68 protein-coding genes and 2 pseudogenes (2 of these 70 cut by a window edge) are annotated in these 53,665 nt (G+C 66.2%); 26 read left to right on the forward strand and 44 right to left on the reverse strand.

Features of this window, described 5'->3' with window-relative positions; translation table 11 throughout:
- The 4 genes and pseudogenes from FZ983_RS16860 to FZ983_RS16880 all read left to right on the forward strand — a co-directional run.
- Positions 1-738, forward strand: a pseudogene (locus FZ983_RS16860) (phage portal protein) (it extends 521 nt beyond the left edge of the window).
- Entirely contained in the window at positions 735-1,271 is a 537-nt protein-coding gene (locus tag FZ983_RS16870) for an HK97 family phage prohead protease (protein WP_149224666.1), read from the forward strand. Before FZ983_RS16860 ends, FZ983_RS16870 begins: the two are co-directional and overlap by 4 nt.
- Complete coding sequence (locus FZ983_RS16875; protein ID WP_149224667.1) at positions 1,264-2,424, forward strand: phage major capsid protein; 1,161 nt, start codon at positions 1,264-1,266, stop codon at positions 2,422-2,424. The genes FZ983_RS16870 and FZ983_RS16875 overlap by 8 nt, the downstream gene beginning before the upstream one ends.
- 13 nt (positions 2,425-2,437) lie before the next feature.
- Positions 2,438-2,860 (forward strand): hypothetical protein, encoded by a 423-nt coding sequence (locus tag FZ983_RS16880; protein WP_149224668.1) that lies wholly within the window; start codon positions 2,438-2,440, stop codon positions 2,858-2,860.
- An 11-nt stretch (positions 2,861-2,871) separates the two neighbouring features.
- Here the strand turns inward: FZ983_RS16880 and FZ983_RS16885 are convergent, their stop codons facing one another.
- The gene (locus FZ983_RS16885) at positions 2,872-3,108 is read right to left on the reverse strand and encodes a hypothetical protein (RefSeq protein ID WP_149224669.1); all 237 of its coding nucleotides are present in this window, start codon (positions 3,106-3,108) and stop codon (positions 2,872-2,874) included.
- Between the two features lie 136 nt (positions 3,109-3,244).
- Here FZ983_RS16885 and FZ983_RS16890 point away from each other — a divergent pair, with 136 nt between their 5' ends.
- From FZ983_RS16890 to FZ983_RS34135, 7 genes are all read left to right on the forward strand, one after another.
- A complete protein-coding gene (locus FZ983_RS16890) occupies positions 3,245-3,868 on the forward strand; it encodes a phage head-tail connector protein (RefSeq protein ID WP_149224670.1) in 624 nt (207 codons plus the stop codon).
- Positions 3,869-4,327: 459 nt separating this feature from the next.
- Positions 4,328-4,732 carry a phage terminase small subunit P27 family gene (locus tag FZ983_RS16900; protein WP_188092365.1) on the forward strand — a complete coding sequence of 135 codons (405 nt, stop codon included), beginning with the start codon at positions 4,328-4,330 and terminating at the stop codon, positions 4,730-4,732.
- The gene (locus FZ983_RS16905) at positions 4,704-6,320 is read left to right on the forward strand and encodes a terminase TerL endonuclease subunit (RefSeq protein ID WP_188092366.1); all 1,617 of its coding nucleotides are present in this window, start codon (positions 4,704-4,706) and stop codon (positions 6,318-6,320) included. The genes FZ983_RS16900 and FZ983_RS16905 overlap by 29 nt, the downstream gene beginning before the upstream one ends.
- 696 nt (positions 6,321-7,016) lie before the next feature.
- The gene (locus FZ983_RS16910; RefSeq protein ID WP_149224674.1) at positions 7,017-7,280 is read left to right on the forward strand and encodes a hypothetical protein; all 264 of its coding nucleotides are present in this window, start codon (positions 7,017-7,019) and stop codon (positions 7,278-7,280) included.
- Positions 7,277-7,513, forward strand: a complete 237-nt coding sequence (locus FZ983_RS16915) for a hypothetical protein (protein WP_149224675.1) — start codon at positions 7,277-7,279, stop codon at positions 7,511-7,513. The genes FZ983_RS16910 and FZ983_RS16915 overlap by 4 nt, the downstream gene beginning before the upstream one ends.
- Positions 7,510-7,854: a hypothetical protein gene (locus FZ983_RS16920; protein ID WP_149224676.1), complete on the forward strand. Its 345-nt coding sequence runs from the start codon at positions 7,510-7,512 to the stop codon at positions 7,852-7,854. The genes FZ983_RS16915 and FZ983_RS16920 overlap by 4 nt, the downstream gene beginning before the upstream one ends.
- On the forward strand, positions 7,854-8,000 hold the full coding sequence (locus FZ983_RS34135; RefSeq protein ID WP_188092367.1) for a hypothetical protein: 147 nt from the start codon (positions 7,854-7,856) through the stop codon (positions 7,998-8,000). The genes FZ983_RS16920 and FZ983_RS34135 overlap by 1 nt, the downstream gene beginning before the upstream one ends.
- Positions 8,001-8,609: 609 nt before the next feature.
- Here the strand turns inward: FZ983_RS34135 and FZ983_RS34140 are convergent.
- Both FZ983_RS34140 and FZ983_RS16925 read right to left on the reverse strand, forming a co-directional pair.
- Complete coding sequence (locus tag FZ983_RS34140; RefSeq protein ID WP_188092368.1) at positions 8,610-8,771, reverse strand: hypothetical protein; 162 nt, start codon at positions 8,769-8,771, stop codon at positions 8,610-8,612.
- Between the two features lie 226 nt (positions 8,772-8,997).
- Positions 8,998-9,558: a glycosyl hydrolase 108 family protein gene (locus tag FZ983_RS16925; protein WP_149224677.1), complete on the reverse strand. Its 561-nt coding sequence runs from the start codon at positions 9,556-9,558 to the stop codon at positions 8,998-9,000.
- A gap of 146 nt (positions 9,559-9,704) precedes the next feature.
- On the opposite strand from FZ983_RS16925, the gene FZ983_RS16930 reads away from it, so the two are divergent.
- Positions 9,705-10,487, forward strand: coding sequence for a hypothetical protein (locus FZ983_RS16930; protein ID WP_149224678.1), 783 nt, complete (start codon positions 9,705-9,707; stop codon positions 10,485-10,487).
- A gap of 55 nt (positions 10,488-10,542) precedes the next feature.
- Here FZ983_RS16930 and FZ983_RS16935 read toward each other — a convergent pair whose 3' ends face one another.
- The 36 genes and pseudogenes from FZ983_RS16935 to FZ983_RS17100 form a co-directional block, all read right to left on the reverse strand.
- Positions 10,543-11,034 carry a DUF4376 domain-containing protein gene (locus FZ983_RS16935; RefSeq protein WP_149224679.1) on the reverse strand — a complete coding sequence of 164 codons (492 nt, stop codon included), beginning with the start codon at positions 11,032-11,034 and terminating at the stop codon, positions 10,543-10,545.
- Between the two features lie 11 nt (positions 11,035-11,045).
- Positions 11,046-12,194, reverse strand: coding sequence for an SPRY domain-containing protein (locus tag FZ983_RS16940; protein ID WP_149224680.1), 1,149 nt, complete (start codon positions 12,192-12,194; stop codon positions 11,046-11,048).
- Positions 12,194-12,961, reverse strand: a complete 768-nt coding sequence (locus FZ983_RS16945; RefSeq protein ID WP_149224681.1) for a hypothetical protein — start codon at positions 12,959-12,961, stop codon at positions 12,194-12,196. The genes FZ983_RS16940 and FZ983_RS16945 overlap by 1 nt, the downstream gene beginning before the upstream one ends.
- Position 12,962: 1 nt before the next feature.
- Positions 12,963-14,507 (reverse strand): hypothetical protein, encoded by a 1,545-nt coding sequence (locus FZ983_RS16950; protein WP_149224682.1) that lies wholly within the window; start codon positions 14,505-14,507, stop codon positions 12,963-12,965.
- A gap of 4 nt (positions 14,508-14,511) precedes the next feature.
- On the reverse strand, positions 14,512-15,366 hold the full coding sequence (locus tag FZ983_RS16955; RefSeq protein ID WP_149224683.1) for a hypothetical protein: 855 nt from the start codon (positions 15,364-15,366) through the stop codon (positions 14,512-14,514).
- Between the two features lie 7 nt (positions 15,367-15,373).
- Positions 15,374-15,769, reverse strand: a complete 396-nt coding sequence (locus FZ983_RS16960; protein WP_149224684.1) for a hypothetical protein — start codon at positions 15,767-15,769, stop codon at positions 15,374-15,376.
- Positions 15,770-15,772: 3 nt separating this feature from the next.
- The gene (locus tag FZ983_RS16965) at positions 15,773-20,557 is read right to left on the reverse strand and encodes a hypothetical protein (RefSeq protein WP_149224685.1); all 4,785 of its coding nucleotides are present in this window, start codon (positions 20,555-20,557) and stop codon (positions 15,773-15,775) included.
- Between the two features lie 4 nt (positions 20,558-20,561).
- On the reverse strand, positions 20,562-20,696 hold the full coding sequence (locus FZ983_RS35075; protein ID WP_282187002.1) for a hypothetical protein: 135 nt from the start codon (positions 20,694-20,696) through the stop codon (positions 20,562-20,564).
- Between the two features lie 68 nt (positions 20,697-20,764).
- Positions 20,765-21,541, reverse strand: a complete 777-nt coding sequence (locus FZ983_RS16970) for a hypothetical protein (RefSeq protein ID WP_149224686.1) — start codon at positions 21,539-21,541, stop codon at positions 20,765-20,767.
- A 129-nt stretch (positions 21,542-21,670) separates the two neighbouring features.
- Complete coding sequence (locus FZ983_RS16975; protein WP_149224687.1) at positions 21,671-22,825, reverse strand: hypothetical protein; 1,155 nt, start codon at positions 22,823-22,825, stop codon at positions 21,671-21,673.
- A gap of 12 nt (positions 22,826-22,837) precedes the next feature.
- Positions 22,838-23,032 carry a hypothetical protein gene (locus FZ983_RS16980; RefSeq protein ID WP_149224688.1) on the reverse strand — a complete coding sequence of 65 codons (195 nt, stop codon included), beginning with the start codon at positions 23,030-23,032 and terminating at the stop codon, positions 22,838-22,840.
- A 25-nt stretch (positions 23,033-23,057) separates the two neighbouring features.
- Positions 23,058-23,519, reverse strand: coding sequence for a hypothetical protein (locus tag FZ983_RS16985; protein WP_149224689.1), 462 nt, complete (start codon positions 23,517-23,519; stop codon positions 23,058-23,060).
- Positions 23,519-23,821 carry a hypothetical protein gene (locus FZ983_RS16990; RefSeq protein WP_149224690.1) on the reverse strand — a complete coding sequence of 101 codons (303 nt, stop codon included), beginning with the start codon at positions 23,819-23,821 and terminating at the stop codon, positions 23,519-23,521. Before FZ983_RS16990 ends, FZ983_RS16985 begins: the two co-directional genes overlap by 1 nt.
- A gap of 47 nt (positions 23,822-23,868) precedes the next feature.
- Positions 23,869-24,036: a hypothetical protein gene (locus tag FZ983_RS34145; protein WP_188092369.1), complete on the reverse strand. Its 168-nt coding sequence runs from the start codon at positions 24,034-24,036 to the stop codon at positions 23,869-23,871.
- An 11-nt stretch (positions 24,037-24,047) separates the two neighbouring features.
- Positions 24,048-25,070, reverse strand: a complete 1,023-nt coding sequence (locus FZ983_RS16995) for a major capsid protein (protein ID WP_149224691.1) — start codon at positions 25,068-25,070, stop codon at positions 24,048-24,050.
- Between the two features lie 59 nt (positions 25,071-25,129).
- Complete coding sequence (locus FZ983_RS17000; RefSeq protein WP_149224692.1) at positions 25,130-25,492, reverse strand: head decoration protein; 363 nt, start codon at positions 25,490-25,492, stop codon at positions 25,130-25,132.
- 37 nt (positions 25,493-25,529) lie between these two features.
- Positions 25,530-26,036 carry a hypothetical protein gene (locus tag FZ983_RS17005; protein ID WP_149224693.1) on the reverse strand — a complete coding sequence of 169 codons (507 nt, stop codon included), beginning with the start codon at positions 26,034-26,036 and terminating at the stop codon, positions 25,530-25,532.
- 3 nt (positions 26,037-26,039) lie between these two features.
- Positions 26,040-26,894: a S49 family peptidase gene (locus FZ983_RS17010; RefSeq protein WP_149224694.1), complete on the reverse strand. Its 855-nt coding sequence runs from the start codon at positions 26,892-26,894 to the stop codon at positions 26,040-26,042.
- Complete coding sequence (locus tag FZ983_RS17015) at positions 26,891-28,447, reverse strand: phage portal protein (protein WP_149224695.1); 1,557 nt, start codon at positions 28,445-28,447, stop codon at positions 26,891-26,893. Before FZ983_RS17015 ends, FZ983_RS17010 begins: the two co-directional genes overlap by 4 nt.
- Positions 28,447-28,668, reverse strand: a complete 222-nt coding sequence (gene gpW, locus FZ983_RS17020) for a gpW family head-tail joining protein (RefSeq protein ID WP_149224696.1) — start codon at positions 28,666-28,668, stop codon at positions 28,447-28,449. Before gpW ends, FZ983_RS17015 begins: the two co-directional genes overlap by 1 nt.
- Positions 28,669-28,677: 9 nt before the next feature.
- Complete coding sequence (locus tag FZ983_RS17025; protein WP_282187004.1) at positions 28,678-30,570, reverse strand: terminase gpA endonuclease subunit; 1,893 nt, start codon at positions 30,568-30,570, stop codon at positions 28,678-28,680.
- The gene (locus tag FZ983_RS34730; protein WP_149224698.1) at positions 30,539-31,177 is read right to left on the reverse strand and encodes a hypothetical protein; all 639 of its coding nucleotides are present in this window, start codon (positions 31,175-31,177) and stop codon (positions 30,539-30,541) included. The genes FZ983_RS17025 and FZ983_RS34730 overlap by 32 nt, the downstream gene beginning before the upstream one ends.
- Before the next feature lie 320 nt (positions 31,178-31,497).
- A complete protein-coding gene (locus tag FZ983_RS17035) occupies positions 31,498-32,145 on the reverse strand; it encodes a DUF6441 family protein (RefSeq protein ID WP_149224699.1) in 648 nt (215 codons plus the stop codon).
- Positions 32,146-32,149: 4 nt separating this feature from the next.
- Positions 32,150-32,341, reverse strand: a complete 192-nt coding sequence (locus FZ983_RS17040) for a hypothetical protein (RefSeq protein ID WP_149224700.1) — start codon at positions 32,339-32,341, stop codon at positions 32,150-32,152.
- A 94-nt stretch (positions 32,342-32,435) separates the two neighbouring features.
- The gene (locus tag FZ983_RS17045; protein ID WP_149224701.1) at positions 32,436-32,756 is read right to left on the reverse strand and encodes a hypothetical protein; all 321 of its coding nucleotides are present in this window, start codon (positions 32,754-32,756) and stop codon (positions 32,436-32,438) included.
- A gap of 165 nt (positions 32,757-32,921) precedes the next feature.
- Entirely contained in the window at positions 32,922-33,494 is a 573-nt protein-coding gene (locus FZ983_RS17050) for a transcription termination/antitermination NusG family protein (protein ID WP_149224702.1), read from the reverse strand.
- 25 nt (positions 33,495-33,519) lie between these two features.
- Positions 33,520-33,720, reverse strand: a pseudogene (locus tag FZ983_RS34735) (repressor LexA); the annotation flags it as partial.
- Positions 33,721-33,872: 152 nt separating this feature from the next.
- On the reverse strand, positions 33,873-35,069 hold the full coding sequence (locus tag FZ983_RS17060) for a hypothetical protein (protein ID WP_149224703.1): 1,197 nt from the start codon (positions 35,067-35,069) through the stop codon (positions 33,873-33,875).
- Between the two features lie 5 nt (positions 35,070-35,074).
- Entirely contained in the window at positions 35,075-35,290 is a 216-nt protein-coding gene (locus FZ983_RS17065; protein ID WP_149224704.1) for a hypothetical protein, read from the reverse strand.
- Complete coding sequence (locus tag FZ983_RS17070) at positions 35,287-35,862, reverse strand: MT-A70 family methyltransferase (RefSeq protein ID WP_149224705.1); 576 nt, start codon at positions 35,860-35,862, stop codon at positions 35,287-35,289. The genes FZ983_RS17065 and FZ983_RS17070 overlap by 4 nt, the downstream gene beginning before the upstream one ends.
- The gene (locus FZ983_RS17075; RefSeq protein ID WP_149224706.1) at positions 35,859-37,331 is read right to left on the reverse strand and encodes a DEAD/DEAH box helicase; all 1,473 of its coding nucleotides are present in this window, start codon (positions 37,329-37,331) and stop codon (positions 35,859-35,861) included. Before FZ983_RS17075 ends, FZ983_RS17070 begins: the two co-directional genes overlap by 4 nt.
- Positions 37,328-37,852 carry a hypothetical protein gene (locus FZ983_RS17080; RefSeq protein ID WP_149224707.1) on the reverse strand — a complete coding sequence of 175 codons (525 nt, stop codon included), beginning with the start codon at positions 37,850-37,852 and terminating at the stop codon, positions 37,328-37,330. The genes FZ983_RS17075 and FZ983_RS17080 overlap by 4 nt, the downstream gene beginning before the upstream one ends.
- Before the next feature lie 10 nt (positions 37,853-37,862).
- Complete coding sequence (locus tag FZ983_RS17085; RefSeq protein WP_149224708.1) at positions 37,863-38,684, reverse strand: hypothetical protein; 822 nt, start codon at positions 38,682-38,684, stop codon at positions 37,863-37,865.
- Between the two features lie 12 nt (positions 38,685-38,696).
- On the reverse strand, positions 38,697-39,014 hold the full coding sequence (locus FZ983_RS17090; RefSeq protein ID WP_149224709.1) for a hypothetical protein: 318 nt from the start codon (positions 39,012-39,014) through the stop codon (positions 38,697-38,699).
- A gap of 69 nt (positions 39,015-39,083) precedes the next feature.
- On the reverse strand, positions 39,084-39,668 hold the full coding sequence (locus FZ983_RS17095; RefSeq protein WP_247883797.1) for a response regulator transcription factor: 585 nt from the start codon (positions 39,666-39,668) through the stop codon (positions 39,084-39,086).
- A gap of 69 nt (positions 39,669-39,737) precedes the next feature.
- Complete coding sequence (locus FZ983_RS17100; RefSeq protein WP_149224710.1) at positions 39,738-39,959, reverse strand: hypothetical protein; 222 nt, start codon at positions 39,957-39,959, stop codon at positions 39,738-39,740.
- A gap of 134 nt (positions 39,960-40,093) precedes the next feature.
- Between FZ983_RS17100 and FZ983_RS17105 the strand changes: the two genes are divergently transcribed.
- From FZ983_RS17105 to FZ983_RS17115, 3 genes are all read left to right on the forward strand, one after another.
- Positions 40,094-40,720, forward strand: coding sequence for a hypothetical protein (locus FZ983_RS17105; protein ID WP_149224711.1), 627 nt, complete (start codon positions 40,094-40,096; stop codon positions 40,718-40,720).
- Positions 40,721-41,069: 349 nt separating this feature from the next.
- A complete protein-coding gene (locus tag FZ983_RS17110; RefSeq protein ID WP_149224712.1) occupies positions 41,070-41,909 on the forward strand; it encodes a DNA/RNA non-specific endonuclease in 840 nt (279 codons plus the stop codon).
- 11 nt (positions 41,910-41,920) lie between these two features.
- Positions 41,921-42,175 carry a hypothetical protein gene (locus FZ983_RS17115; protein WP_149224713.1) on the forward strand — a complete coding sequence of 85 codons (255 nt, stop codon included), beginning with the start codon at positions 41,921-41,923 and terminating at the stop codon, positions 42,173-42,175.
- Between the two features lie 184 nt (positions 42,176-42,359).
- On the opposite strand, the gene FZ983_RS17120 is transcribed toward FZ983_RS17115, so the two are convergent.
- From FZ983_RS17120 to FZ983_RS17140, 5 genes are all read right to left on the reverse strand, one after another.
- Positions 42,360-43,523 carry a hypothetical protein gene (locus FZ983_RS17120; RefSeq protein WP_149224714.1) on the reverse strand — a complete coding sequence of 388 codons (1,164 nt, stop codon included), beginning with the start codon at positions 43,521-43,523 and terminating at the stop codon, positions 42,360-42,362.
- Positions 43,524-43,547: 24 nt separating this feature from the next.
- Positions 43,548-43,859 (reverse strand): hypothetical protein, encoded by a 312-nt coding sequence (locus FZ983_RS17125; protein ID WP_149224715.1) that lies wholly within the window; start codon positions 43,857-43,859, stop codon positions 43,548-43,550.
- An 8-nt stretch (positions 43,860-43,867) separates the two neighbouring features.
- On the reverse strand, positions 43,868-44,074 hold the full coding sequence (locus FZ983_RS17130) for a hypothetical protein (protein WP_149224716.1): 207 nt from the start codon (positions 44,072-44,074) through the stop codon (positions 43,868-43,870).
- A gap of 17 nt (positions 44,075-44,091) precedes the next feature.
- Positions 44,092-45,126: a hypothetical protein gene (locus FZ983_RS35080; RefSeq protein WP_149224717.1), complete on the reverse strand. Its 1,035-nt coding sequence runs from the start codon at positions 45,124-45,126 to the stop codon at positions 44,092-44,094.
- Positions 45,127-45,438: 312 nt separating this feature from the next.
- On the reverse strand, positions 45,439-46,488 hold the full coding sequence (locus tag FZ983_RS17140; protein ID WP_149224718.1) for a hypothetical protein: 1,050 nt from the start codon (positions 46,486-46,488) through the stop codon (positions 45,439-45,441).
- Between the two features lie 161 nt (positions 46,489-46,649).
- Here FZ983_RS17140 and FZ983_RS17145 point away from each other — a divergent pair, with 161 nt between their 5' ends.
- The 11 genes from FZ983_RS17145 to FZ983_RS34745 form a co-directional block, all read left to right on the forward strand.
- Positions 46,650-46,838: a hypothetical protein gene (locus FZ983_RS17145; RefSeq protein WP_149224719.1), complete on the forward strand. Its 189-nt coding sequence runs from the start codon at positions 46,650-46,652 to the stop codon at positions 46,836-46,838.
- A gap of 377 nt (positions 46,839-47,215) precedes the next feature.
- Positions 47,216-47,338, forward strand: a complete 123-nt coding sequence (locus FZ983_RS35085; protein ID WP_282187003.1) for a hypothetical protein — start codon at positions 47,216-47,218, stop codon at positions 47,336-47,338.
- A gap of 3 nt (positions 47,339-47,341) precedes the next feature.
- Entirely contained in the window at positions 47,342-47,659 is a 318-nt protein-coding gene (locus tag FZ983_RS17150; RefSeq protein ID WP_149224720.1) for a hypothetical protein, read from the forward strand.
- Positions 47,660-47,664: 5 nt separating this feature from the next.
- The gene (locus FZ983_RS17155) at positions 47,665-48,030 is read left to right on the forward strand and encodes a hypothetical protein (RefSeq protein WP_149224721.1); all 366 of its coding nucleotides are present in this window, start codon (positions 47,665-47,667) and stop codon (positions 48,028-48,030) included.
- A 1-nt stretch (position 48,031) separates the two neighbouring features.
- The gene (locus FZ983_RS17160) at positions 48,032-48,271 is read left to right on the forward strand and encodes a hypothetical protein (RefSeq protein ID WP_149224722.1); all 240 of its coding nucleotides are present in this window, start codon (positions 48,032-48,034) and stop codon (positions 48,269-48,271) included.
- The gene (locus FZ983_RS17165; RefSeq protein ID WP_149224723.1) at positions 48,268-48,912 is read left to right on the forward strand and encodes a 3'-5' exonuclease; all 645 of its coding nucleotides are present in this window, start codon (positions 48,268-48,270) and stop codon (positions 48,910-48,912) included. Before FZ983_RS17160 ends, FZ983_RS17165 begins: the two co-directional genes overlap by 4 nt.
- Before the next feature lies 1 nt (position 48,913).
- Positions 48,914-49,771, forward strand: a complete 858-nt coding sequence (locus tag FZ983_RS17170) for a PD-(D/E)XK nuclease family protein (protein WP_149224724.1) — start codon at positions 48,914-48,916, stop codon at positions 49,769-49,771.
- An 8-nt stretch (positions 49,772-49,779) separates the two neighbouring features.
- Complete coding sequence (locus FZ983_RS17175; protein ID WP_149224725.1) at positions 49,780-50,838, forward strand: hypothetical protein; 1,059 nt, start codon at positions 49,780-49,782, stop codon at positions 50,836-50,838.
- Between the two features lie 27 nt (positions 50,839-50,865).
- On the forward strand, positions 50,866-52,587 hold the full coding sequence (locus tag FZ983_RS17180; protein WP_149224726.1) for a hypothetical protein: 1,722 nt from the start codon (positions 50,866-50,868) through the stop codon (positions 52,585-52,587).
- The gene (locus FZ983_RS17185; protein ID WP_149224727.1) at positions 52,587-52,790 is read left to right on the forward strand and encodes a hypothetical protein; all 204 of its coding nucleotides are present in this window, start codon (positions 52,587-52,589) and stop codon (positions 52,788-52,790) included. Before FZ983_RS17180 ends, FZ983_RS17185 begins: the two co-directional genes overlap by 1 nt.
- 3 nt (positions 52,791-52,793) lie before the next feature.
- Positions 52,794-53,665, forward strand: partial view of a hypothetical protein gene (locus FZ983_RS34745; protein ID WP_247883798.1) — the 5' portion only. 160 nt of this gene lie beyond the right edge of the window; only the first 872 of its 1,032 coding nucleotides appear in the window; the start codon lies at positions 52,794-52,796; the stop codon falls past the right edge of the window.

The raw sequence follows: 53,665 nt of genomic DNA on the forward strand, positions 1-53,665 counted from the left end.
GGATATCTTCCACGTCCGCGGCGTCGGGCTGGACACCTACAAGGGCGCCTCCCCGGTCAATCTGGCGCGGGAGGCCATCGGCCTTGCCATGACGCTGGAGACCCACTGCGCTGGCCTGTTCGGTCGGGGCGCCAAGCCGTCGGGGATCCTGAAGCACCCCAAGAGCTTGAGCGATACCGTGCTGGGGCGGCTGAAGGCCGGTTTCTCCAACTGGTACACCGGCAACGCCAATACCGGCCGGACGATGATCCTGGAAGAAGGCATGACCTTCGAGCCGCTTCAGCTTTCCAGCGTCGACGCCCAGACTCTGGAGATGCGGCGCCACAGATTGCGGAAGTGTCCCGCTTCTGGCGCATCCCGCTCCACATGCTGAATGAACTGGACCGCGCGACCCACAACAACGCCGAAGCAATGGGGCAGCAGTTTTTGACGTTCTGCCTACTGCCTATTTTGAAGATCTGGTGTGACGCGCTGGCGGTTTCCCTTCTGACCGAAGATGAACGGGAAACCCTCTACTTCGAGTTCATGCTTGACGACCTCGCACGCGCCGATCTTGCAGCCCGGATGACGGCATACGCCACGGCCATTTCGCACGGCGTCCTGTGCCCCGATGAAGCGCGGGCGAAAGAGAACATGCCGCCGGCCCCGGATGGCTCGGGAAAGGTCTTCACCCGGCCCGTCAACGCCGCTCCGGTCAACCCGCTCGATCCAGCCGCGACCGAAGGGAACGCCCCATGACGATCCTGCACCATGACATCGAGATCCGGTTCGCGGCGGAAGACGCCGGCACCTTCAGCGGCGCCGCGAACGCCTATGGCACGGTCGACAGCTACAACACCGTGTTCATGCCGGGCGCCTTCGCTGCGTCCCTGACCGAGCACCGGGCCGCCGGCACCATGCCCATGATGCTGTTGCAGCATTCCCCTTCCGTCGTTATCGGCGCGTGGCTGGATATCCGCGAGGCGCCGTCCGGACTGTTCGTCCGCGGCCGGCTGGATCTGACCAGCCCGAGCGGGCGCAAGGCTCACGCGATGATGAAGGCGGGGGAGTTGGGCGGGCTGTCGGTCGGGTTCCGCCGCCGGCTGACCGACACCCTTGCGGATGGGACTGTCGCCATCCGCCAAGCCGACCTGATCGAAATCTCTCCCGTCCGCCGGCCGTCCAATCCGGGCGCGCGGGTGACGGACGTTCGTTCCGCGACCGCCGGCCCGGCTGGGCTGGTCAACCACATCCGCCGCGCCGCGGCGATCATCGGAGGCAAGCATGCGTAACGGTTTCCACCCCCAGCCCCGCACCTGGGAAATTCGCGAAGAACAGCAGCAACAGGACAACCCCGCGGACATCCGCGCCGCCCTGGACGAGTTCACCGGCGCCGCGACCCAGCGCCTCGACGGCACCGAGGCCAGCGTGACGGAGATGCGCACTCGCCTGGAAGCGGTGGAGCGCGTGCTTCGCCGTCCCGGTTCGCAGCAGGAACAGCGTCAGCAGCAGGGGCCGGCCTCGGAAACCCGCGCCTTCCTGTCCTTCATCCGCAACGGCCGGGAAGGCATGACGGCGGACGAGGTGCGTTCCCTGGCAACGTCGGACGACACCACGGGCGGCGTTCTGGCTCCCGGCGAGTTCATTCCCGAGCTGCAGCGCAACGTCGTCCTGTTCTCCCCCGTCCGCGCCGTCGCCAACGTCCGCAACGTCGGCACCGGTTCCGCCACCATGCCCAAGCGCATCGGTGGCATGACGGCGCAGTGGACCGGCGACACCGAGGAGCGGCAGGAAACGACCGTCACCTTCGGCGCCGCGACCTACGAGGTTGCCGAGCTGACCGCCTATGTCGACGTGCCCAACAGCCTGTTGGAGGACTCCGCCTTCGACATCGGCGCGCTTCTGGCCTTCGAGTTCGGCGAAGAGTTCGGCTCGAAGGAGGGTGCCGCCTTCGTGGCGGGCAACGGCGTCAAGAAGCCGATGGGCTTCATGAACGATACCGGGGTGGGCTTCACCAAGAGCGGTCATGCCTCCCAGATCACCGCGGACGGGCTGATCGACCTCTACTATGCCCTGCCCACCCCTTACCGGGCCGGCGCCGTCTGGATGATGAACAGCGCGACCACGGCGACCGTGCGCAAGCTGAAGGACGGACAGGGCAACTACCTGTGGTCCGACGGGCTGAAGGCGGACACCCCGCCTACGATCCTGGGGCGGCCGGTGGTGGAGGCGCCCGACATGCCCGCCGTCGCGGGAGGCGCCTTCCCGGTGGCGTTCGGCGACTTCAACGCCGGCTACCGCATCTTCGACCGCGTGCCCCTGTCCATCCTGCGCGACCCGTTCACCATCGCCATCAAGGGCATGACCCGCTTCCACGGCCGGCGCCGCGTTGCCGGCGGGGTGGGCAAGGCGGAAGCGCTCCGCAAGCTGAAGATCGCGGCGTAAGGAGGCCACGACCATGCGCGACCTGTTCAACCACGTCCATCCGCTCCCGGCCATCGCCTGCACCCGCGTCGCCGACAACACGCCACTGGTGGGTTCCGTCATCGACACGATGGGCTTCGCGTCGCTGACCTTCGTCATCATGGCCGGCACCCTGGCCGATGCCGACGCGACCTTCGCCGTGCTGGTGGAGGACGGCGACGCTCCGGACCTGTCCGACGCCGCCGCGGTGCCCAATACCCAGCTTCTGGGCAACGAGGCCCTTGCCGGCTTCACCGCGGCCGATGACGGCAAGACGCGGAAGGTGGGCTATGCCGGGTTCAAGCGGTATGTCCGGCTGACCGTCACCCCGGCCGGCAACGCCGCCGCCGCGGACATCGGCGCCGTCGCCGTGCTGGGGCACCCGCACAGCATGCCCACCGCCAACCCGCCCGTGTGAAAAGCGTAAAGCTATGAGAACGCCAGTTTGAGCACGGACAAGGCCGCCGCCAATCCGCTGAAGGCGGCCCCCCAACGGTTCATTCTGGCGCTCCGTTGCATTGCTTGAAAGAACGGATCGGTTGGAGGCGCAGCATCGTAGTAAGCGACCATAGCCGGCAATTTACCTGCGGCGGATCGAAACCAGAAAAAGGCTGCCACCCCAGAGGTGATGCCGATGCCAATGTCAAACACAGTTCCCATGAGCATTGTGAACACTCCAAGCAATTTGGCATCGGCGTATAGCACACTGGGACGAAGAGTTGGAAATGCCTGTCACCCCGCCCAAGCGCTGCCCTCAGCCCGGCCGCTTTCCCATTACCAACCCGCCCGTGTGAGGTTCCCCATGCTGACCGTCATCACACCCGCCGCGTCGCACGCTTTCACCACCCTGGACACGATCAAGGCCGAGCTGCGCGAAAGCGGTACGGGCGATGATGGTTGGTTCGCCCTGTCGATTGACCGGGCATCGGCCGCGATTGAGCATTGGTGCCGCCGCTCCTTCGCGGCTGAGACCGTGCGGGAGTCGGTTTGGCTGACCGGCCCGGCGGAGTCGGTCAGCCTGTCCCGCTGGCCTGTGCTGTCGGTTGGGTCGCTCTTGGAGGGCGGGGCGCAGTTGCCGCCGGATGCCTTCGAGGTGGACGGCGCCGCCGGCTTGGCCTACCGGCTGACCGACCCGGACACCCGCCGCTTGTGGCGGGCCGGGCGGATCGTGGCGACCTACACCGCCGGCTATGTCCTGCCCGGCGATCCCGGCCGCACCCTGCCCGAGGACCTGGAGCGCGCGGCCATCATGCTGGTGCGGAACTGGTGGTATGATCGGGACCGCGACCCGCTGGTGAAGGCCGAAGAAACCGACGGTGCGGGACGCACCGAATATTGGGTTGGCGCTCACGCCGGGGGCGCCACCCTCCCGCCCGAGGTGGAGGGGCTGTTGCAGCCCTACCGTCAGATCCCGATGGGAGGGTGACGCCATGCCCAGCGCCCCGCCCAAGCACTGCCACCACCCCGGACACCCGTCCTACACGGGCCGCCGCTGCCCCCTATGCGCCAAGGATTACGACGCCCGGCGGGGAACCGCCCGGCAACGCGGCTACACCAAGGCGTGGGAGAAGGCGGCCAAGGCGTTCCTGGGGCGCCCGCAGAACCGCCTGTGCGCCTGTGGCGCCCCAGCTACCAGGGTGGATCATCGGACGCCCCACAAGGGAGACCAGCGCCTGTTCTGGGACCGCTCCAACTGGCAACCCATGTGCGAGCGTTGCCACAACGCCAAGAGCATGGGGCCGGATCGGGGCGCTTGGCGGCCGGGTTCGGGCGGCACACCCGCCCCCGCGCCTGGGGGGATAGGGGGTTCGGAATTTCCGTCCGAGGGGGCCGGGACCGGTGGGGGGTCTTGCGCGCACTCTCCGGGAAAATGGGATTTTCTCCTATGAAGGGCCGGAAGTCCGCCCCGGTGGAGGCCGAACGGCCGGCGAAGCGGTGTCCGCCGCCGCCGTCCTGGCTCCCCCAGCACGCGAAAAAGGAATGGAAGCGCGCGGCGAAGGAGCTGCACGGTCGGAAGCTTTTGGCTGACGATGTCCTTGCAACGCTTGAGAGTTATTGCGTCGCCGTCGGGCAGGTTCGCGAGTGCGAGGAACTCATGGCGACGGAAGGCCGCATCATCAAGAGCGATACCGGCCCGAAACCCCACCCCGCCTTCAGGATGCAGCAAGCCGCCATGCGCGAGGGCCGTTTGCTGGCTGCCGAACTGGGCTTGACGCCCCATCGGCGGGGCGTGAAGGGGGGCGAAAACGAGGATGACAACGGTGGTTGGGACTCCGACCTTCTGTCCTGATCCGGCGCTCTACCCGGACCCGTCCGGCCGGGCGGATCGCATCTGCCGGTTCGTCCGCATGCTGCGCCTATGGGAGGGCAAGCACGCCGGGAGCCGGTTCGTGCTGAACCCGTTTCAAGAGGCGATCATCCGCCGCATTTATGGCCCCAGCACGCGCGACGGCCGGCGGCTGGTGCGTCTGGCCTGCATCTGGATCCCGCGCGGCAACGCCAAGACGACGCTCGCCTCTGCGCTGGCGCTGGCGCACTTCATGGGGCCGGAAGCCGAGGCCGGCGGACAGGTGATCCAGGCCGCCGCCGACCGGGAGAACGCGGGCATCGCCTTCAAGCACTCGATGGAGATGATCAAACAGGATCGTATCCTGTTGCAGCGCGTGGCCCCGGTGGAGTCGCGTAAGCTGCTGAACCACCGGCGGACGCGGGGCGTGCTGAAGGCCATTTCGTCCGAGGCCTACAGTAAGCACGGCATGAACGCCTCCTTCTTCCTGGCGGACGAAATCCATGCGTGGCCGACGGCTGAAGGGCGCAAGCTGTTCAACGTCGTGCGCGACTCGATGGTCAAGCGGGACGAGCCGCTGACCGTCGTCATTTCGACGGCCGGCGAAGGACAGGGCGGCTTGGCCTTCGACCTTTGGGGATACAGCCTTGCCGTTGCTCGGGGGGAGGTGGAGGATCCAACCTTCGCACCCATCATCTTCGCCGCCGATCCCGAGGCCGATTGGCAGGACGAGCGAGAATGGCACGCGGCGAACCCGGCGCTAGCTGCCGGCTTCCTGTCGATGGACGAGCTGCGCATCAAGGCGCGGCGCATCGAGCATTTCCCGGCCGACCTTGCCGACTTCAAGCGCTTCCACCTGAACATCTGGCAGGACGGAGCGGCCAACCCGTGGGTGGACCTGACGCTCTACGACCGGGCCGAACCGATGACGCCGCCGGCCGACCTGGAAAGCCGGGCGTGCTGGGTTGGCGTCGACCTGTCGAGTGTGGAGGATCTGACCGCCGTGGTCGCGGTGTTCCCGGATGGGAGCGATGACAACCGCACCTATGACGTCTTGCCCATGTTCTTCCTGCCGGCGGCGACGCTGGCGCAGAAGGCGGAGAAAGACCGGGCCGATTATGTGCGTTGGGAGCGGGACGGGCTGCTGACCGTGACGGAGGGGAACCGCGTCGACCACGCCGCGGTGATCGCCCATGTGGTGGCGCTGGCGAAGCGGTACGACCTTCAGGAAGTCGCCATCGACCGATGGAACAGCACCGCCGTCACCGCGGCGCTGCAACGGGAGCGGTTGAAGGTTGCCGAGTTCGGGCAGGGTTTCGCCAGCATGGCCGCCCCGGTGAAGGAGCTGAAGCGCGCGATCCTGGGCGGGCAGCTCCGCCACGGCGGCAACCCGATCATGCGCATGTGCTTCGCCAACATCCGCGCCGTGCGGGATGACGCGGAGAACGAGAAGTTCAGCAAGGATCGCAGCACCGGCCGGATCGACGGCGCCGTAGGTGCGGCCATGGCCGTGGGGCGCATCCTTGCCGGCGAAACCGGCCCCAGCGTCTACGAGAGCGACAGCCGGCGGGAGGGCGTTCTGTATGTGTAAACGGCCATTCAGCCGATAGGTTTGATAGGCGCTTACGGCGACAGGGTCAGAGTTGCGGCGATGCTGGCGATGTAACCGACAACAAAGTTTGACAGATGACCGTTAGTTCCCATGGTGACCTCTCCTTTCCGGTCGCTGATGACCAGCATTACCATCGCAAGAATGAAGATCCCGCCGAGGAACGTTATAGGTGACACTGTGCAACATGCTGACGCCTGGAGCACGGAGACCACTGTCTCCGTAAGCGCCCATGCCTCATATATACCACCGGAGGACGAGTGGGACAAGTAGGTGTCCGCGACCGTCCACAAACAGCCGTCCCAATCCGCGCGAAAGTGTGGGGTATTCTGTGGGGGAGAGTTAGAGGCTAGAGCGGATTTTACTGCAAAATCAATGCTCTAGCGAAAACTGATGGCGGAGGGGATGGGATTCGAACCCACGATAGGGCTTTAAACCCTATGACGGTTTAGCAAACCCAAACCGGCCGCCGCCGCTCCCTTTCAAATAGCGCGGAAACGCTGAGTTTCCAAGGCTTTCAGCAGACGCAGCGCGCGCAATGCGCGAGAACGGAAGCGGTTCGCGAAGGCACGTGAGTCGGCACAGTTCACCGACCGTAACGTTCTCATGATGTTCACGGCACCTTGACAGCATTCCTCCGCCGGGCATTCTGTCCCATGCGAACGCATGGAGAACGAAGTGCGCGACGAACCTCAAGCGAAGCCACCCTCCATCTGGTCGAAGGAGGGCCAGCCGGTACCGGACGACCATCTGATCCTTGCCGCCTCCGTGGTGCTGGCGAAGCACAGCGGCAACCTCACCATCCGCCGGGCCGACGCGACCATGCGCGAGATCATCGCCCGCGACTGGGTGGCCCAGTTGCGCCGCTCCGGCTACCAGATCACCTTCGGGCCGGGAGCGCCCGACCACGGCAGGATGACCAAACTGTCGGAGGTGCCATGACCTTCGCCCGTAGCCTCTTCGTGGTGGAGAACGCGCGACGCCGAGTCGTCGCCTCGGCGTGGGATGCCGGCCAAGCGCGGACGATAGCTGCTATGCTGCTGCTCGGCAGTCCGCACGCACCGGAACGGGATGCACTGGTTGTGCGGGAGCCTGAGGACGAGGAGCGCGACGCTTTCGAATCTGCCCGGCCTGGACCCGGCAGCGAGGTGGACCTCGGAGCCATCCAGCTGTGACAGATGGGCCGACCGTCGCCTTCGGCTACCGCCAGCGGAGCATGGAGGACTGGCGGCAGTCCGGCTGCCTCTACGTCGAGTTCTGGTGCCTCGCCTGCCCTCACATGGTGCGGGTCCACATCGAGAAGCTGATCGGCAAGGTCGGCACATCCACACCATTTGTCGACCTCGCCCGCAAAGCCCGCTGTTCGGCTTGCGGTCGGCGGGGCTGTCATGTGCAGCCGGCGGAACCGCCGAAGCCCGAGCATCGCGATTATACGCTGTGGCTGCTGGCCGAGATCGCGCGGCAGCGGGACTTCATCTTGCAGGCGGAAATGGCGCTGAGAGATAGAGGAGACTGATGCTTGACCACAACAACGCCCCAGGCCCGGGCCTGACGCACCACATCTATCAGGTCTGCGGTCTGTTCGGGAGCTTCGGATTCGGCTTCTCCACCACTGAAGTCCGCTGGTGGTGCGGCCGGCATCACGAGCGCGGAAAGCAGTAGTGGGCTGGCATGCGGGGAGAAAGTGGGGTGGAGAAGGCTGGCTCAGGTGCTGACCTATTCTGACTGCAACCGCTTGCGTTACAGGGCTGCAACAATAGGCGTGCCGCATAAACCAGTATGCATTTTTGGTTGTGACATCGCCACCAAGAACCCAAAAAGGAGTCGCTTCATCTATGCTATCTGGCCTAGTTTCGTCTCATACTTTCGATGGAGGCATCCATGTTGCGTCCGACCGTTGCCGTTGCCGCTGTTTGCGCTGTGCATACCGTCCGCCGGCACAGCAGAGAGTGCGGAGATCTCAAGGCGCGTGAATATCTGATCCGGGTGGAGCGCCGGCTCATGGCTATGGTGCTGGGCGACTTCCCACTTACTCTTCACTAATTCTGAAGCTGCCGCGGCGGGGCGTCCGGATCGCTCCATCGCCACAGCGATCCCCATTCAAAGCACTGGTGGCCCCATTCCCACGGTCCGCGGGCGGTATCAGAGGGCGACAGTTACCCAACCGGTGTGGCGCTGACACCCCGCGGTGCTCCGGTTGGCCCAGGTGCATGGCCCGAACAGGTGGTTGCATTTCTTTCATACATTTGCACGTAACACAACCGCGGCGCCTCACATCCCCAGCAGTACCGGCACCAGCTGTTGCGCCGCGTCGATCAGCGAGGCATCCCCCACGAGGTAAGCGCCCACGATGGTGACGACGGCGACGATGCTCATCACCAGCTTGCGCTTGCCGGCCAAGTGGCCGCCCTTGAGAGCAGTGTTCAGGTCCATGTGTTTTGCCCCTCCTCGGGCAGCAAAAAGCCGCCGGGCGGGATGCCGGGCGGCTTGGGTTGGTTTGGAGTTCTCATAACGTTCATCTGCCTACTGCAGTATGCGCGTGATAAGCGAGGTTGTTCCGCAGTTGCGCTCTCAATATTCGCGAGGCGTTCTCAAGGATAGTTATTTCCTGATGTATTCAGTGTCTGAAAAGTATGGATGCGCGATCACTTTGTCGCGTTCAGGAGTCCATGAACTCGGCTAGCCGGTTGAGCCAGCCTGCGGCGTTCAGCGCGTCGTCTTCCTTCCGGCCGCGCTTCCGGGCGTCCCCGGTGATGATCTGGCCGTAGAACCGCATCCGCTGGGCGAAGACCGATCGCCACAGACCGTCCGCGTCGGCGCCGTTGACCGCAGCCAGGGTCTTGGGCCCGACGGCGCCGTCGACCTTCAGCACCGGCCGGCCCGCGAGGTCGTTGACCGCCTCCTGCAGCCATGTCCCGGCGCGGGCGGGGCCGTGGTTGACGCCCGAGTCGATGACCAGGGAGCGCAGCGCGTCGTCGGCGATGCCGGCGAAGCCCGGCTCCTCGATGTAGCGGGCGCGGTAGATTGCCCGCACCTCGGCTTCGTCCAGGGCGGCGACGTCGGCTGCGGTGACGGGGCGCTTCCGCCAGCTCGCCAGCGTCGCCAGGGTGATGCCGCCTTTGGTCGGGCCGCCGCGGTCGGACGGCCGGTCGGTGTAGCGCGGCCAGCCCTCACGGCGGAGGATGGTGTCGATGATGCTGTCGGTCGTTGCCGTCACCATGGTTCAAGCTCCAGGCATGAAAAAGGCGCCTCGCGGGCGTCGGATCGGTCGGGGTTGGAGTGTTGTCGCGGAAGAGCGATATCGCTCCCCGCCAATCGGAAACCGGCGTATACAACCAGCGCTTACGTTTCTTGGGGGACAGCCAAATGAGATCGGGATACTTCTACGCGGATGAGAATTGGTCGCCGGTCAGCGGGCCGGAGGCCGAAGAACTCGTAAAGGCACGCAATGACGCGCACTTTCTTTCAGACGACAGCGGTGTGATCAGAGTTTCCAGAGAGCGATGGGAGCAAGCAAGCGCTGCCGAGAGAAATGGTTGGCTGACACTTTGGACGAAAGCCAAAACTGACCGCAACGAGACACACTCACATATGTTCGATGGCTATAGTGAGTTGCGGAAGTATCACTTTCAGTCAGCTATTGAGCTAGGATGCGGCCCATTTACTAACTTGGCCACTATGGGAGACATTCTATCCATTGGAGAATGTCATTTGCTTGACCCCCTGGTGAACGACTACGTCTCTCATGAACATTGTCGGTATAAGACAGGAAAGCTCGTAACTGCCAGCGGGAAGGAAATTCCGGTTGCTAACCGCTATGGCGTCCCTATTGAAGACGTGCAGTCACTTTCCCGCTTCCCATTGGTCGTGATGATCAACGTCATTGAACATTGCATCGACGCCGAGAGAATTTTTGAAGTAATCAGCACGATGGCTCAGGGCACGTTTTTTGTATTCCACGACAAACTCTACAAACACGACGAAGTCGCCGAAGCGGCCTCCCGCATCTTCGATATCGGCCATCCTTTGAAGGTAGACGGCAAGTATCTGACAAGCAAGCTAAGGAGCCTTTTCGACCCGGTATTCTGGAGGACGGTACAGACCTCTGGACGCCAGGATGAGATATACATGATCGGAAGGCGTCTTTGACGTTCCTGCTCGTCCCCCTGCGCAATGAAGCTAAGGAGTGGCCGGGCTGAGCGTTTTAGTGCTCTCCCGGCCATCCCGCCGATATGTCCACGGCCAGCACATCAGCAGCGTCCGGTCCCGCTGCGTCGATCAGGTCGTGCAGCTCGCCTTCCCGGTCGAAGCAGGCCTGGACGTGATCGGCGACGGCGTCGGCAATGGCGATGATTTGGGCGCCAGTCAGGTCCACCCATTCGCCGCTGGCCGCCTTCCACCGGAAGGATGCCGCCGGATTGCTCTGCGCCTGCGCCCGCTTGCCCAGGATCAGCGTCTTGGAGCGGTCATCAGTCGCCACCGGGACGCCGCCGATGACGATGCCGCCGGTCTCCTTCTGCCATCGAAGGTCGGTCGCAGCAGCCTTTCGGGCGTCCTTCACCTCGTCCAGCGGGATCGGTTCCACGCCCCAGACGCGCCGGATGCGCTGATGGTCCAGCTCCAGTGTGTCGGCGTAGGTGGCGGCCTGCCGGTGAGTGCGCGCATTGAACGGCGGGACGGTTTCGAAGATTTCCATGGGTCACCTCGTTACGGCAGGACGCTGAAACCGGTCGGGACAGAACCAACAAGATCGGCGGCACGGAAGCAGGCGGTGAAGGATGCGCTGTTGAAGGTGCCGCAGGCCGGGAAGAGCGTGCCGCCGATGCCGGTAAAGGCAGGGTTTGCTCCGGTTGCCGGATCGCCGCTGGCTTGCCAAACGCCATTCTTCCGGAACCAGATGCTTCCGGGCGCTGTGTCGAACCCGATGCCGATCCGGTCGCCGGCTGTCCAAGACGAGCCGTAACCGACCAAGCCGGAGCCGTCCTTTTGCTTCTCGCCGCTGCTGCGATAGAAGGCGGGGCTGTTGGGCTGCGTCTCGAAATTCCCAAAATTGGTATCGAGAATGCCGACACACATGTCTCCGCCGGACCCGCCGACACACAGCATTTCCCAATAGTATCTCCCGGACGGGATAGAATTCGCCGTGCGAATGCCCCGCCACTGGTTGGATGTCGAAAAGCTGACGGTCAGATTGCTGTTGGTCAAAGCCGCCGTCGTGCTCTTGGCCGTTGGAGACCAACCCCCGGCAAAGGAAAAACCGCTCGGCGCTCCGACCGAATGCCAGCGTGACACGCCATCGCTGATGAGGATGACCGATTGACCCACAGCCAGCAATGCACCGACCGCACCATCGACCGTATCGGAACCGGCCGCACCGATCGCAACAACGATGGTGCCGACGTTCTTCAGAACGATGGGAGTGCCATTGCCGGCCGCCGCAGCGGTCGGCAGGGTCAGCGTGATCGCGCCAGAGCATGGGATCAGCTTTCCAACTTCCGACAGCGCGATGGTGGCACTCGCCGTCTTCGTCGTCACGGCCGGGAACGAAACCAGCCCCACCGCTGCCGCCGGCAGCGTCACGAAGACATCCTTGGTGCCGACACCCCAAGAGACAGCCGCGCCGCTGTTGCTGGACGCCAGGATGGTGTCGCGCGACAGCGAGCCGGGGGAGCCGGCCGTATAGGTGCCGGTGCCGACTTCCCAATTCGTGCCGTCGGCGATGCAGTAATAGACCACCGATCCGGAGCTGAAGGCTTGGGCGAAGGTCTGGAAGCCGGACACCGTGCCGGACAGGGCCACGGAGCCGGTGCCCGTGGTCGTGGTGGTCTGTTTGACCCTGTCTTTGACGAGGGGCATTAGAGTCTCTCCGTGATGGCGAAGGTGTTGGAGTGGTAGCGGGCAAGGTCGCGCCGGGGACGCTGAAGGTCCTTGGCAATGCCCCAGATCGACACGTCGCCGGGGTTCGGATCGCTGGCGTCGAAAATGACCAGGATGTCATCGCTGGTGGCGCACAGGCGCTGTATCTCACGCAGATGCGTGCGCTCTTCTTCGAGCGTCACCAGGCCCAAGGTGAAGGAGGTTGCCCGCGGATTGCCGCGGCGATCGACGAAAGTCTGGCCGGCACGGCCGATGGTCTGCGTGCTCAGCGGCGCCCGGCCGAAGTCATAGCCGAAGGATGGCGAGCGCTCCGGCGTCCATAGGGGTCCAGCGAACAGCCGGCCGCCCCGCAGCTCCGGCACCGTCGGGTCCGACAGGGAGAGGCGCAAGGACCGAGTGGTGACGGGCGCCGGCAGGATATGGATCAGATAGCCGAAGCGTGGGTCCACCCGCGCCGGCACATCGCCGCTGTCGTACAGGTCCGTGGCGCCGGAGGTGTCCGATGCCGTCACCCGGCACAGGCCGGCAGCGGAATGGCTGCTGCCCATCAGGGCGACACAGTCGATGGTCCGCGGCTCCGTCCAGGCCATGTTGATCCAGGCCGACGTCGTCAGCCCGGCTGACCAGCGGCGGGCCGGGTGCGGATCGGTCAACAGGGTCACGGGCTTGGTGCCGACCTGTGCGTTTGCGGAAAGCACGGCGGTGTCGGCGTGGTTGATGTAGCCGATCTTGAAGACGGTGTTCATGTCAGGCCACCAGCACGGTGATTTCGGATCGGGCGTCTTCGGCGTCTTCGGACAGGGCGGCGATGACAGCCAAGGCCCCGCCCTTCAGGCGCCAGCGGGGGTAGTCGATGGTCACCACCTCGCCCAGGTCGCGGGCAAAGGCCTGCGTGCCGAGCGTCAGGCGGTAGAAGCCGCGCGGGGTCTGCCACATCGCCTCCAGCTCCTCCGCCAACTGCCGGGCGTCATCCCGATCGCGGAAGTAGCCGTCGATCGGCGCGGGGTCGCTGGGCTTCTGATAGAAGGCCTTGGTGGTGTCGTTGGTGTATTCCGCGAGCCGCCGCTCTTCCTTCAGCCACTTCTTGCGATCCTCCGTCACCACGCCTGCGATGTCGGAGGCCTGCGGCGTCCAATTCCGGTCATAGCCCACCCTCCAGCGCCACGGCGGTGGCGTCACCTCGCTGGGCAGCTCCAGGGCGGTGGCGGTGACGATGTCCGCCTCATCGTAGGCGGCCACCACCGGCCCGCTGGGCAGGCGGAAGGAGCCGAGAGAGAACACGCCGCGCCGGCTGAAGCCGCCCCAGCCGACGCAGCCGCGCAGCAGCAGCGCCACCATGTCGGCACAGGTGGAGGAATCATCCGGGCCGGCATAGAAGCCGACCGGCCGATGGAACTGCCACGGGGCGGTCGACAGATCGGCGACACGCTCCGCCGGCACCTCTGCCCGGCCCAGCAGCACATGCCCGATGATCTGCGCCGTGGTCTGAAGGAAGACACCACCGACCACCGCGCCCTTCACATCGCAGGTGACCGCGCCCTTTTCGGAGTCGTTCAGGTACTCCACCCGGAACAGGCCTTCAGCCGCACAGGTGATGAAGCTGTTGGCTGGCACGGTCGCGGCGCGCAGGGCGGCAGCGGTGGGATAATCCGGCCCCTTGGTCAGGGCGGCCCCCCGCACATAGACGGCGGGGATGTCGCTGACCCGGCCTCCATGGACCATGAACAGCAGCTCGGCCGGGATGACGAAGGCCGGCGTGACGTTGTTCGCCCAGCCCAGCGCCACCGGCAGCCGCTTGCCCTCCAAGTCGCTGGTGCCGTCCAGCCCACCGGCGCCGGAGAAGGTCCGGTCCTCGAAAGCCACCTCCAGCAGGAACTCCCAACCGCGCAGCTGGACGATCAGGCGCTCGTCGGTCGCGTACCAGCCGGAGGCGGTGCCATCGAACAGCGTCACGAAGTCGCTGAAGCGCCCGCCGGCCGCGCCAACGCGGATGGTGACGGGCCGGCCGGCCACGTCGAAGTCGTGCACCAGGTCGTCATAGGTGCGATCGACGTTGACCAGCTCGGCCTCGCCGTAGGAGACGGCGACGGTGCCGCCCAGCAGGCCGGACAGCAGCGACCGCTCCACCCGCAGGGGGGACAGCAAGGTGCCCGGCATGATCACGTTCTCCGGCTTTTCGCCGAAGCCGGTCTCGAAATCCTCCGTCGCGGCATAGAGCGACAGGACAGCCGATGACGCTGGCGCCTCGGCCGTGGTGGCCAGAGGCGCCTCGCTGACGGAATGACCAAGCATGGAGCTACCTCGGGATCTGACGCATGGTCATTTCGATGGTGTAGACCAGCCGAGACCGGCCGGCGGTCAGCCGCTCGATCGGCAGCTCGCCAAAGCCGTAAGCGACCGATGCCGCTCCGGCCGATGCCGACGCCGAGTGGACTTGGCGCGGCGTGGCAGATGCAGCGGAGACCGCCGCCGCCGCCCCGAAACCGCTGCGAAGGGCGGTCGCGCCGGCCGAGACGGACGAAATTCCGGCAGTGGTCGCCACTCCGGCCGCGCGTTTTGCAGCGGCGCCGGCCGCTGTCCCGGAGGCACTGGCGGCAGCCGATCCGCGGGCCAGCAGCGCAGGCCGTGCCAGACCTGTGCCGGCCCCGCTGGCACCACCCATGCCGGCGGCGACCAAGCCCGACGCTGCCGCCGCGACACCAGACGATGCAGCTGCACCAGCAGCAGGATGCACACGGCTGGCCGTTGCCGAGCTGGACAAGGCACCGCTGGCGCCGCCGGCCGCCGCGGCCACAAGAGCCGGAGCGGCGGTGATGGCGGATGCCGCCGATGCCGTTGCCGCAGGCTGGCCGATCAGGCGCGGCGCCGCAGCTCCGACGGTGGCGGCCGCGGCGGTGGCGCTGGTGGAGGCATAGAGCCGGCCGGCCCCGACGGCGGCCCCGGTGCTGGCGGTGGCACCGGCCCCGCCAGCGGCCCGCACGGCGACTGCTGATGCTGTGCCGGCCCCTGCCGTCCCTCCGGAGGTGGACGCGACAAGGCCCGCCGCAGCCACTGCCGATGACGTTGCCGAGCCAGTCGCCGACACCGAATAGGTGTTGCCGCCCCCGGCTGTCGCCAGCGGCGTATCGGCGGTGGGGCCAAAGCCCAGCATGGCCGGATCAGCTCAGCGACAGCTGGAACTGACCGGCGGCGAACTGGAAATAGTCGGCCGACGCGATGGTCTTGCTGGCGGAGAGGGGGCCGAACCAAAGCATGTTGCCCGCCGTCGCCGCGTCGAAGACGGCGAAGTCGGTGAGGGTGCCCCAGGCGGCGGTCGCCGGGCCGAAGGAAATGGTGGCGCTGTTGGAGGTGGTGCCCGACGATCCGGCCGACATGATGGCGGTGATCGGCTGCCGGCCATAACCGGTGCCGGCCGCGCTCACCTCCGTGCCAGGACCGGACACCGACGATGCAGAAGTCAGCGCCGCGACATAGACCGTGGTCGGCATGGTGAAGGCCGTCTTCCCATTGACGTGGTCCAGCACCTTGTTGCGCAGGTAATTCGACATCGGCATGGGTCATCTTCCTTTCGTTGCATACTGCGGCACGGCCTGCCCGAGCCGGATTTCTTGAGACTGTTTGTCGATGCGGCGGCGCAGCTCCGCGTTCTCCTCGCGAAGGGCGGTGATCTGCCTTTCCATCATGGCGATGACGGTGTCGGCGATGGCGCGGGCGTCCTGCCGCGCCTCCGCCCGGAACTTGCGGAGTTCCGACACCATGGCGCCCACCCCCGCGTCGGACGCGGCAAGGCGCGGCCGAAGGCTGGTGACACCAGCCGGCAGCCAGTCGTTCGCCGCGTTGAAGCGCTGCGCCATCTCGATGCTGGCGTCGTGGGGGAAGATCCGTTCCCCGCCGGCCAGCCGCACCAGCTCCGGCCCTTCCTCGCCCACCCACGCCAGACCAGGCGGGGCGGACGGTGTGCCGGTCGCGAAGCCGGGGATGCTCCGGGCGCCGGACAGCACTTCGTTGATGCCGAAGGTTTTGAACCACAGGGCAAGATTGAAGGTTGGGTCAGCCGACCGGGCGGCGATGATGTCGCTGAAGCCGCCGAAGTTGCTCTCGATGTCAGCGTTGCTGAAGGCCTCCAGCCGCGCCCGCTTCTGTTCCACCGTCCGATCGACGGTCGTCGTCGGCGCCGTGGTGGAGGTGGTGCCGGTCAGCTTCTGAAGCGCCGTCAGCTGCGCCTGGTAGACCAAATAGGACCGTTCCATGATGCTGTTCAGGTCGGTCTGGGCACCATATTGCTTCTGCCCCAGAGCGGCGGCCTCCGCCCGGCTCTTCTGAAGCTCCTTCAGCGTGTCGTTCGCCGTCTTCAGCGTGCTTTCGGCCGTATCCACGCCCAAGGCGGTGGTGTCGCCGAACTCGGCAAAGACGGAGCGAATCCATTTGTAGTCGGTGCTGTCGGTCGGGCCGAAGTAGCTCCGCGCGAGCTGGATCAGGTTCGGCCCCATGGACAGCAGGTCCTGCTTGGCCGCATCCCGCTCCTCATCGCTTTTCGTTGTATCCTTGTAGGTCGCGTAATCAACCGCCGCCTGCCGGCGGGCCTCCTTCAGCCGCTCCAGGTCGCTCAGCGGCGAGTTGTCGTTCAGCGCCAGAGCGTCGAAGGCGCTCCGGAACTGGCGGGCGCTCTGTGCGATCTTCACCGCGCCGTTGGTCAGACCGGTGATGTAGTCCTGCTGCGCCGTGATCTGCTGGTCGTAGGCGCCCAGCACATCGGCCTGTGCGAGCTGGAACGCCTTGGCCGCCCGCTCGGCCGCCTGCACCTGCTGGAGCTGCGTCGTGTCGTAGCCGGCAGCTCGCGCGTCGGCCAGAGCCTTGGCCTGCTGCGCATCGAGCGCGATCAGCTCCGATCCCCGGCTGTTGCCCAGCACGCCATAGAGCCGGCTCTGCACATCGGCCAGGAAGCTCGCCTTTTCCGAGGCATTGGTGCCCAACGCCTTGATGGACTGGGCCAGCTTGCCGATGTCGCTGTTCGCCCCATAGGTGGAGGTGATGACGTCCAGCTGGGTGGCGTCCAGCTGTTTCATGATGCTGTCGAGCTGCGCCGCCCGCAGGGACTGCGCCTTGGTGATCGGCTCCCCCACCGCGGCCAGATCGCGGGCGTTGGTCTGTTCGTCTTCCATCACCTTGGTGATCTGGTTCAGGAAGTCGCGCCCCAGCGCCGAATTGATCTGCTGGTCGAGGTTGGTGTTCAGCGTCTTGGCGAGCTTCTTCAGGGCGTTGCCCAACCCCTCGTCCATCTTCTTCGCCGCGTCGGCCGCGGAGTAGCCGACGGCCTGAAGCACATCGCCCATGCTGGACCACTGCGCCCGGTACTGCGCCGCCTGCGCCTCATAGACTGTGTAGGTCTTGGGATCAGCACCGGAGACCAGCGTGTCGATCCAGTTGCGGGTCGCATTGGCCGCTTTGGTCGCGTCCAGACCGGCGTCGGCTGCCGTCTGGCGGAAGTCCTTGATGGCCGTGGTCAGCTCGGCCGCCGCCGTCTTGCCTTGCTTGCGGGCTGCATCCTCCAGGCCGATCGCGTTGTTCATCGCGTCGACCGAGTCCTGGAAGGTGGCGGCCAGTTGAAGGTGCTTGGTCAGCGCTTCCGACGTGGTGGCGTTGCTCTTGGCCAGCACCGTCTTTACGTCGTCGTTCACACCGGTCAGCGAGCCGTTGCCGATCAGCCCCTTCAGGGACTCCCGCATGTAGAACTGAACGGCTTGGCTCTGGTCGGTGAACTCGGTCTTCTGCCCCGCCTTGTCGCCAACCTGCGGGGTGACGAACCACTTGTTGTCCTTTTGGAAATACTGGATCAGGCCGGTGTTGGCACCGTCGCCGCCGGTCAGCTTGCCGCCGATCCCGGTGATGACCGCGTTCATCGCCTTGGCGATGGAATCGGTCACCTGCTGCATCTGGCCGGCATCAGCCCCATTGTCAGCGAGCGCCTGGTCGGTCCTGAAGCCGCCGGCACCATCCTGCACCAGGTTGCCCGAGCTGTTCGGCCCGACGGTCTTCTTCTGCGTGCCCAGCATGGCCATGACTGCGCTGATGACGGCAGCGGCGGCGATGCCCCACGGCCCACCCACCGCGCCCATGCCCCAGATGGAGGCGCCCAGCCCGGCAGCACCGGCACCGGCAGCGGCGCCCACCAGCGCGCCACCGACTTTGCTGTTCATCGCCGTGCCCGCCAAGCCGCCCAGGAAGCCGCCCGCAATCCCATAGGGCATGGCAGCACCGATGGTGCCGGCGGCGCCCACCAGCGCATTGCCGGAGCTGGTCAGCATCAGGTCGGTGGCGGCAGCTTCCGGGATCACCCCAGCCGCCGACGTGGACAGGCCAAGCGCTTCGCCCAAGCTGCTGGTGGCGAAGGAACCCGCCGCCTGCGTCGCAGCCAAGCCCGATCCGCCGCTCAGCATCTGCCAACCGGACCGACCGAGACTGACCAAGTTGGTGGCGTTGCTCAGCAGCCCGCCCGAACCCTGCGCAGCGCCAGCGATCCCGCCAGCACCAGCCGGAGCCTGGACACCGAAGAGCGACGGCATAGAGCCGACAATCTGCATGGTGATCGGCAAAATGATGTTCTGGTTCAGCATCTCCACGGCCAGGCGCTTTGCCCAGTTCTTGAAGAAGTCCAGCGCGTCACCAGCCTTGGCCTCGCCGGTGATCTGGTCCCACAGGTTCTCCGAGATGTCCTTGCCGATGTCGGTGGCGACGCGGGCGACGTCCTGCTGGTATTTCTCCAGCGTCTTGGTCGCTTCCTGGAATGCTGGGTCAGCGGCCTTTGCTGCTCGATTGAATGTGTCCTGGTCGATAGCCCCAGCGGAAAGAAGGCGGCGGAGGTCGGCCAAGGTATCAACGTACTTCTCGGCGGGCGTGCGCGTGCTCTCGTAGACGCGCCTGCCCTCCCCCATGACCTTGTTGTATTCCTCGACAGCCTTCGCGTCGGCTGCCTTCACCGCAGCGAGGATCTGCTTTTCGAGCTTCTCCTCCGCCTTCTCCCGCGCCTTGGCTGACTTTTCAGCCTCTTTCGCGGCTCTGGAGTTCTCGTCCAGGTGCTTGGTGTATTTCTGCAGGATGTCGTCGGCTTGAGTTTGGGTGAGGATGCCGGCCGCCACCGCATCGCCAAGCTCCTCCTGCTTCTGGCGCAGCGTGACTGTGCGGAGTGTGGCATCGTTGTAAGATGAGACAATGCCGTCCACTCGCTCTCTAAGCTTGTCGATTTCTTCTCCAGAAAATCCGCCAGTCTTGTTCAGGCTGGACCTGAACTTCTCGTAAGCCTGCTGGGCTTCATCCAGACGCTTTGCCGTTTCCGTCGCCGTCTTGGTGGTCCCTTCGTAGACCTTCTGCTCATACTCAATCCGGCTCAGTTCGGCGGGGCCAAGGAAGCGGCCAGGTCCTTGCGCCAAGTACCGCTCATTCGACGCCTTGGTCTGCTCCATGGCCGCCCGCGCGGAAAGCGCGGCGGAGATAGCTATTGCGTCGGCAAGCTCACGCTCTGCAATCGCCGCGCGATACGATGCGCCGGCCTGATCGTTGCGCTCATCGCGAAGCCGCCGGGCCTTATCCACCCCGCTTTCGGTAATCTCCAAACCGGCCCGCGTGGCTGCCGTCAACAAATCGGTGGCCTTGGCCGCCTCCGCCGCAGCCTCGGCCTGCTTCTGGATGATGCCGACCGCCACGCCACCGACATTCACCACCGCGCCTAGCGCCGCGCCGAGCGGACCGAGCGAGCCCAGCAGCTGACCGAGCTGCATGCCGGCCGCGGTGGCGACATTGCCGCCGTTCGCCATCTGATTGGCGAAGTCGCTGACCTGCCAGCCTGCTTGCTGAACGACGCCGTTCAGACGCCTGGTGCTGGCGGCGGCGCTTTCCTGCGCCACAACGGCGGCGCGTGTGGCCGCAATACCTGCGGCTATCGCCTGGGCCGACTGCTGGGAGACCACGCTGGTGCGGCCATAAGCCTGGGCGAGCATGCCCTGGATACGGACGGCCTCCTGAGCCGACCGGTGGCCGTGCTGGACCTGCACGTCGACCGCCTCCAGAGCCCCTTCCAACGTCTTGTAGCTGCGGCGCAGGCGCTCGACGGATTGAGCATCCTGCTCCCGCTGCTGGTAGGCCTGCCGCTGCTCCTGGGACAGCGCTGTATAGCCGCCCGCCAGCTTGCCCGTGCTTGCGGTCAGCTGCTCCAACTCATGCCGGACATTGTCGACCTTCGTCTTGCCGAGCTGGTCGACCTGCTGGGTGATGCCCTCCAGGTCGCGCTTCGCCTGCGCGACATCCGCCTCCACGCTGAAGCGGGCGGTCACATTCCGTCCGGCCATGCTGTCACCGTTCCTGCTGAAGGAGTTCCGCCTCGGCCGCGCTCATGATCTCGAAGGCGTCGAGCATAATGGCGGCCTGATCGCCGTAGCCGCCGGCTTCCGGCAGGTGGCCGGCGGCGGGGATAATGCCGGCGGCCATGCCACCAATCCGCCCCGGGTGGGGGCAATAGGCGCGCCAGTAGCGCACCATCTCAAGGTCGCCGTCGGTCAGGCCGAGGCGGGGGTTTCGCTCGAAGCGTTCTCCGTAGAGGAGCCACGCTGAGCCGTCAGGCGCTTGCTCGTCGCCGTCCGGGAAGGCCTCGGGCTGGAGGCTGACCGCGACGGCGATGCGGAGTTTTTTTCCAACGCCTTGGTCGGGCGCATCAGGTTCATCGCCTTGAAGCCGATCGCCTGCATCTCGCCCTCTTCCAGGGCGGCCAGCGTCTCGTCGGTGGTGAGATTGCCACGGCGCGTGAAAGGCGCGTCGACGTTCTCCCAGCCGAGCAGGAAGTGCCGACAGGCCACGATGGGCGCAACCGACAGATAGAACTCCTGGTCGCCCTCCAGGGCGGCAAAGCGGCCGCCCAGGGCCCGGGCAACGCGGGTGATGCCGGGCCAGCGGTCGCGGACCTCGGGGGCGGCATCCGCCGGCTTGCCGGCAGCCTCCACCTCGTCAACGATGGCCAGCAGCTCCGGCAGGTTGACCGGGGCCACCGCCTCCAGATCCTCGCGCAGCGCGGCGTAGAGGGCGGCGTCGCCGGCATAGGTGGCGCCGGTGGCCAGCAGATCACGGCGGAAGGCGGCGCGCTGCAGGTGGCTGGCGACGGCCAGCAGATAGACCGGCTGCGGTGCCGCGTCGATCTCGTCCTGCACCTTGCCGATTTGACGCTCCAGCGCCTCGTGCTGTTCGACGTCGGTGGCCTCGTCGAGGCGAGCTTGCAGCCAAGCCAGCAATTCAACGCGCGGGGTGAAGCGGACCACGTCCTTCGCGGAAATGGGGAGCATGGGGGTGTTCCTCTGTCGGTGAGGGGTTGGGGTGCGGGCGGAGCCGACATCTCCGCCCGCGCGGGCGCACGAAAGCGCCCCATCGGCCGAAGCCGACAGGCTTGCCCGGTGCCGGCCGGGGGCTCGGGATCAGTGGAGGCAGATGAAGGCGCCGGCGTCCTGACCGGTGCAGGCGAACTGGTGCGTGTTGGTCAGCAGGCCGTTTCGGTCACCCGGCTGCAGGTTGGTGTAGAAGGCCGCGGGGACGGTCAGGCCAACCCGGTTGCCGGCCACCTGACCATAGCTTGCATGGATGATCTGCTGGGTGCCGGCCCGCAGCGCCGCCATGCTGTCGCGGGTGGCGATCAGCGTCTCCAGCGGGTCGCAGCTGCCGGTCATGTTGCGGGCGGTGATGATGGAGGAGTCGAAGGCCTCGGCCGCGTTTGGGTTGTCCGGGTTCGTCATCTGGTTGCCGAACTCGACCGACAGCGACGCCATGGCCGAGACCACGCGGTTCACCAGCGCCTTGCCGCCCTTCCACACCGGCGGGCGGGTGGCGTCGTAGACCAGCCCGGCCGGCACCGCCGCGTCCGTCTTGCTGACGAACATGCCAGTGAAGGTGAAGCTGATTCGGCCCACGTTGCCGCTGGTCAGGCGCAGCGTCGCGTTGCCGCGGCAGCCGGCGACGATGTACTTCACGCCATCCTGGAAGAAGTGGAAGGTCAGGGACGGGATGGAGACCGAGGCCGGTTTGTAGAGCACGTTCACCGGCACCTGATAGCTGGTGCCGGTCGACAGAGCCGTGCCGAACTGGTCGGCCAACGTCGCCACCTTGCCGGCCGTGTAGTCCGCCACGAAGGACGTTGCTCCAGCCGCCGGATTGCCGGTCAACAGCAGCGGCATGCCACGGTAGGCCTGGGCGGTGCCACTGGCGCCGGCGCCGAGCGTCAGGCTGGTGGTGGTACCGGCGGTGGCGGCCTCGGCCGCAACGGGCACGGCGGTGGAGGTGACGGTCTCCGCCCAGCCGCAGGCCTTCAGCAGCTTGCCCCATTCCGGGGCGGTGCCGGCGACGCCCGAGCCCTTCAGCAGGACGTCGAAAGTCAGCTGCACCGTCATGCCGCCGGTGATCGGGCCGCGGCCATCCAGGCTGCCGGTCACCTCGTTGGTCTGGACGGTGTTCGGGTTGAAGCTGATCTGCGGGTTCTCGACCAGCACAGCGTCGGTGCCGGCAACCGGGGAGGCGTCCGCGCCTTCGGTGGTCTCGATCTTCGCCAGGAGGGCGGCATTGCGGGAGCGCAGGGCCATGGCGGAAACTCCTTACTCGGCCACGGGCGCGGTCGGCGCCTCGCTGGCGGGCCGGCGGCCCTTGGTGACGGTCACCGGAGAGGCGGCGGCTTCGGCTGCCTTGCGCTCCTCCTCGGTCAGGTTGATGAGCTGATCGCCGTCGCGAAGCTCGAAGCTGTGGGCGGGAGTCGGCGCCACCGCCGCCGCCCGATGGGCCGGGATGTTCATGGATGCTCTCCGGATGAAAGAAGGGTCAGGGCGCCAGGGCGTAGGGGTCGCCGGGCTTGGTCCAATATTCGACGGCATAGGCGGCGAAGACGTCGCCGCGGCCACCGATCCCCTCACCGTCAGCCGCTCCCTGGTCGGCGTCGGTCAGGTTGATGTCCACAGCGATACCGCCGAGGGTTGGATCGGCCTCGACTGCGCGCTGGAGCGCCGCCCAGAGATCGACGAGCGCCCGGTCGAGGTCTTCGTCGGTGTCGGCACTCGCCAGAGCCGTGACGGTGATGCGCTCGATGTTGCGTACCACCGCCGCCGATGCCTGGTCTGACGAGACCGGAGCGACGTGCATCACCAGCGCCGGCAGCTCCTCATCGGGCACCGGCTGCCGGCGAGCGCGATGCAGGGTGATGGTGCCAGGAACGTTCTCCGCCACCACCACGCGGAGCATCGCCTCGAAGGCGGTGAGTGTTTGCTCGCGGATCGAGATCGGCATCAGCGCAGCTCCAGCCGCCAGAGCAGCCGGTCGGCGTCCGGCCGGCTGGCCTTCTGGACCGTGAAGCTCTGCCCGCCGATGGCCAGCCGGCCCTTCTCCTTCATCTCCGCCACCTCCGCCACCCGAACCTCGGCGATACGCGACGGGGTGATGACGCCCGCTTCGTTGCCGCGCCAGTCGACGTCCGGCTGGACGAAGATGGCCCGGCAGCTGACGGGGGCGCCGCTGGGCGGGGTATAGACCGCATCCACGCCCAGCCGGCGGAAAGTGCTGTCGTGCATGCGCTGGAACGGATCGGCCATGGTCGGGCCCTCCAAAGTCAGGGCGGCCGGAAGGCCGCCCCGGAGCGTCAGTCCTTGGCAGGGGCTGGGGCGGACGCCTTCGGCTCCACCAGCACCTTTTCGGCGCTCTTGGCCTCCAGCAGCGGCTTGGCGACATCGTTGGGCACGTCCAGCTCGGTACCCGGCGGGTGAAGCGTGCCCTGAAACTTGACGCTGTTGAGCGTGCGGATCTTCATCGCGGGTCCCCTTACAGCACGGTGGCGGCGAAGGAGCCGTTCGGGCGGCGCGGATAGACCAGCGGCGCCGACTGGCTCATGACGAAGCGGGCGCTCGGGTCCTCCTGCACCCAACTCTTGGAGAAGATCTCCATCGCCTGCAGGCCGGCGGCTTCGTCGCGGATCGCGCCGAAGGCCCGCACGCCCTCGACGTTGGGACCGAATCCCAGGACGGTGCCGCTCGGCAGCAGCGGCGTCACGGCGCCGGTATCGGGATGGTCGTAGTATTCGCTGTAGACCCAGATGTCGAAGGAGCCGATCGAACCCTTCCACTGGGCGCCCGCCACATAGGTGGAGGGGCCGAGCTCCACCGGCGTGCCTGCGGCGCGGCGGATTTCCAGCAGCTTCTCGACCTGGCCGTTGTTGCGAAACGCCTTCCAGGCATCGGGGTCCATCACGATGGTGGTGATGACCGCGCCCTCGGTCTTGTGGACCAGCTCCGCCCACTCCTCCAGGTCGTCGATTGGCGTGCTGCTGGCATCACTCCAGCGGTCGGTGCCGGTCAGGGTGATGGACAGCGCCGAGGCGCGACCGAAGCTGACCACCTGGGTGGGGAAGCCCTCACCGGTAACGGTCACCTGACCGAGGCGCAGGGCCTCGGCGGCCATGATCTCCAGGCGGCGGGTGATCTGGCTGACATGGTCCTCCAGGATCGAGCGCACCGTCGCCATCAGGCGCTGCATCGGGTTCAGCGTGCCGGTGAGCTGCTCGCCCGCCTGGCGCTTGAACGAACGGTTGGGATCGACCACCGCTTTCGGCTTGATGCAGGCCGGCTTGTAGAGGCGGGTGCTGTAGCCGTCCTGCGACTGGACCTTGCCGGCCACCAGCGGCGAGACGAAGGGAGCGACCTTGCGGTTGCCGATCTCGATGTCGACGGCGATCTGCTCGGCCGTCTCGGTCTGCACGGTGCCGAAAATGGTGTCGAGCAGGAAGGCCTTGGGCCGCTTCAGGCTCTGCACCACGCCGTTGAGGACGGCGGTATCGTAGATGTTCATGGGGCTCGTTCCTATGAGCGTGGCGGCGGAGCGCCAGGGGAATCAGCGGATGGAAGCGGTCAGCGGATGAAGATGCTGACGTCGCGCAGGGCGTCGCGGACGGACGCCAGCGTGTGCCCGGTGCCCAGCGTCAGCGCGCTACCCAGGAACTCGCCGGTCTCGAAGATGCCGATGGTCTGGTCACCGCCGCTGGCATCGCATGCGTCCACCAGGATGGCGGAGGGCGCCTGGCTGCCGTCACTCGAGGCCGACAGGCTCAGCGTGTACTTGCCGGACGCGGTGATCTTGCCAAGCACGGCGCCGCGGGGGAGGTTCTGCCCGGTGATCAACGTCACGCTGCGGGTAGCGCGCGGGAAGTCGCCGGCGACCAGCTGGTCGGGGCTGTAGGTCTCGGTGGTCACACCGGGCTGGTAGATGGGCATGGGGTCGGTCTCCTGCTGTGCGGGAGAAGGCCGGGCGTTACGCGCCGGCCTTCAGGATCTGAGCGACCAGCGCCTGGGCGTCGTCACCGGTGCCCGCTTCGGCATCGGCGCCGACCTGCGGGTTGGGGACGGAGCCCATTGCGGCGACGAAAGGGTTGGCCGGAGTGGCGGCCGGCGCGGCCGCAGCCGGCGAGGCCTTCAGGATGCCGACGGCCTGCTCGGCGCTCAGGTCGGTGGTGAAGGCCAGCTGGGCGGCGAGCTGAACGCGGCCTTCGGCCTCGGGCGCGGCGAAGATGGAAGCGCAGCGGGTGCGCTCGTCCTGCCGGGCCTGAGCCACGGCATCGGTCGAGGCGGCCGGGGCGGCGGGCGCCGGGGTTTCGGCACCGGTTGCGGCCGGAGCCGGAGCGGCACCCTGCGCCGCCGGGGCCGGAGCCTGGGCCGGGGGCTGGGTTCCGGCGGCCTGCGGCGGCTGCGTCGCTGCCGGAGCCGCCGGCACCGCTGCCGTGGTACGGCCAAAGCCGAGATGGGCGAAATTGAACTTCATGGGTCACACGCTCCTTTGGGCGTTGAGGTGATCGATCAGCGCCTGGAGCGCCTTGTCCGGCGCCAGGACGATGTCGGCGAATCCCTGAGCGACCGCCTCGGCCGTGCCGGCCGGGCCTTCCCAGGTGCGGGCCTCCGATGCCAGCACGGCGTCGAGGTCAAGGGTTGCGCCGGCAGCGGCGCGGTTGGCGGCGACGGAGCCGGCGAAGAGGCGGCGCAGGACCTCGCACTCGCCGGTCCAGCGCTCCTGCACATCGTTGGGCAGCGGCTCATAGGCGTTGCCGTCCGCCTTGCGGGCGCCGGCCTTGATCACCGTCGCCTTGATGCCGGCTTCGGCGAGGGCGGCGCTGAGATCCCAATGCACCATGATCACGCCGATGGAGCCGACGCCGCCGGTGCGCGGCACGCTGATGCTGTCGGCGGCGCTCGCCAGCCAGTAGGCGGCCGAGTAGGCGAACTCAGCGAGGATCGACACGACCGGCTTGCCGGCCGCCGCCTTGGCCTCGACAATCCAGTCGGCTAGATCGGCGACACCGGAGACCAACCCGCCGCCGCTGTTCACCACCAGGGCGATGGCGTGGACCTGCGGATCCTCGAAGGCAATGGCGAGCTGCAGGCGAAGGCAATTGCAGCCGGTCACATAGCTGGAGCCGATGTACCAGAAGGACGGCACGATCATGCCGGTGACGCCGATCAGCGCCACGCCCTCCACCACGTCGTAGGGCCGGCCGGCGCTGCCGATGTCATCGATGTAGATGGCGCCCTTCGGCGGTGGGGCGTCCTGCCCGACGGCGGACGCGCACCAAGGCACCCAGGACGGTGCCAGCAGCGTCGGGCCGGGTTCCGGCAGCAGGATCATGACTGGTCTCCAGCTTGCTCTTCGTCCAGCGGCGGTCCGCCGTTGTGTCCGATCTGCGCTGCCTGCTCCCAAGGCAGGGGCAGGCCATGCTGTCGCAGGAACTTCGCCTCGCTGGCGCGCTGCTCGGCCACCTCGCGCCAGTCCTTGCCCTGCTCGGCACACTCGTCTTCCAGGGTGGAGACGCCGATCTTCATCCGCAGTTCGGCCGCCTGAGCCTCCTTCACCGGATCGACCCAGCCCTTACCGGCGCCGATCCAGCGGCAGCGGCTGTAGGCGAAGCGGTTCTGGTAGAAATCCGGCGCCTCGACCTCGCCGAGGTTCACCGCCTCCTCCAGCCAGAGTTCGTAGACCGGAGAGGCCCAGTAGGTGGCCAGCCACTGTCGACGGCCGTTGAAGAACCGCCATGCTTCCAGCAGCGCCGCCCGGGCGCTGGAGTAGTTGGTCTGGCTGAAATCCTTCAGCAGCAGCTCGTAGGGGATGTTCAGGCCGGCGGCGATGTGGCGCAGCACCGACTTGGTGAACGCATCAAAGGCGGTCGCCGGCCGGGCCGGGGCGAAGGGCTGCACCTCGTCGCCCGGGAACAGCGGCAGGACGGCCCCACCCTGGAGACGCACGGAGTGTCCGGCGCGGGCGTCGAGGTATTTGTCCGGCGAACCGAACAGCCCGGCGATGGCCTCGGCCGGCATGCTGCTCTTCACGAAGGCGGCGATCATCGCGTTGACGATGGCGGCCTTCAGCTCGGCGCCGCTGTAGGTGTCCAGCATCTTGAACTGCGGCAGCACCGCGCTCAGCAGCGGCTTGCCGCGGTTCTGTCCAGTTCGCTCGCGGTCATGGATGTGGATGACCTGCCGCCGCCCCCAATAGGTGAAGGCCGGAACCCGCGTCCACTGGTAGAGGTCCGGCGTCCAGCTCAGCAGGTCGCCTGGATGGCTGTTGCGCACATGGTAGGCGAGCGGCGCCCCGTAGCGGTCGAGCTCGATGCCGCCGCGCAGGGTGGCGGTGTCCTGCTGGCCCAGCGGATTGGAGAGGCGGTCGGCCTCCACCACCTGCAGGCAAGTCGCATAGGTCCGCTCCCGGCTCGGCAGCCACAGCGGCAGCGCCAGCCCCTCGCCGTTCAGCAGGCCACCGCGGAACACCTGCATGGTCAGGCCGGCGAAGTTGAGCGTGCGGGCGGCGTCGCAGTTGGTGGTCTCCGCCCAGGCGCGCCACTTCGCCTCCACCACCTCGCTCCACTCGTCGGCCCAAGCCTTGTCCCGGCCGAGCGCCCGGTAATCGGGCGTGGCCGACAGGCGCAGCCCGGTGCCGACGACGTTGTCGAGGATGGACTGGATGCCGCCGGCGGCGATGCCGTTGTTCCGCGCCAGGTCGCGCGAGCGCGCCACCAGGGTGCCAAGCTCGGGCAGAAGTTCGGCGTCGGCGGACGTCGGCAGCACCTGCCAGGACGCCAGCTCGCGCGCCGTCATGGAGGCGCCGGCATAGGAGGTGTCGGCCGCAGCCCGGCGGGGCGGCGGCACCTCGTTGCCGTAGCGGTCGGTGATGATGAAGCCGGTCATCAGAAGCTCATCAGGATCGGGCCGCGACGGGCGCCGGAGAGGCGGTCGATCTCGCTGCGCAGCGTGGCGATGTAGCGCTCCAGCTTTGCGGCATCGGCCGGCCCGTACTCGACGGCCTTGCCGCTGGAGGCGACGCGCACCTCCATCTCCCCCATGTGCAGGCGATGCAGGGCGTCCTCGGCCTCGGCGAGCCGAGTCCGGAGCGTGGCGAGGTCTGCCATGAGGTGTCCTCAGAGGTGTGGATCGTCGGCGTAGGTCGCCTTGGGCATCGGCAGGCTGTAGCCGGCCGATGCGGTCTTGCTGTCGGACGGAGGCGGCAGCGGGCGGAGCGCATGGACCTGCATCAGCTCCGCCGCCGCAGCCTGCATCATCTCGGCGTCGAGGTAGTGGTTGTCCTTGTTCTGCCGGACCCAGACCGCCGCACCGCTGGGCTTCACCACCCGGGTTTCGGCGACGACCTGCCGGCAGTAGGCCTCGGTGACGTCGGATGGCACATGCCAGCCGCCGGGCTCACCCGCCGGCCAGTCAATGCGCGCCATCACCCACGACTTGAAGAAGTCGCTGTCGAGATGGTGGAGCATGATGCCCGCCCACTTCGCCGCCTTGCCCTTGGCGTCGACCGCCGCCTGCGCCGTCTTGATCGGCGTCGGCAGGTGGTCGTGACCCTTGATCGCCCGGACCTTGCTGGCGGGGTAGCGCCGGCAGAAATCGTAAATGGCATTCGTCGGGCGCCGCCATTTGTCGCCCGGCCGGTAGCCGGAATCGATCAGCACGATGTTGAACGGCTCGCCGTCGATGCCGCCGTCGATCAGTTCCGCCAAGTCGTTCCAGACCTCCGGGCGCTCGGTCTCGCCCGGTAGGAAGGCCGCCCGCAGCAGCCAGCTTTCGTAGCGGGCGCCCCAGCCGCGTGCGACGACATAGAGGCCGTATTTCTGCACGTCGACCGTCAGCGCAATGCGCTGGACGCCATAGGGCACCTCGCCGGTCTCATAGGCCTGAGCCAGGGCTGCAATTTGCTCCCAGGCACGGGCCTGCCCGCCGGCGGCGTTGCGGAAGAGCTCGCCGAGGCGGGTGTTCACCACCGTCTGCAGACGCTCCATGTCGCCCGAGCGCACCGCACGCACATAGTCGGCGGCACGGCTGCCGAAGGAGACGAAGGGCGACGCAAGACCACTGACCCAGAAGCTGATCGTGTCGCCGGTCAGCTCCGGGCCGCTCACGGTCCCATCCGGCGCCACCCGCTGTCCGGGAGCGACGAACACGGCGCGGGCGTTCATCTCCGCCTTGGAGTGGTCGAAGATCCTCATACCGCAGTCCGGGCACTCCAGGTGCGCCGTCCGCGACGCTGTGGCCGGCGAGGTGCTGTCGAAACGCAGGACCGAGAAGCGCGGAATGAAGAACTCGCCGCAATGCGGACAGGGCCACGCCCACTCGTGCCGGGTTCCCTCCTGCCACAGCTTCCAGGTGGCGCTGTCAATGTCCTCGGGATCGGCGACTTTCCAGTGCCACAGTCCGCTGTCCGGGTGCCGCTCCGCCTCGACATTGCCGATCAGTGGCGTGGAGGTGACGCCGATGCAGAAGCCGGGATAGGTTTCACCGCGGGCGCGAGCCAGCTCCACCGGATCGCCTTCGCCCTTGATGTCCCCGTCCATGCGGTCGCGTTCGTCGACGATGACGAGACCCGCCGGCTGACCGGCAAGCTCGGCCGCCGATCCCGCCCAGCCAAGCCGGATCTCGGCGCCGGACACGATCTTGAGCGTCTTGCGGTTCTTCTTCCCCCACTGCGTCTTGGCCGAGAGCGACGTCGAGCTTTTCAGCATCTCCGTCAGCCGGGGCTCGATCGTGTTCTCCACGAAGTTCCGGCTCGGACCGAAGTAGATGATCGGCACCGGGGCGTCGTCCATCCGCTTGCCGATGACGTTGAGCACGCCGGTGCTCTTGGTCATCTGCGAGCCCATGACGAACACGATCATGCGCCAGCGGGGATCGTCGAAGGCGCGCTGGATCGGGACCATGTAGGGCACGCGCTGCGGCCGGTATTTTCCTGGCTCTGCCGATTTCGGTGGAAGGACGACGTTCTCCGCCGCCCATTCATCCGTGTGGCGCTTCTTCGGCGGGCGCACCGTCTTCGCCGCCCTCCGGAGGAGCGCCGCCAGCTTCGGCGAGGACGGCGGCCTTGTCGAAGAGGTCGGCGACGGCAGAGAGGACGGCTCGGTGTTCGTCACGAATGATTTCCTCGATGCGCGCGGCCTCTCCCCCGGTCAGGCCGGCGATGATGGAGGCAGTGCGCCCGGCGATGCCTTCCAGCCCTTGCCGGTACATCGTGTTGGCAGCATCCCAGGCCGCTTCCACCTCAGCGCGACTGATGTGCTCGCGGTCGAACTCCAGCAGCTTGCGCCGCCGCAGCTCGGCCGAGTAATGGGCGTCGCGGGCACGGGCGGCGATCAGCTCGGAGGCTTCGCCCGGCGGCGCGGTGATCAGGGGCCGCTTGGACGGTGCCACCTGGCGCTTGGCCGATGCCGAAGGCTCCGGTTCGCTCGGGACCTGCACCTTCGACTTCGGCTTGGTCGGGTCGAGGTTGGCCTGACGCCACCGGTCGGCCTCGTCCGGCTCCACCAACCCGTTGTGGGTGGGCATGCCGGCCTTGACGTAGCGGCTGATCTGGGAGCGGTGGACCCCGATGCGGGCGGCGTACTCGGCCTTGCTGATGAAGGTGTTGCGTCCGGCCATGTTGCGTTGACCTCAGCCGGCCGGAACAATCGACCGAAGCGAGAGAATGTCGCAGTCGTGACAAAGGTTTGGGTGGCGTTCTTCACACCACCGCGACCGATGCAACGGCTGTTGCGTTGGAATTTCCGGCGGAATATCCCCGATACCCGCACTTGTCCCACCCGTGATGCCCGACCCCTGGGAAGGACCCGTTCGACCCCGGTCGGTCAGCCGCCGCCCCGTGGCTGGCCCTACCCGGCCCCTCTAGCGCCCCGTGGCGGGCCTCCGCCCTCGGGTCGCCGCTCGGGAGAGGCTGAAGGCGCGGCGCATCACCGGCCCTCTCAGCGCTCCCGCACCGCGTCGGCGATCATCGCCGGGTAGCGGGTCTGCCACCGGGCAACGATGGCATCGAGGTCGAGGCGCTTGCGGATGGTGGTCTCGCGGACCAGAACGAACATCAGGATCAGCTTGGCCTCCCTGCCCTGAGCGATGCGGCCGCTGGTGGCGCGGCGCACCCCGCCCGACTTGCCGGCGACGACGTCGGCGAACAGCAGCACCACTCGGCCCTTGGCGACAGATCGCAGAGGACCGAACCGCTCCGCCACTTGATCGGGGGTGAGGAAGCGGCCACGCGATCCCTTCGGGCAGTTCTTGGTCGGGATGGCGAGCCATCCACGCTTCGACCGGATCGTCGCGCCCTCGTTGAAGGCGTCAATGATCCGTTCCCAGCGACGCGCCGACGGTGCCCGGCCCCGGACGAACACCTCGGCAGCGGGGTGGAAGCTGTAGGTGCCGCCGCCCGGGTAGGCGGCATAGCCCAGCGCCCGACCGAGGTTCCCAAGACCGGCGCCTGACATCGCGCTCCGCATCTCCTCCCGCATGGTGGAGGCGGCGTGTTCCGTGATGTCGGTTAGGCGGCGGGCGTTCTGATCGCTCCAGTCGTCGAAGACCTTCTCCAGGCTGCCGGTGATGGTGACGCTGGCGCGCATGAAGTCAGGCCCGGACAGGCACGTCGATGGTCCAGCCGTCCATGGCGCCAACGGCGATGTGTCCGTCGGGGATGCCCCGCATCAGCGGTTGGAGGAAACGGGAGGCGTCGGCGTAGCCCATGGCGATGGCGATTTCCTCGGCGGTTTCGGCCGCGACGGCAATGGCCTGTGACAGAGGTTTGCGTTCGGTCGTCATCATCGGTCTCCCAAGAACAGCGTGGCGAAGCACAGCAGGGCGATGGTCGCGCCCGTCCACCAGAGAGCGTCGGCGAGCAGCGCAGGCGTCATGATCAGCCCTCCCCACCGGGGAGCTTGCCGGCACGCCATGCCAGCAGCGTCTTCAGGATTTCGGATCCGGCATAGCCTGCGCAGGTGCCGATACCCGTGGCCGTCAGCGTGTCGGCGTTGAGCTGCTGAGCGACCGAACCTGCGGCGATGGTCAGCGCGCCCATGGTCGGCAGGTCGAGGACGACCATACGCAGCAATCCCTTCCATCCGCTGTGGCGCGCTTCACGAGACCAGCGCGCAACCATGCCGGCGGCAACGCCAACCGCGGTGGGGGCGAGCGAACGCGCCATCTGGGCAAGGTCGTGAGTGGTGGGATCGGCCATGGCAGGCTCCGGGCATAGAAAAACCCGCCGAGGCGGGGGCCTGGGCGGGTGATTGAAGGCGGCGCTTCTATAGCTGCCGCAGTCCCGTAGCCGGCGGAGACCGGGGGACCATGTGCGGGCATGGTATGTCCGCTAATCCTTTCGAAATGGTTAAGACCACCACCATCACGCCGCGCTCCGGCTGCTCGAGGACGGTCGCAGCCCACCGGTGCGCATCTCGACCGGAGTGGTGCGGCCGAAGATATTCACCAGCACCCGCGCCATCTCGCGCCGCTTGTCGGCCCATTCGACCAGCACCGCCGAGAAGTCCCGGAACGGGCCGTCGATCACCTCCAGCATGTCGCCGAGTTCCCAATCAACCATCGGGCCGGCAACCGGCTGCGCAGGCCGAAGGTCGACCACCCCATCCTCGTTGAAACGCGACGCTACCCGACGCAGCACGAGGGGCGACACGCGCAGCGGTATGTGCCCCTGCCCTCGCACGACGAACGCGACGCCGATGGTGTTCTGGATCGGGCTGAAGGGCTGCTCGGGATGGACGCCGACGAACTGGTACCGATCGAACAGCGGACGCAACACGGTCTCCATGCGCCCCTTCTCACGGTTCCGCCGTTCGGTCAGGCATAGCGGCCGGAACGACCGGTAACCCTGATCCTCGAAGCGCTTGTGCACCTCCTCGTTCCGGCCGGGCTTCACGACAACGGCGAACCACTCACGATCCGAGAACTGATCAGCCATTCGCGTCTCCGTGGCTGGGACCGGTTACAACCTGCAGAGCGCGGGCCTGGTTCGGCAGCCGCTCCAGGGCGCCGCGCTCCACCAGCCCCTCGATCAGCCGGTGCACGCCGGACTTGCTGGCGAGGCCGATGGCGTGGGCCATCTCGTCGAAGCTGGGCGACACCCCGCGGTGCTCGCTCTGGTACCGGACGATGAAATCCAGCAGGAGGCGCTGCTTGGGCGTCAGGCCGGCACGGGTCGGGCGCTTGGGCTCCTTGACGGCCAAGGCAGCCTTCAGCCGCTCGACCTCCGCCTCCAGCACGATGTTCCGGGCCCGGAGCTGGCGGATCGTCTGGGCCATGGCGGCCGTGTCTTCGGGCTTGGTCAGGGTTCCGGTGGTCATGCTGCGTTCCTCCCCTGCCCTGCGGCGATGGAAACCTCGATGTCTTCGACGCCCAGTGCGGCCTTGAGCGATCCGGCGAACTGTCCCGCCACCCGCTCCCGGAACAGGCTGTTCGGGGCGATGATCTTGGCCACGCCGTCGGCGACGGCGATCTGGCAGGGGGCGATCCAGGTGGCGAAGGTCAGCTGGTCGAAGTGCTTGGCGTAGGGCTCCGGCACCTCGGGCAGCGGCTTGGGCTTGCTGCCCGGCCGGGCGTTGGCGATGGCGGCGCGAACGTCCCGATCCAGGACGGCGCGCAGGCTGCGGGGCGGACCGGCGTCCTTACCGGCCAGCTGGCGGAACTGGCGCTGGACCTCCTCGACCACGGCGGCGGCGGTGTCAACGGGCGACAGGCCGCGCTCGGTGCCGGCGGCGATCCAGTCGGCGAACAGCTCGCCATCGGCTGGGCTGATTGGACGGCCCGGCAGGTCGAACCAGTTCTCGAACCCGGCGACGACGCCCTGGCGGACGGCGAAAATCCCATCGTCGAAATCATCGGCCGGCCGGCCGGCTTCGTGCGCGCACGCGTACGGCCTGCCGCCAGCCAAGGATTCTCCGATTCTGGATCTTCCTTCCTCTTCCCTCCTACCTCCTACCTCCTTCCTCTGCGGCGCGATTTCCCCACCGGTTCCGAACTGGTGCGGCACCGATGGAGAACTGCTGTCGCCTTGAACCGCCATCTGTTCGGAACTCCGCACCTTTGACGGGGTGCGTGGTTCGGAACTCGCCGCCTTTGGCGTGGCCTCCGGTTCGGAACCGTCGTCCTCTTGGTCAGTGTCCAGTTCGGACCCCTTCCCCTTCGGCCAGAGGTCCATGCGCACCCATTTTCGCAACTCGGCCGGAAGCGGGTGGACCTTGCTGGGCTTCTTCACCCGCTGGTACTGGATGAAGTTGCGGATGGCGCCGTAGACCTTGCCGGCCGCCTCGAACTTGACGACAAGGCGGTGAGCTTCCAGCTCGGCCAGCAGCGCGCCGACGTCGACGTTGTCCGCCGGCATCAGCCGCATCTTCAGGGTGGTTGGCTTCCACTCGAAGACGCCCTGGTCATCAGCCTCGTTGCGCAGGGCGAGGGCCAGCAGGCGGGCGAGCGGTTGGCACTCGACGAACTCTTCGTCGGTCCATTGGCCGGGGTGAGTGGAACGGATACGGGCCATGGTTGCTACTCCGCCGCTTGGGCCGGCGCGGATGCCGGGCTGGTGAGGAGGTCAGGTTTGGTGGGGCGGGCCTGGGCGCGGCGGGTCATGCCGTCCAACTCCTCGGCGAAGTCTTCCAGACCGATGGCGATGGCGCTGCCGCCCTTGGTGGTGGAGCGGATCAGCTTGGCGCGGGCGCGGGCCACGCGGGCAGCCTCCTGGAGGCCGGGGGCGATGGTCATGCTGCGGCCTCGAATTTCGTGGTCTCGTTGCCCCAGCAATCCCAGCCCGGCCGCTGCGACCGTGCGAACAGCTCGACATAGGGGCCGTCGAACATGGCCTCGATGTCGGCGTGCATCTGGACGGGCTTGCGGCTGTGCTCGCGGCGCGGGGCGACGATCAGGTTTCGGATGGAGCGGGAGCGGAGGGCCGGCCGGCCGATGGTGCCGAGCAGCCAAAATTCAGCGGCGGAGCGGTAGATGTAGCCGGGCCCGAAGCCCCAGCTGGCGCCGGTCGGCGACTGCTTTGCCCAGGCGCCGGCGGATTTGAAGGTGAAGCCCCAGGCGGCCAGCGTGTCGATCGACTGCGGCAGCATCGGTGCCGTCGCCCACATGATGCAGACGCAGTCCGGTGCGGCCAGCTGCGACACCGGCAGGGCCTGGATGTCGGCGAGCGGCATGCAGCGGTAATGAGCCTGCGGGGACTTGGCCTCGCCCTTCGGGCTACGCAGGGCGAACATCCACGCGGGATCAGCCAGGATGACGCGGTAACGCAGCGGGGTCAGGTCGTCGAAGGGCCATGGGGTGGAGGTCATGCGTACCTCCGCATCATGTAACCGCGGGCAGTGACGGCGGCGCGCTCCTGCAGGACCCGTTGAACCCAGCTGCGCTTGTAGCCCTTGATGGCAGCGACCCGGTGCAGGTCCTCCTCCGTCTCGGCGAGCGGCAGGATGTCCTTGTATTTCATCGTGGCGATGCGCTCGGCCGATAGGCCGGCGATCCCCGGCATGGTGGCGAGCGCAACCTCCGGCACCGCGGCCACCGGCGGCTTGGGGTAGGCCCTGGCACAGTGCGGACAGTGGGTCGGACCCTTGGCGCAGACGAAGTGGCAGTAGCGGCACCGGCGCGTCGCCGTCACGGCGCGCTCCAGCCCCTTCAGCCCGCCGTCCAGCGACCACAGGCGCCGCTCGTCCGGCATGCCGTGCTTGGCGACATTGCCGACCTGATCGATGATGATGGCCTCGGTCTTGCCGGGATAGGTGCGCAGCACGCGGCCGACCTGCTGGAGGTAGAGCCCAGTCGATTCCGTCGGGCGCAGCAGGATCGCCGCGCCGACGATCGGCAAATCGGTGCCCTCGCTGATGATGTCGCAGCTGGTCAGCACCGACAGCCGGCCGGTGGCGAGGCTCCTGATCGCCCGGTCCCGCTCGGCCGTGGTCATCTCGCCATCGATGGACGCCGCAGCCCAGCCGCCGGCTTGGAATTGTTGGGCGACATGGCGGGCATGCTCGACCCCGGCGCAGAACACCACCGCCGGCACCCCGCCGCAGATGCGGGCATAGTGCCGGACCGCCGGCAGGGTCAGCTCGTCGGTGTCGACCGCCTTGGCGAGGTCGGCCGCCACATAGTCCCCTCCCCGCTTCTTCACCTTCGACAGGTCCAGGTTCGCCGGCGGGGCGAAGATGGCGGGCTTGGCGAGATAGCCGTCGCGGATCAGCTCGGCGACGCTTGGCCCCTCGATTGCCTGCCGGAAATGCTCGCCCAGCCCCTTGCCGTCGTAGCGGAAGGGCGTGGCGGTGACGCCCAGACGCAGGGCGTTGATCATCGCCTCCAGCACGCGCTGCCACTTCGACGCGACGACGTGATGCGCCTCGTCAATGATGGCAAGCCGCACCTTGGTGAGGCGGTGGCGCAGGGTGTCCAGCCGGGCGAGCACCGTGTCGACGCTGGCGACTTGCACGGGATCGTTGGTCAGCGGTTCGCCCGGAGCGACGAGCCCATGCGAAACGCCCATCGCCAGCAGGCGCTCGCTCGCCTGACGCAGCAGCTCCCGGCGGTGGACGATGATCCAGACCTCCCAGCCCTGCCCGACCACCACCTCGGTCACCGCGGTGAAGATCGTCGTCTTGCCGCCGGCCGTCGGCAGGGCGTAGAGCGGGTCGACGCGGCGCTGCAGGCAGGCGAGGATTTCGGCGACACCGCGCTCCTGATAGGGACGCAGCGTCGGGCGCTTGGAGCCTGCGCCGGCGAATAGGGAATGCTGCCCGGAAACGATGGCGTTCATCGGCCTGCCCTTTCCTTGGCGGCGAGGTGGCCGGCGTAATCGAGGAGGGCCAGAGCGTCGGCTTCGTCGTCGGTGGCGAACTTCCACCCGCGCGCCATACACTCGGCCTGCACCCCTTCCTTGCCGGGGCCGCCTTGGCCGCAGAATGACTTTTTGACGGTGGACGGCTGGGCGGTGCGTACCCAGCGGATGCTGAAGCGGTGCGCCAGCATCAGCATGATCGTCGCCAGCCCGTTGAGCTTCAGCACCGTGTCGGGGTTGGTGTCGGCAGGCAGGATCGGCTTTTCGTAGATCAGGCCCGACGGCTGGTGTTCGGTCAGGAAGGCGCGGCCCCAGGCCTCGGCCGCGTCGGCGAACTCACCGACCGTGCAGCCGGGCTGGCCGAACCGGATCCAGCCGGACAGCGGCTTGGCCGGTTTCTGGATTCGTGCCTCCATCGGGAGAAGCGGCTGCCGTGGCAGCCGCCCCAATGCCCACCCGGTGTGGGTGGCGAGGTCGAGGGCGAGGACGCCGCCGGCCATCCGCGCGCCCTCAGTGCACGGCCGCGGCGCCGGCCGCGTCGGTGCCACGGGAACGGCGACGGCTACGCGGCTTCGGCTCCTCAGCCGGTTCCGGCTCGCCGCTGACCGCCTCCAGCAGATCGTCGTCGGTGTCTCCGGTCAGGGCGCCCTGGACGCGACCGCGCTCCCAGATGACATGGGAGGGGGAGCTCTCCAGGTGGGGATTCGCCTCCGGCCCGTGCCCCTGTCGGCCGGCGGTGCGGCCGTTGGCGAAGGTGTAGCCCGCGTTGTCCAGTTCGGGGTTGACCTCTTCGGCGCCGTCATCGCCCCAGTCGGCTTCCGGGGCACCACTGGCCTCGGCCTGCTGGCCGGGCAGATCGGGCGGCGAGGCGACGTCGTAGAGCGGCTTCGGACCGGCATCCTCGCCGGCATCCTCCACCATCTGGCGGACGACATCGCCCAGGGCCTGCGGCTCGTCGCCGGTGCTGGAGGTGCGATCGATAGCCTCCTCCAACGGCGTGGCATCCTGTTCGAAGATGTCCGGCTGGCCGCCCCAGCGCTCCGCCATCCAGCGACGCATCTGGTCGAAGCTGCGCAGTTCGTCCGCCCGTTTCACGGCGTCCATCTTGTCGAGGCGGGCGATCTGCTTGGCGGCGCGGGGGTGGATGCCCAGCGCGTCGGCCTTCTTCCAGGCCGAGGCGTGCTCGGTGTTGGCGTCGGCGAGGTCCTGGCGCTTGGTGGACACCTCGTCCAGGAAATCGAAGAACTGGTGAGACTGCAGGCCCCTGGCGCGCTCGCGGAGCTGTTCCGCTTTGCTGGGCTTGCTGCCGGATGAACGACGACCTCTTGCCACGATGTGGCCTCCTTACGGGGTGGGGGAAGTGGAGGGATTGCGGCGCCAGCGGAAGCGGCGGCGGCGTTCGGAATAGGCGACGGCCAGCCAGTGCAGGAGGCGGTCACGCTCGCGCTCCAGCATCAGGGCGAAGCCGTCGAAGGTCGGGCCCTTGGCCAGCCAGCGGCGGGCCTGCCGGTCGGTGACGGCATAGTCGTCTGCGATGCAGGCGGACGTTTTCCGTCCGTGCTTGACCTTGAAGTAGTCCCGCAGCTCGCGGGCCAGCTTCTGCGCGGCATCGCGGCGCGCACCGGCAATTTTCCGTCCGGCGATTGTCAGGCGGCGCCACACCTTTTTGGCTCCACCGACACGCGTATCATCGCCATTTTGTTCGCTATGAAGATCACGCCCCAACATGACTCAGACCTCCCCGACGGCCAGCACGCGCCGGGCGATCATCACGGCCTGGGTACGGTTCAGCGCGCCCAACGCCTTGAGGATCGCCGAGACATGGACCTTCACCGTTCCTTCGGTGAGGTTGAACGCGGCGCCGATCTCACGGTTGGACTTGCCGTCGCAAAGCAGCTTCAGGACCTTCCTTTGCCGGTCGGACAGCGTCGGGAGCGGCTTGGCGGCAGCTCGCGGCTTCACACGCGTCTGCGGCGCCGGTCCGGTACCGGGCGGCACTGGCAGGCTGCCACCGGCGGCAAGTCCCTGGAGGGTGCAGGCATCCTCCAGCGACAGCAGGTGCAGCGGCACGTCGGCGCGGATCGTGGCAACGCCATCGCGCACGCTGATCATGTCAGCGAGCGAGCGGACCGGCAGGGACGCCAGCAGGCCGGCCAGATAGTCGCGCTCGTAGGCCGCGAGACCACCGCCTTGGGCGGAAATGGTGGCGGGGATGTCCGCGTTCTGCCGAATGGAGAAGGGGCGTTCGCCCTTCGTGAACTGGACGACGGCACCGCCGCCGGTGTAGTTCTGGGAGAAGGAATCGGAGCTCAGCACTTACGGTTCTCCTCAGTTCGAAAGCCGGCCAACGTTAGGAAGCGGGGCCGGCTTTCGTGCGTTTGGGGATCAGGTTTTGGCGGGGACCGGGAGGGGAACGCGGACAACGTAGGCGTCCTGCGTATCCGCCAGGGCTGCGAAGGCGTTGGCGCCGCGGCGGGTGGCCGGGGCGGACACGCGGACCGGCTGCACCAGCCCAACGTTGCAGGCGCAGGGCATGGGAGCGCGCGGGCCGGTCACGGCGCGGGTTTCATCGGTCAGGTGGCAGAGGGCGCACTGGTGCATGGGCATCAGGCGGCCCGCCCTTCGGGGTGGGCGGGGCTCTTGCGCCTTGGCGAACGAACGCGTTGGCTTTCGAGCGAAGGGCAAGTGGGCAGGACTTTCGGACGATCAACGCCGTCCGGCCACTTCAGATCGGGGGGCCAATGATCGGCGAACCACGCCTTGACCTTGAGGTAGGTGTCTACGGAACACCCCTTCCCATCCCTAATGCGCTTGAAGAAAACGCCTTGGTTCTGGGCCAGGGTGGCAATGCGCGCCTCCGAAAGGCCGGTGCTGCGGCCGTACTCTTCGGCGAGCGTGATGAGTTGGGTGCGGTAGTCCATGGGGGCGATGATGCGGATATTTCTCCGCACGGTCAACGGATTTCTATCCGCAAGACCTTATCCGCAGAATTGCGGCATATTATCCGCATGAACCGATATCAAGCCCTGTTGGAGCTGATTGCTTCTCGCCGTGCGGAACTCAACAACATGAGTGAGCGCGCAGCATGCGAAGCCGCTGGCTTGAAACCGGATGCTATCCGCACCATAAGGCGGGGCAATGCTCCTAAGCCGGACACCTTGGCTAAGCTCGCTGGGGCTCTTCGAATGCCAGCATCAATCCTGCTGGATGCTGCAGCAAATGTGTCATCCACACAGGAGAAGCCGGCAGCGGAAACTGACGACGATCTCGACCGGCAGTTTCGAGAACTATTGTCGCAGATGAACGCCACGACCAAGCTGAAGGCGCTCGAGATTATGGAGATTCTGCTCCGCCCTGATGACGAATAAGGCGCTTCATCAGCTTTAGCATTCTCTGCTTCTGCGGTCGGTCCAGCTTTCCCCACAGATCAAGCATCTTCTGATCCAGTGGATCGGCTGAACCACAACTATCGTCCCGCGCCTGCTTCACCTTCCACTCCCCGGCCACCTCACTCGCCCCAAAAGAGAACATATAGGAAACATTTCCGCAAGCCGCCGAGTTGCATCCTAACGATGCAGTTCGCATTTTTCTGAAAAGTCAAACTATTACCGGATGCGCGGCCATCGGAATGCCCCTGTCCTCTCTTGGCGGCCTGCCGGCCTCGTGCGATCTTGCCGATCCGCGCCCGTGACTCTGGACCGCGGACAGGAGAACCCGATGAAGCTTGCCGTCGCCATCCTGGCGCTCGCCCTTGCACCAGTCACCGCACTCGCCGCTGAAACAGCCTGCCCCGAACACTTCGCGGCTGGGCAAGCGCCCGATCTCGTCAACGCGAAACTGGCGGCCAAGACGCGGGAGCTGTGCAACAGCGGCTACGGCCTTCTCCACTCCGGCGTGACGCGGACTGGTCTTTGGGCGGCCGAGCACCTGACGCGCGAGCGGCTGGAGCGCCAGCAGGGCCTGGATCGCAAGAACACCTTCCACGCCGAGAGCCGCCTGCCGCCGGATGAGCGCGCCGAACTGGCCGACTACAAGCGATCCGGCTACGACCGCGGGCACATGGCGCCGAGCGGCGACATGCCAGACGCACGGTCGCAGAACGAGAGCTTCAGCCTCGCCAACATGGTGCCGCAGGCCGGCGCACTGAACAGGGGCATCTGGGAAGGGATCGAATCCGCGACGCGTGATCTGACTCGCCGGCAAGGCGAGGTCTATGTCGTCACCGGGGCAATCTTCCAAGGCCAGAACCTGAAGCGGATCGGTGGGCGCGTGCTGGTCCCGAGCCACGTCTTCAAGGCGGTGTACGACCCTCGCCAGAAGAAGGCCGCGGCCTACCTCGCTGCGAACCAGGAGGATGCCGGCTACCAGCGGGTGTCGATCGCCGAGCTGACGCAGGTCGCCGGCATCGACCCCTTCCCCGGATTGCCCACGGCAACGAAGGCGGCGATGCTCGACCTGCCGCAGCCGAAACTACGCGGTAAGGGCAAGACTGCCGCCCAGGCCGAGCCGATACCGGAGAAGGGCGTGTTGGACTATCTGCGGCAACTCCTGCGCTGACGAGGATCACCATGACGACCATCAAGCCCTTCGCCAACGACGCCGACAGCATCGGTATCGGTGGCCTGACCGTCGAGAACGGGACCGACAAGATCGCGGTCTACGGCACCCTGGACATCACGCGAGACAAAGCTGGACTGGCGGCTGCCCGGAAGCTGAAGGCGCTGGTTGACGCAGCAGTGGCGGCGCTGGAGGCGGACAAGGGCCTGCCGGATCGGATCGAGCCGCCGAAGCCTGCCGACGAGGTGGAGAACCCGTTTGGCTGACGAAGGGCGCAAGAACGCTTCAATGCAATAGGTGCGCAATAATTTTTTAGGATCGGCAAAGAGTAATTTTCTGAATGCGTTAAAAGCGCGTTGAAGTCTCAACATATGAAAAAGCCGCCGGACTATCCGGCGGCTTTTTCTTTCTAACATTCACTCAGCATAATAACTCGGCTGAAGCTGCGAGCTAGACGACCTGCGTATCGTGCTCCGCATCGGGCGCTTGGACGGATTTGTCTCCTCGTCCAGATCCACCTCTATTTCTAGATCGCGCCCCTTGATCGCTTGGCCGATGCTCTCGCTGTGGATTAGCCACTGGTTCACCATTGACGGAGTCGCCGCTTGAGCCGGCGCCGTCTTTTGAGGCTTTGCCTTGCGTTGCGGTGTCTTCACTCTGGTCTCCATCTTTGGTCACAGAAGCCTTAGAAGCGGCTTTGGTAGGGGCAGAAAGTAACTTTACGATAGCAGACTTACTGCGTGGTGAGAAAGCTGCTTCTCCTAGAACGGCAAACAGCTTATATAGGTCGCTGTCTGGCGGTTCAACCGTCTCGAACAGCGTACCTGCCTCGTCGAAATCAATCACGAAATCGTGAGACGGATAGTCATGTACGAGCTTACGGACGGCGTCTGACTTCGTATTGCCTGAGATTTTAGCTAACCGCTCTCCATATTCGTATGCAACCATTAAATCTCGGTGATCTTCACCGACACTGACGGGGTTGATCTGCCCATAGATAGGAGCAAGAAGTCCGGTTGACATCTGAGATGCGAGTTCAGATGCCATTTTGAAACGGACAGAACCCATGCTCCTATTCTTAATACCAATCATGATTTCTTCGAACAATTGAAATGCTTGTTCGTTTAGGCTGGTCAGTGCTGATCTAGCAATTAGCCCAGATCTCCTCTCGCCAATTTCATCAGCTTTATAAAGCTGAACATCCAACGGACCTAGCTCAGCAAATGACGACATTATTATCTTATGTGCACCAATAGTAATGAGAGTTCCGGCGCTTTTGCAGGCGCTTGGTATGACAATGTGAAATTTGCTGTACATACTTTGAAACAATCTGCTTATGCGATAAGCAGAATTAGCTACACCGCCATAGGTGGCGATAATTAATATTGCAGTGTCTTTAACCCCTTGCTTTGGAATTGCTTGAAAAAACGATCCATAAGCCGACTCTCCAACAGGTCCGTTGAAGAGATAAATATCTGCGTTATTATCTTCTCCATACTTTCTTGCTTGCTTTAAGGCTTCATCTGATATCTGCATCTTTCGATCCTTGCTACTCAGCAAAAAAATAAACTTAAGCATACAGCTTCTATTTTTGTGAAACTGCATATTGCTCATTTTGATACGTTCTTATCTACCAATTCATGGCCGCTCTCCATGTACCCGCCGCCACCGCACCACCATGGCTTCTGTCACGTCATCGGCGTAGCAGATCGGCGCCCGACCACCTGGCTTGCTGTAGGCGCTCCGGCCGCCGCACCGATGCCCGTTCCGCATCGTGCTGTAGGGGCAGGCACAGTTGCCCGGGTACGCGGAGATCGACTCCGCGATGATCCGTTGGCGCACCTCGTCGTCGGAAGGACGGGCATCGCGCGCTGACGCGGCGCCGGCGATCAGCAGGAAGGTCGCGACGACAAAGACGGGTGAGCAGGCGGTTCGCAGGTTGTTGATCATGACAGCTCCTACCGGCCGGCCAGCACATAGAGCGCCGCCCAGCCCGATAGCCAAGTTGCCCCAGCAGCTGCGGCAAGCGCCCACGCGACAGGCGCAGCATCGGCTACAGACATGTCCAGGGCGGCCTCAAGCCCGGCGATCAGCAGCAACAGCGACGCTCCGCAGCCGGCAAGATGGAGGACGAACCCCAGACGCGCCGCCATTGCATCCTCCATCTTCACCGAGAGCCGGATTACCAACCGGCAGCGAGCGTTGTGCTCTGCTGGGCAGGCTCCAGCCCCATCGCGGAGCGAGTGCTTGTTGAGGCCAGCGGCGCCGCCGACCTGCCCTCCCGATAGCCGTTTGTGACGTAGTGCGTCGCGGCAGCCAACTCGCTGGTGCCGAGGGCGCGCTGCACATCCGGATTGCGCGACAGATAGGCCGTGGCGTTGAACGTAGTCGCCCGGTTCTCCAGGCGCCCGGCAGTAGCGTAATGGAGAGCGGCCGCAGTGGTGTTGGTGCCAAATGCCGCGATCAGGTCCGGATTCGCGGCGATGTAGCTCATCGCGTTGAAGGACGTGCTACGCCCTTCCAGCCGCCCTGTCGTAATGTAGTGTTGGGTGGCCGCCATCGTGTTCCCCCCGAAGGCAGTGGCGAGATCGGAATTCACGGCCAGATAGCCATCAACGTTGAACGTCGTCGATCTCCGCTCCCTCCCGCCCACGGTCAGGTAGTGGCCCAAGGCCGCCTCGCCATTGGTCCCGAATGCGGCAGCTAGATCGCGATTGGCCGCCAAATAGGCCAGCGGATCGAAGGGCGGCGCAATGGTGGCGGCCGAAACGGTTTGGTCCGAAAATCGGATGTACTCGATGCCGGTGGTCTTGTCGTATCCGGCGGAGTCGCCGACGTAGACGAAGCCATTGTAGTTGATAGCTGTCGCTGAAGACTTCGAAACGCTTCGCACAAGCGTATCGTTGCCCTCTCCGCCATCAATGTAATTCAAACCACTGCCGCCATAGAGCGTGTCGTCACCTTCATACCCAAACAGGTAATCGTTGCCGAGAGAGCCGGATATATTGTCACCAGCGCTCCCACCAAGGACAACTCCGCCGCTTGCTGGAGCGGTGGAAATAATGGGAGAAACTGAATTGCTTCTGGGTGGAGCGGGCACTCTTCCAGAATTTACAGTATTTCCGTTATAACTCAGGTTGTCGGTGACGGTATCGTTAGCAACGGTCCGCCAATAACTTTCCACATACGTGCCGTCAGCTTTATAGTAGCCGCTCACCAGAACAAGTGGCGTCGAGGTTACATTCGTAGTGGATGGAGCACTCGTGACCGATGTTGTCGTGGTTGGTGACGTGGTGACTGTGCTTGTTGTGGTTGTTGTGTGGCCATCATCACGCCAATACCCCTTAACATAAGTGCCGTCTTTTCTATAATATCCATTAACCCAAGTTGCCATGATTATATCCAATCTTGATTCTTAAGGCCCTAATCTCTGAATAGTAGTTTTGCAGATCTTCTGATACTGCCTGCACATCTCCCTATGGCTTGGCGTGCCTAAGGTGGCTATTCAAGCTGGGAACGAGGCCATGAGCTACATGCCTTTAAAGACGGCACTGCGGAGCTGCGTTTCAGCCGAGCGAGCTGGCTCATCGGAACCCCTGCTGTACAGACTTATCTGAATAATGCCGCCGTCTGGCCTAGCGGCCACCGTATAGAAGGTATTGATCGTCTCGGCACCAGCAGGACGGCACTGAGCATACACGCGTCGGATCTTCCCATTTGATGCGGGGTCTGGCGTGCTTCCGCTCAAGAACTCCCCTTTGCACACCGAGCCGTCATCTGAAATCAGTTTCGAAGCGACCTGTTCTAAGGTTTCCTTCCTTTCCCCAGGATAGACATCAAGCATTCCAAGAACGCCTTTTGCTGCCCACACTGCGTCATGTCGCAATCCGGCTTCGCGTATCTCGTCGGCGCTCAAGACGCGGAAACCTTCCAGCCCAACCGGCGCTATGACGTTCGCAACGATGCGCATAGCTTCCAGCTTGCGATCGATTGCCGCGGACGTTTGCGATGGTGTCGATTGAGGTGTTGCGGTGCCTGCCTGCATTGGGGGAGCCAAGGGAGGCGCAGACTGAAATGCATTTGTAAGGCGCGGGTACTGTCCACGCGCCTCGGCGCAATCCAAGATCATTTGCAACCCGGCTGATGTGCCAGTCAGCATAAACACCAACTGAGGGCCGTTTGGCACAGCTGCGGTAAGCCGGTTCCCCCGCCTGAACAAATCAAAGACGCCCCGATCTGGCGGGAGGTCGATAACAGCAAGACCTTCCGACACGACAATAGCTGAAGAGGATCGCGTTGCGGCACCGTCGACCCAGTATTGCAGATTTATACGCGCGCCCGGCGTGAGCTTCCATTGAGAGTTAGCGAACCCGACGCGCCAGTTCAGCGTCGAGTCCACCATAAACAGCAACGAAGTCCCACTATTGTAAGTCGACGAGATCGCGCAATGTGAAAAAGAACCGTCCTTCTGCCAATGGACGGAGCCTACCCAATTCCCTGTTTTGAAAGTCTGCGCATGAACCGCTCCGCACAGGGTAAGTGCGAACGCCGACGAGACCACCGCGCCTAAGACACGCATCTCACCCTCCCCACCAAGACGCGAACGCCCATCGTTCACCGCAACCTGATTATGGCAGGCACAGCCGCATCAGTAATGCGGATAATGATCCGCATAAAATAGTTGACGCGGATATTTCTCCGCAATAGGGTGATTCCACACCGCCCCGCCGGAGCCCGCAAATGCCTCCCCGCCTGATCGTCACCGACACCCTGACCGCCGACGGCCTGCGCGGCGTGGACAACGCGCAGGGCTTCGCCGAGCGGTCCGCCGACGAGGCGGTCGAGACCGGCAACGAGCGCGAGGCCAGCTTCTGGCGCCGCATCGCCGACCGCTGGCACGGCAAGCGCCTGGACCTGATGGCGGGGTGACGCTCCGCTAATTCCGACACCGGCCGGCATGGGTGACCCCAGCCGGCTTGAGCCAGTAAGAGGCCCCGCAACGCTCCCCCAACCGCGTGGCTTTCCCGGCCACAGCTGGGCCTCTCGCCCCCACCGCAACCAACGATGAAAGGACATCTCGGCAGGAGTGGGACATCGGCAGGCGCTTCTGGCGGGGCGCCTGCCACCTCTCAGCCCCTTACCCAGCGATGGGTGGGGCTTGAGGCCGTAGAGAGGCGCCGCGGTGTGTCAGCGAGCCGGGACCCCGCCCAGGGCGGAACCAGTGGCGAGCATGTGGCCGGCACCGGCGCGGAGGATGGAAGCCGGCGCCTCTCACCCCATTCCACCGCATCAGCGGAGCATTCCGAATGCGCCCCAACATCACCCCCTCGGCCGTCATCTCCATGCGCAAGGCTGGCCGCTTCGTCGTCGAATGCGTCGCCCTCCTGCTCACCTTGATGGTGCTGGGCACCATAATGCTCGGAGGCTGACCGGTGCCCCGACACGTCACCTCCGCTCAGCTGGACGACCTGCACGCCCGCGGCCTGCCCAACCGGCAGTTCCGACGTGCGGTTTACGCCATCGAGCACGGCGCCGACGCACTCCGGCTGCTGGACCTCCAGGTGCGGCGCGACGTGACGGCCGACCTCTACCGCCAGGCGCTCGACGCCGCCCGTCTGCGGCTGCGCGACGGAAGCCTCCAGCCCTACCAGCTCCGGACGCTGACGCAGGCCTTCGCCAGCTGGCAGGCCGCCGTGTCGGAGCTCGTCGATTTCCAATCCCGCCGGCGCCTGCCGGCCGCTGCGGAGTGAAGCCAATGGCAACCGCCCTCAACACCCGGGTGACCGGCCGCGACGAGCTGACGGTCCTGCCCTACCAGATCACCACCACCGAAGGCTCCCGCCGGGTCCGCGGCTGGGTCTGGCAGAGCTGCGGCATCCGTCGCGAGCGGTCGCCTCGCCGCATCGTCATCGACCATCTGCCGAGTGGCTCCCTGATCGGCGTGGCTCCCGATGTCAAATCGGCTCTGCGCGCGGTCGCCGACCTGGATCCTCTGCTGGACAGCGCCGCTGCCGCCGGCGGCCACGAACTCACACCCGCCATCCGCGCCGTTCTGCTGCGCCACCGCATTGCCATTCCGGAGCCGGTGCTGGAACCGGCGCTGGACGAGGAGGCCGCCTGACATGGCCAGCCCCTTCGCCATCACCCCGTCGGACGAGACCGCCTTCGGCACGCTGATTCACCTCCACGGCCGCGTGCTGCTGATCACCGGCATCTCCTCCGATTCCGCCGCCCAGCACAACCGCCTCGCCGAGCTGATGGTCGGCGTGCTGGAGCGCCTCACCCCGGCTGAACAGGCCGAACTCGACGCCATCGTCGGCGCGCATGAGACGCGCTGGACCCAGGAGACGCCCGCCCCATGAAGACGCTGCTCTTCTACGACACCGAAACCACCGGCCTGCCTGACTTCAAGGCGCCATCGGACGCCGACCACCAGCCACATATCACCCAGCTCGCCGCGCTGCTGACGGACGAAGCCGGCAATAAGCTCGCCAGTCTCGACCTGTTGGTTCGCCCCGACGGCTGGACCATCCCGCCCGATCTGCAGCAGCTGACCGGCATCACCATGGAGCGAGCCGAAGCCGGGGGCGTGCCGGAGCTTGTGGCGCTCTCCGCCTTCGAGGCCCTGTGGCGCCGCGCCAACCTCCGCATCGCCCATAACGAGAGCTTCGACGCCCGCATTCTGCGGATCGGCTTCAAGCGCTTCGCCGGCATCTGCGATCCGGACGAGTGGAAGAACGGACCGGCGAAATGCACCCAGGTCCTATCCACGCCGATCCTGAAGCTGCCGCCGACCGAGAAGATGAAGGCGGCCGGTCGGAACCACCACAAGAGCGCCAACCTCCGCGAGGCCTACGAGTTCTTCACCGGTAAGCCGCTGTCGGGCGCCCACAACGCCATGATCGACGTGATGGGCGTCAAGGCGGTTTGGTTCGCGATCCAGGAGCGCAGCGCCCCGTCGGCGCAGATGTCGGCCAGCGTCGATCTGGCGGAGGCCGTTTGAAATGAACGCTCCCTCCCGCGCGCCCACCGTCGTCCGTTCCTCCTCCCTCTCCGGCTATCCCGATTGCCCGCGCCGCGCCGCCGCCAAGCTGTTCCTCCGCGAGATTGAAGCCGCCGGCTTCGAGTTGCGCGACCTGCCCTCCAACGTCGGTGCCGCCGTCGGCACCGGGGTGCATGCCGCCGCGGCGCTGATCCTGAAGGAGAAGGCCGCCACCGGCAGCCTGCCGCCGGTCGACGTTGCCACCGACGCCGCCATCGAGGAGCTGCGCCGCGCCGCCGAGCCGGGCATCACCTATGACCGCGAGACCCCGGCGCTGAACGAGGCCGAGCAGCAAGCCAAGCGCATGGTGCTGGTCTACCGGCACCAGATCGCCCCCGACGTTCAGCCCCTGATCGTGGAGGAGCGGCTGGAGGCGCAGGTCACGCCCGACATCATCCTGTCCGGCCAGTCCGACGTCATCGCCCGCGAGCCCGGCCGCATCCGCGACCTCAAGGGCGGCAAGACGATGGGCTGCCACGCACCGCAGATCGGCTCCTACAGCCTGCTGGCCCGGTCCAACGGGATCGAGGTGACGGAGGCGTGCGTGGACTGGATTCAACGCGTGCCGCTGAAGAAGCCGCAGCCCGACGCCGCGGTCCACCGCTACGACGTCGCCACCGCCGAGACGGCCGCGGTCAACGTGCTGCGCCACATCGAGGGCGACCTGACCACCTTCCGCCACGGCGATCCGGAGCGGCACCTGCTGCCCGGCGACCCCTGGGCGTTCGTCGCCAACCCCTCTTCCAAACTCTGCTCAGCGAAATGGTGCCCGGCTCACGGGACCGCCTTCTGCCGCGAACACGCCGCCATCGAGGAGTGAACCAGACTATGTCCACCGCAGCCCTGGGCGCCAGCATGAACCGCCCGCAGCTCGCCGCCGCCCGTGCGCCCGGCAAGAGCATCCTGGATGACGTCGTCGCCGCCACCGTTCAGCGCGGCGGGATCGACATCGACCTGATCCATGTGATGGACAGCGCCGACGACAAGCTGGTGTCGGACGAGATCCTGCACGGCACGATGTCCGGCGCCTTCGTCTACAGCTTCCAGATCAGCGGCAAGACCACCGCCGGCATCTCGGTCGTCGGCGCCAAGCACCTCGCCCGCCAGTACGGTGGCCTGAAGCACAAGCTGATCGCCAGCGTCGAGAAGCGCGGCGCGCTCCACATCTTCCGGTCCTACCCGGACGGCGACCGGCCGATGCAGGTGACGACGTCCGTGCTGCCGGAGTTGCGCGAGGAAGACGACTACTTCACCGCCATCGTCGAGATCTCCTGCATCAAGACCGGCAACAGCTTCCAGGCGGAAAAGACCGAGTCCCGGACGGAAAAGCGCCAGAACGGCACGACCTACCAGCGCCCCCACTACGACATCATCGCCCAGTCGAAGGCCTACCGGAACGCGGTGCTGGCGCTGGTCCCGCAGGATGTGCAGGCGAAGTTCAAAGAGGAATGCCTGCGGCTCGGCGGCAACAAGGACATGACCGAGGGCGCCATCGACGTGAAGCGCAACGGCATCATGACCTTCGCTGCCCGGAACGGACTGCCGATCACGCGCGAAGCCATCGCGGCGCTCGACTGGAACCAGATCAGCGGCCTGTCCGAGGTGGCGCGCGAGAGTGGCCTGCCGGGCTTCGTCAACGCCTGCAAGGGGCTGGGGCTGCTGGCCCCCGAGGGCGACGAGGCTCCGCCCCCGCCGCCCGCCGCGCCCAAGGGCAAGGCCGAGCCGAAGCAGCCCGCCAAACTGAAGGCGGAGCCCAAGCCCGAGCCGAAGCCGGCTCCGACCCCCACCCCGCACGATCCGGAGACCGGCGAAGTGCATGACGAGCCGACTGACACCCGCACCGCCAGCACGTCGGACGATGACGAAGACCTGTTCGCCGCCACCTGACCGCCAGCCCATCGAAGGATTTCCCCCATGCAGATCAGGATCCGTGATTTCCAGGTGGTCGAGCGCGCCGACCTCCTCGCCGGCGGGCTGGTGCTGGTCACCGGCAAGAACGCCCAGGGCAAGTCGAGCGTGCTGAAGGCGACCGCCGCCGCGCTGACCGGCCAGCTGCAGTTCGGTCTGCCGAAGAAGGACGCGAAGGCGCTGGTGCGGGCCGGCGCCAGCACCGCCACCGCTGCGGTGCAGGGCGCCGACTGGACCGCCGGTGCGACCTGGCCGAAATGCGAGGCCAACACCACCGGCCAGCCGCCGAAGGTGACGCCCATCGCCGCCGGCCTGACCAGCCTGCTCGACCTGTCCGCCAAGGACCGGGCGAAGCTGCTGGCTGACCTGCTGAAGACGGCGCCTGACCGCGCCGACTTCGTCGCCGCCTGCGCCGACGCCTCGATCAGCGAGGCCATCGCCGCCCAGGTCTGGGCCGATATCGAGGGCAAGGGCTGGGACGCCAAGGCGGCCGAGGTCTCCGACAAGGGCGCCCGGCTGAAGGGGCAATGGGAGCAGGCGACTGGCCAGCGGTTCGGTACCGAGAAGGTGCGGACGTGGCGGCCGGATGGCTGGACCGACGATCTCGACGGCGCGTCGCTGGACGACCTGCAGGCCGAGATGGGCGAGGCGCAACAGGAGTTGGAGCGTGCCGTCGCCGCGGCGGCCGTCGGTCAGGCCGAGTTGGACCGGCTGACTGTCGCCTGCGCCGAGATCGACGAGTTGAAGGAGCGCTCCATCGAGGCGCAGATGGTCGCAACCAGGGCGGCTACCGCCTACGGCACCGCCCAGCGGGAGCGGGACGCCCTGCCGCCGGCCGCCCAGGCGAAGGGCCTCACCTGCCCATGCTGCAACGCTGCGCTCCAGCTGTCCCACAACATGGGCGCCGACCAGAAGCTCGTGCAGGCCGAGCAGATCGGCGACGACGAACTGAAGAAGAGGCGCGACGCCATCGCGGCAGCCGACGGCAAGCTGTCCCGGCTGAAGGGCGAGCGGGACACCGCCGAGCGGCTCGCCACCGACGCGCAACGGGCTTATCAGGCGGCGCAGCAGGCGGAGCGGCAGCTGACCGAACTGCGGAAGAAGGCATCCGGCGGCCAGCCGGGCGACGATGTCGAGGCCCTCCGCGCCCGCGTCTCCACCGCCGAGGCCCGCCACCGCGCGCTGAAGGCGAAGGAGGATGCAGACCGCGTCGTCAACCTGCTGGCGGTGAACCTCGCCATGCAGGCGATCATGGCTCCGGCCGGTCTGCGGCAGGCGAAGCTGGTGAAGGTGCTGGACACCTTCAACGGTGGGCCGCTGCGCAGCCTGTGCGAGGCGGCCGGTTGGGGAGATGTCCGCATCGAGCCGGACATGGGCGTCACCTATGGCGGCCGGCCCTACGAGCAGTTGGCCGGGCTGGGGCCGCAGCTGTCCTCCGATCAGTTCCGAGTCTACACCACGCTGCAGGTTGCGCTCGCCCAGGTGCAAGGTTGCGAACTGGTCATCCTCGACGGCGCCGACGTGCTCGACCAGAAGGGCCGCGGCGGGCTGCTGAAGATGCTGCGCGGTGCCGGCATGGGCGCGCTGATCGGCATGACCTTCTCCGCGCCCGATGTCGTGCCAGACCTGGATGCGCGCGGCATGGGCCGGGCTTACTGGATCGACGGCGGCATCGCCCGGCCGCTGGGCGAGGTGATGGCCGAGAAGAGCCGGAAGGAGGCCGCGTGATGGCCCGCCGCAGCCGCAGCTACCAGCGCCGCCAGGAGCGGCGCGCCACCATCGGCCGAAAGGAGGCGGGGCTCAGCGCCAGCGAGGCACTGGAGATCGCCGACGACCTCGACCTGCCGGACGGCGCCGCCTACGCGCTCGCCGCCGAGATGGCCGGCCTGGACCAGGATGAGTTCTTCGACCAGCTGGCGACGGAGCGATGACCGATGATCAAGATGCCCAGCATCGGGCGCCCAGTTGCCCTATACGAGCTCCCGCTCCAGCCGACGGGCGCCATGGCTGCCGATCTTCTGCACGGGCTCCTTCTGGCGGATGATTTCACCGAGGCGCTTGTTCACCGCCTGACCATCAACACCATGATGGATCCGTCGATGGCAAGTAGGACAGATGCCGGCGACATACCGGGGATCGTCGGGTCCACCGTCGCTCACCCGGCGGATGTGGTGCGGCTCCAGGTATGGCTGGCCATTCAAGCGAAGGAATGGAGCTGCCTCCCCGCAGCACTCGCAGACCCCAGCTGCCCGGGCAAGGACATACCGACGGACCGCCTGGCTGCGCTGGTAGATGCGCCGGCGGGCGCCCTCGGCCGGCTCCTCATCGCCGGTGTTCGCAGCGGCCACGGCAGCGCGGCGGAGAGCAGCCAGATCGAGCCCGCCCTCAGCTTGATTTGCATAGGGCTCCGCCGCTTCGGCCTCGGCGATCGCCTCGACAGGCACCAGGTGGAAGACGATCGCGCTCCTCATTTTCCCGAGACGGTCGGGCGCCGGTTCCCTGGTGGTATTCTCGCAAACGAACTCACCAAGGAAGCGCAGCAGCCCGGTTCGATCTTGCTTCTGGAAAAGGAGCAGATCCTCTCCATCAGCGACATGATCGCGGATCGCTTTATTGCCACCAGTGAAGGTCATATCGCCCTTCTGACCTTCACCGAAGTAGCGGAACACCTGGCCATCGGCGGTCCAGCCATCGTGATAGCCATGCTGAAGGCCACTTTCGCCGGTCATGGCGAAGATGACCGGATACTTGGATGGCATGATGATTCCGCTTTGGCGCTGACCACCGTAGGGCTCGTGAAGGTCAC

It is taken from the genome of Azospirillum sp. B21, assembly GCF_008364825.1.
GTDB lineage: Bacteria > Pseudomonadota > Alphaproteobacteria > Azospirillales > Azospirillaceae > Azospirillum.

Coding starts and splice junctions, on each gene's coding strand:
- FZ983_RS16870 (WP_149224666.1), top strand. CDS start 735: ATGACGATCCTGCACCATGACATCGAGATCCGGTTCGCGGCGGAAGAC.
- FZ983_RS16875 (WP_149224667.1), top strand. CDS start 1,264: ATGCGTAACGGTTTCCACCCCCAGCCCCGCACCTGGGAAATTCGCGAA.
- FZ983_RS16880 (WP_149224668.1), top strand. CDS start 2,438: ATGCGCGACCTGTTCAACCACGTCCATCCGCTCCCGGCCATCGCCTGC.
- FZ983_RS16885 (WP_149224669.1), bottom strand. CDS start 3,108: ATGCTCATGGGAACTGTGTTTGACATTGGCATCGGCATCACCTCTGGG.
- FZ983_RS16890 (WP_149224670.1), top strand. CDS start 3,245: ATGCTGACCGTCATCACACCCGCCGCGTCGCACGCTTTCACCACCCTG.
- FZ983_RS16900 (WP_188092365.1), top strand. CDS start 4,328: ATGAAGGGCCGGAAGTCCGCCCCGGTGGAGGCCGAACGGCCGGCGAAG.
- FZ983_RS16915 (WP_149224675.1), top strand. CDS start 7,277: ATGACCTTCGCCCGTAGCCTCTTCGTGGTGGAGAACGCGCGACGCCGA.
- FZ983_RS34135 (WP_188092367.1), top strand. CDS start 7,854: ATGCTTGACCACAACAACGCCCCAGGCCCGGGCCTGACGCACCACATC.
- FZ983_RS34140 (WP_188092368.1), bottom strand. CDS start 8,771: ATGGACCTGAACACTGCTCTCAAGGGCGGCCACTTGGCCGGCAAGCGC.
- FZ983_RS16925 (WP_149224677.1), bottom strand. CDS start 9,558: ATGGTGACGGCAACGACCGACAGCATCATCGACACCATCCTCCGCCGT.
- FZ983_RS16930 (WP_149224678.1), top strand. CDS start 9,705: ATGAGATCGGGATACTTCTACGCGGATGAGAATTGGTCGCCGGTCAGC.
- FZ983_RS16935 (WP_149224679.1), bottom strand. CDS start 11,034: ATGGAAATCTTCGAAACCGTCCCGCCGTTCAATGCGCGCACTCACCGG.
- FZ983_RS16940 (WP_149224680.1), bottom strand. CDS start 12,194: ATGCCCCTCGTCAAAGACAGGGTCAAACAGACCACCACGACCACGGGC.
- FZ983_RS16945 (WP_149224681.1), bottom strand. CDS start 12,961: ATGAACACCGTCTTCAAGATCGGCTACATCAACCACGCCGACACCGCC.
- FZ983_RS16950 (WP_149224682.1), bottom strand. CDS start 14,507: ATGCTTGGTCATTCCGTCAGCGAGGCGCCTCTGGCCACCACGGCCGAG.
- FZ983_RS16955 (WP_149224683.1), bottom strand. CDS start 15,366: ATGCTGGGCTTTGGCCCCACCGCCGATACGCCGCTGGCGACAGCCGGG.
- FZ983_RS16960 (WP_149224684.1), bottom strand. CDS start 15,769: ATGCCGATGTCGAATTACCTGCGCAACAAGGTGCTGGACCACGTCAAT.
- FZ983_RS16965 (WP_149224685.1), bottom strand. CDS start 20,557: ATGGCCGGACGGAATGTGACCGCCCGCTTCAGCGTGGAGGCGGATGTC.
- FZ983_RS35075 (WP_282187002.1), bottom strand. CDS start 20,696: ATGGCCGCCGGCATTATCCCCGCCGCCGGCCACCTGCCGGAAGCCGGC.
- FZ983_RS16970 (WP_149224686.1), bottom strand. CDS start 21,541: ATGCTCCCCATTTCCGCGAAGGACGTGGTCCGCTTCACCCCGCGCGTT.
- FZ983_RS16975 (WP_149224687.1), bottom strand. CDS start 22,825: ATGGCCCTGCGCTCCCGCAATGCCGCCCTCCTGGCGAAGATCGAGACC.
- FZ983_RS16980 (WP_149224688.1), bottom strand. CDS start 23,032: ATGAACATCCCGGCCCATCGGGCGGCGGCGGTGGCGCCGACTCCCGCC.
- FZ983_RS16985 (WP_149224689.1), bottom strand. CDS start 23,519: ATGCCGATCTCGATCCGCGAGCAAACACTCACCGCCTTCGAGGCGATG.
- FZ983_RS16990 (WP_149224690.1), bottom strand. CDS start 23,821: ATGGCCGATCCGTTCCAGCGCATGCACGACAGCACTTTCCGCCGGCTG.
- FZ983_RS34145 (WP_188092369.1), bottom strand. CDS start 24,036: ATGAAGATCCGCACGCTCAACAGCGTCAAGTTTCAGGGCACGCTTCAC.
- FZ983_RS16995 (WP_149224691.1), bottom strand. CDS start 25,070: ATGAACATCTACGATACCGCCGTCCTCAACGGCGTGGTGCAGAGCCTG.
- FZ983_RS17000 (WP_149224692.1), bottom strand. CDS start 25,492: ATGCCCATCTACCAGCCCGGTGTGACCACCGAGACCTACAGCCCCGAC.
- FZ983_RS17005 (WP_149224693.1), bottom strand. CDS start 26,036: ATGAAGTTCAATTTCGCCCATCTCGGCTTTGGCCGTACCACGGCAGCG.
- FZ983_RS17010 (WP_149224694.1), bottom strand. CDS start 26,894: ATGATCCTGCTGCCGGAACCCGGCCCGACGCTGCTGGCACCGTCCTGG.
- FZ983_RS17015 (WP_149224695.1), bottom strand. CDS start 28,447: ATGACCGGCTTCATCATCACCGACCGCTACGGCAACGAGGTGCCGCCG.
- gpW (WP_149224696.1), bottom strand. CDS start 28,668: ATGGCAGACCTCGCCACGCTCCGGACTCGGCTCGCCGAGGCCGAGGAC.
- FZ983_RS34730 (WP_149224698.1), bottom strand. CDS start 31,177: ATGGCCGGACGCAACACCTTCATCAGCAAGGCCGAGTACGCCGCCCGC.
- FZ983_RS17035 (WP_149224699.1), bottom strand. CDS start 32,145: ATGCGCGCCAGCGTCACCATCACCGGCAGCCTGGAGAAGGTCTTCGAC.
- FZ983_RS17040 (WP_149224700.1), bottom strand. CDS start 32,341: ATGACGACCGAACGCAAACCTCTGTCACAGGCCATTGCCGTCGCGGCC.
- FZ983_RS17045 (WP_149224701.1), bottom strand. CDS start 32,756: ATGGCCGATCCCACCACTCACGACCTTGCCCAGATGGCGCGTTCGCTC.
- FZ983_RS17050 (WP_149224702.1), bottom strand. CDS start 33,494: ATGGCTGATCAGTTCTCGGATCGTGAGTGGTTCGCCGTTGTCGTGAAG.
- FZ983_RS17060 (WP_149224703.1), bottom strand. CDS start 35,069: ATGGCCCGTATCCGTTCCACTCACCCCGGCCAATGGACCGACGAAGAG.
- FZ983_RS17065 (WP_149224704.1), bottom strand. CDS start 35,290: ATGACCATCGCCCCCGGCCTCCAGGAGGCTGCCCGCGTGGCCCGCGCC.
- FZ983_RS17070 (WP_149224705.1), bottom strand. CDS start 35,862: ATGACCTCCACCCCATGGCCCTTCGACGACCTGACCCCGCTGCGTTAC.
- FZ983_RS17075 (WP_149224706.1), bottom strand. CDS start 37,331: ATGAACGCCATCGTTTCCGGGCAGCATTCCCTATTCGCCGGCGCAGGC.
- FZ983_RS17080 (WP_149224707.1), bottom strand. CDS start 37,852: ATGGCCGGCGGCGTCCTCGCCCTCGACCTCGCCACCCACACCGGGTGG.
- FZ983_RS17100 (WP_149224710.1), bottom strand. CDS start 39,959: ATGCCCATGCACCAGTGCGCCCTCTGCCACCTGACCGATGAAACCCGC.
- FZ983_RS17105 (WP_149224711.1), top strand. CDS start 40,094: ATGATCGGCGAACCACGCCTTGACCTTGAGGTAGGTGTCTACGGAACA.
- FZ983_RS17110 (WP_149224712.1), top strand. CDS start 41,070: ATGAAGCTTGCCGTCGCCATCCTGGCGCTCGCCCTTGCACCAGTCACC.
- FZ983_RS17115 (WP_149224713.1), top strand. CDS start 41,921: ATGACGACCATCAAGCCCTTCGCCAACGACGCCGACAGCATCGGTATC.
- FZ983_RS17120 (WP_149224714.1), bottom strand. CDS start 43,523: ATGAGCAATATGCAGTTTCACAAAAATAGAAGCTGTATGCTTAAGTTT.
- FZ983_RS17125 (WP_149224715.1), bottom strand. CDS start 43,859: ATGATCAACAACCTGCGAACCGCCTGCTCACCCGTCTTTGTCGTCGCG.
- FZ983_RS17130 (WP_149224716.1), bottom strand. CDS start 44,074: ATGGAGGATGCAATGGCGGCGCGTCTGGGGTTCGTCCTCCATCTTGCC.
- FZ983_RS17140 (WP_149224718.1), bottom strand. CDS start 46,488: ATGCGTGTCTTAGGCGCGGTGGTCTCGTCGGCGTTCGCACTTACCCTG.
- FZ983_RS17145 (WP_149224719.1), top strand. CDS start 46,650: ATGCCTCCCCGCCTGATCGTCACCGACACCCTGACCGCCGACGGCCTG.
- FZ983_RS35085 (WP_282187003.1), top strand. CDS start 47,216: ATGCGCCCCAACATCACCCCCTCGGCCGTCATCTCCATGCGCAAGGCT.
- FZ983_RS17155 (WP_149224721.1), top strand. CDS start 47,665: ATGGCAACCGCCCTCAACACCCGGGTGACCGGCCGCGACGAGCTGACG.
- FZ983_RS17160 (WP_149224722.1), top strand. CDS start 48,032: ATGGCCAGCCCCTTCGCCATCACCCCGTCGGACGAGACCGCCTTCGGC.
- FZ983_RS17165 (WP_149224723.1), top strand. CDS start 48,268: ATGAAGACGCTGCTCTTCTACGACACCGAAACCACCGGCCTGCCTGAC.
- FZ983_RS17170 (WP_149224724.1), top strand. CDS start 48,914: ATGAACGCTCCCTCCCGCGCGCCCACCGTCGTCCGTTCCTCCTCCCTC.
- FZ983_RS17175 (WP_149224725.1), top strand. CDS start 49,780: ATGTCCACCGCAGCCCTGGGCGCCAGCATGAACCGCCCGCAGCTCGCC.
- FZ983_RS17180 (WP_149224726.1), top strand. CDS start 50,866: ATGCAGATCAGGATCCGTGATTTCCAGGTGGTCGAGCGCGCCGACCTC.
- FZ983_RS17185 (WP_149224727.1), top strand. CDS start 52,587: ATGGCCCGCCGCAGCCGCAGCTACCAGCGCCGCCAGGAGCGGCGCGCC.